The organism is Pseudomonas sp. P1.31 (genome assembly GCF_001269815.1).
Taxonomy (GTDB): Bacteria; Pseudomonadota; Gammaproteobacteria; order Pseudomonadales; family Pseudomonadaceae; genus Aquipseudomonas; species Aquipseudomonas rustica.
In genome coordinates this window covers 2,501-60,171 of record NZ_LHVN01000028.1, presented here as the reverse complement: position 1 = coordinate 60,171, position 57,671 = coordinate 2,501, and the positions used below count along the sequence as shown (strand labels likewise).

Here is a 57,671-nt window from a genome sequence, read left to right as displayed (position 1 = left end):
GAATTTTTCCGGTTTGGAAATACCGAGCAAACCGAGGTCGCCGGCCTTGCGGAAAATCTCGTGGATGGGAAAGCGTCCGGCCTTTTCCCATTCATCGACGTGCGGATTGATCTCGTGCTCGACGAACTGGCGGACGGTACGGCGCAGGGCTTCGTGTTCCGGGGTGAAGATCATTTTTTATTGTTCTCCGTAAGATCCGTGGCGGTCAGAACCGGCTGACGCCGAAGCTGTTGGGTTGCAACGTGCGAATGTCGGCTTCGTGGCAGATGTCGAGCAAATAGCCGAGCAGCGTGCGCGTGTCGCGTGGATCGATCAGCCCGTCATCCCACAGGTTGGCGCTGCCGTAGAGCGCGGTGGATTGGCTGTCGAGTTTCTGCGCGGTGACCTGTTCGAGCATGTCGAGCATTTTCGGATCCGGCGTCAAACCGTCCTTGAGCTGTTTGGCTTCGGTAACGATGCGCAAGACTTTGCCGGCCTGCGCGCCGCCCATCACCGCCGTGCGGCTGTTCGGCCAGGCGAAGATGAAGCGCGGATCGAGACCGCGTCCGCACATCGCATAGTTACCGGCGCCGTAAGAGCCGCCGACGACGATGGTCAGTTTAGGCACCCGCGCGTTGGCCACCGCTTGAATCAGTTTCGAGCCGTGTTTGATCACGCCTTGCTGTTCCGATTCGGTGCCGACCATGAAACCGGTGGTGTTGTGGAAAAACAGCAACGGCGTCTGGCTCTGATCGCACAGCTGAATGAACTGCGCCGCTTTGCTCGCACCGTTCGGCGTGATCGGACCGTTGTTGCCGATGAAACCGCAGGCGCGACCCTGAATCTTCAATTGCCCGCAAAGGGTTTGCTGATCGAACTCGCCCTTGAATTCGAGAAAGCAGGATTCGTCGGCGATGCGCGCGATGATTTCCCGCACGTCGTAAGGTTTTTTCGGATCGTCGGGAATCAAGCCGAGCAGTTCTTCGATGGGGTAGAGCGGCTCTTTGTATTGCGGCTCCGGCAGCCATGGCAGTTGTTCATTCCACGGCAGCATTCGCAGAATTTCACGCACCTGACGCACGCCGTCGGCATCGTTTTCCGCCAGGTATTCAGCCGTGCCGGCGACCTGCGCGTGCATCTCGGCGCCGCCGAGTTCTTCATCGGTGGCGACTTCGCCGGTGGCCGCTTTGAGCAACGGCGGGCCCGCCAGAAACAGCTTGGCCTTGCCGCGCACCACCACCACATAGTCCGACAAACCCGGCTGATAAGCGCCGCCCGCCGTGGCCGAGCCGTGCACCACGGTGATCTGCGGCAAACCCATCGCCGACATCCGCGCCTGGTTGGCAAAACTGCGCGCACCTTCGACAAAAATATCCGCCGCGTAATTGAGGTTGGCGCCGCCGCTTTCGGCGAGGGTAATCACCGGCAGTTTGTTTTCCTGAGCGATCTGTTGCAGGCGCAGGGATTTTTTCAAACCGCTCGGTGAGATCGTGCCGCCCTTGATCGCACTGTTGTTGGCGACCACCATTGCGCGGATGCCACAAACGTAACCGATGCCGGCGATCAGTCCGCCACCGGCCGAGCTGCCGTCCTTGTCGTCATGCAACTTATAACCGGCGAGACTGGCCAGTTCGAGAAACGGTGCGCCGGGATCGAGCAACAGATTCAGGCGTTCGCGCGGCAGTAACTGTCCGCGCTTGTCGAATTTGGCTTTGGCTTCGGCGGCTTTATTCAGCAGGTTTTGTTCGAGTTGCTGCACTTGCTCGATGGCCACGAGCATTGCCGCACGGTTACGGGCAAAGGCCTCGCTGTGCGGATCGAGTTGGGACTGGATCTGCGGCATGGCTTACTCCTTGTCCTTCAGCACGTCTGGAAGGTAGGCGCGATGGAAGCCATTGAACGACTCGCTGTGAGTCGCTTTGTGCAACGGCCACGCACGGCTGCCGAGGCTGGCCGCACCATCAATTTTCAATGTGCTGCCGCTAATAAATGCCGCCGCCGGACTGAGCAAAAATACAATCGCTGCGCTGACTTCCGATTCGGTGCCGATGCGCTTGAGCGGCACATGCTCGCGCAGGGTCGGAATCACCGCTTTGAACGCGCCTTCGTAGGTGTCCATGCCGCTGGAGGCGATCCAGCCCGGCGCCACCGCATTGACCCGCACCCCGGCATAACCCCATTCGAACGCGGCGGTTTTAGTGAAGTTGTCCATGCCCGAACGCGCCGCGCCCGAGTGGCCCATGCCGGGCATGCCGCCCCACATGTCGGCGAGCATGTTGACGATGCTGCCGCCGTGCTTGCTCATCGACTGATTGAACACTTCCCGCGCCATCAGAAAACCGCCGACCAGATTGGTGCGCAGCACGGTTTCGAAACCTTTCTGATTGATCGAAGCCAGCGGCGACGGGTATTGGCCGCCAGCGTTGTTGACCAGACCATGAATCGGCCCGTGCTCGGCGATCAGTTCCTTGACCAGTTGTTTTACCGCTTCTTCATCACGAATATCGCAGGCCTGCCAATGCGCGCGGCCGCCGTCCTCGGCAATTTCGGCGGCGACTTTTTCCAGTTTTTCCGGTTTGCGCCCGACCAGCAGCACGTTGGCGCCGAGCGCTGCCAGTTCATGCGCGGTGCAACGGCCGATGCCGCTGCCGCCACCGGTGACGATGATGGTCTGGCCGCTGAACAGCTCGGCATTGAAAATCGACGCGTAAGCCATGCACACCATCCTCTAGTCGAGCTGTTCGGCGATGCTCTGCGGCACCGGGATCTGGATTTCCAATAATTGCTGGGCGAAGGCTTTGCCTTGCGGGTCGATGCGCAGACTGGCCACGCCGCCACCGCCGAGGGCGTTTTCCAATAGAAAGTTGAGGCTGTGGGTGCCGGGCAGATACCAGCGTTCGACCCGGCCGTGGATCGGGTCGAGCACGTGGCTCATCCAGTCGACGATCACTGCCGGAGTCAACGCTTCGGCGATCCACGGCAAGTATTCGGGTTTGCGCGGCAGCACGCCGATGTTGCTGTGATTGCCCTTGTCACCGGAGCGCGCCACGGCCAGTTTCACCAGTGCCACGCTGGCATCGGCGCGGCCCTGAGGTTTCGGCGGTTGCTGGGCAATCGGCAAATCTTCACTGTCGAGGGCGACCAACGAGGGCAGGGCGCAAGGGTGGCGTTCACCGGCAAGATCGATCTGCAAGGTGCAGGCGTTTTTATCGATCAGGAATGAAAACAGACGGATCAGCGGGTACACGGTTGGCCGACCGCCAACGATACCGGTCAGCCCCGGCGCCATGCCGGTCGCAGCCTGGGCGATTTCCCGGGAGAACAGAATCAGCGCCTGTTTGCTCGGGTGCCGCACGGCGAGTTTGATCACCACTTCGCGGCTGTCACGGCGTTGCCCGTGCGGGCCGTAAGTGGCTTCGCTGCCGAGCAGTTCGATGTGGGTTTCGCTGTAGGGCGCCCAGCCACGCTGGCTGAACATTTCCGCGGTCTTGTCGATGATTGCCTGACTGACGCGCTGCGCTTTTTCAACGGCATCGATACCGGCAATCAGGCAACTGGCGGTGCAGCGAAAGCCGTCCGGCCAGGTGGCGCTGACCTTGTATTTATCCGTCGGTGGCAGGCCTTTGGCGCCGTGTACGTGCACCGCGTTTTTGCCTTGCTGCTGAAGTTTTACCTCGGTGAAGTCGCAGACCACGTCGGGCAACAGATAGGCCTGCGGATCGCCGATTTCGTAAAGCATTTGCTCGCCAACGGTCAGTGGCGTGACCAGTCCACCGGAACCTTCCGGTTTGCTGACGATAAATTGGCTGTCGGCGCTGACTTCGACGATTGGAAAACCGATGTGCTCGTAATCCGGCACGTCGCGCCAGTCGGTGAAATTACCGCCGGTGCATTGTGCGCCACATTCGATGATGTGCCCGGCCAGTGCGGCTTGGGCGAGTTTGTCGTAGTCGTGCCACGACCAGCCGAATTCGTGCACCAGCGCGGCGCTGACCACGGCGCTGTCGACCACGCGGCCGGTGATGACGATATCGGCGCCCAGTCGCAACGCTTCGACAATGCCCGGCGCACCGAGGTAGGCATTGGTCGAGACGCACATTGGCGGCAACGGGGCGCCGCTGAACATTTCAGTGATGCCCCTGAGTTGTTTGAATTGCGGTTGCAGGTCATCGCCGAGCAACACGGCGATTTTCAGTGGGATGCCGGCCTTGTCGCAGGCCGCTTGCAGGGCAGCGGCGCAGGCTTGCGGGTTGACCCCGCCAGCGTTGCTGATGACGCGGATATTTTGCTCGGCCAGTTGTGGCAGCAGCGGTGTAAGGACTTCGATAAAGTCCCCGGCGAACCCGGCCTGCGGGTCTTTCATGCGCGCGCCGGCCATGATCGACATGGTGATTTCGGCCAGATAGTCGAAGACCAGATAATCCAGTTTGCCGCCGTCGACTAACTGCGCGGCGGCGGTCGACGTGTCTCCCCAGAATGCACTGGCGCATCCGATGCGAACGGTGGTGGGCATTTTTATCTCCGACTCAGCAACCTGCGACAGAAGTGTCTGGAGGCTACCAAGCAAGCGCTTGGTTTGTAAACAGCGAAACACTATCTTCTGCCCAAGCGCTTGCTTGGTTGCCGTTGGCGGCTTAAATTGCGCGCAACCCTGCGGTTTCAGGGGGCAACAGACTGATCGACTGTAGGAGAGAACGGGTGGACGAGCAAAAAGCCCTGAGGGTCATGCGCGAATTGGTCGACGACGGCCAGTTGACCGACCCGGACAGCGCGCGCGGCAAACTGCTGCAAGTGGCGGCTCACCTGTTCCGTAATAAAGGCTACGAACGTACCACGGTGCGCGATCTGGCCGGTGCGGTGGGAATTCAGTCGGGAAGTATTTTTCATCACTTTAAAAGCAAGGACGAAATTCTCCGGGCGGTGATGGAAGAAACCATCCGTTACAACACGGCACTGATGCGCGCCGCGCTCGCCGACGCGAACAATGTGCGTGAGCGGGTGCTGGCGCTGATCCGCTGCGAATTGCAGTCGATCATGGGCGGCAGCGGCGAAGCGATGGCGGTGCTGGTGTATGAATGGCGTTCGTTGTCCGAAGACGGCCAGGCCAAAGTGCTGGCGTTGCGCGATGTCTACGAAGACCTTTGGCTAGAGGTGCTCGGCGAAGCCAAAGAGGCCGGATTTATTCGCGGCGACGTGTTTGTCACTCGACGTTTTCTCACCGGTGCGTTGTCCTGGACGACCACCTGGTTCCGTGCCGGCGGCAGTCTGAGCCTCGATCAACTGGCGGATGAGGCGCTGATTCTGGTGCTTGAAGAGCGCTGAGACGCTTTCTATCAGGCGGTGAAACTGGCTAACTGGGCGAAACCGCCTAGCTTGAATGCATTGATCGGTATTTTTCGGGGAGTGGGGTGTTTTGAAGTCTTCGCCAATTCGGACGGCGTCGGGCGTGATGCTCGCAGCGCTGGCGGCATTCTGGTTGTTGCCTGCGCAAGCAGCGCAACTGGTTCGAGTGGGCGCCGCGCACTTTCCGCCGTACACCATCCGCCCGGAAAACGGTGCCGACACCGGTCTGCTGCCACAATTGGTCGAGTCGCTGAACCGCCTGCAAAAAGACTATCAATTCGTCCTCGTGCCGACTTCGATCCCGCGACGTTTCGGTGATTTCAAGCAAGGCCGGATCGACATGGCGATCTTCGAGAACCCTGATTGGGGCTGGAAGGAAATCCCTCACACCGACGTCGACATGGGCCTTGAAGACGCCGAGATTTTCGTCGCGCAACGTGAAGACGGTCGCCAGCAGAACTATTTCGCTGACCTTAAAGGCAAGCGTCTGGCGTTGTTCAGCGGCTATCACTATGAGTTCGCCAACTTCAACGCCGACCCGAAATTCCTCGCGCAGAATTTCAATGCAACGTTGACCTATTCCCACGACAGCAACCTGCTGATGGTGCTGCGCGGGCGCGCCGACATTGCTCTGGTGACGCGCTCCTATCTGAGCGATTACCTGCTGCGCAACGAGAAGGTTCGCGACGAGTTGCTGGTGTCGCAGCGCATTGATCAGGTTTACCACCATTACGCAATTCTGCGTCCCGCCGCGCCGATCACCGGCGAGGCGTTCGGCAAGCTGTTGCAAGGCCTGCGCGACAACGGCGAGATGCTGAAAATCTTCGATCCGTACAAGATTGCCGTGGTGCCAGTGCCGCATCACTGAGGCACTGATTTCTCTGCCAAGCCTAAATTTCCCCTGCCGGATCACGTCCCATCGTTGAACTGTCGACGATTATCGTGAGCCCGACCCATGTCCAATCTGAATGACCTGACTGCCTTGTCCCTGCCCTCGGGCAGCCAACTGGTAGCCGATGCCACCGAAAGCCGTCTGAGCCTGAGCCTGGACGGGCAACCATTGATTCGCCTGCGCCTCGATCGCGAGGCCAAAGGGCCGATCCAGATCGATGAGCGTTTCGCCTTGCCGCCGGGGCAAGCGCTGTGGGCAGCCTGTTATTGGCTGTTCGCCCGTGATCCTGAGTGCCGACAATTGACCTGGCAACTCGATCAACCGCCGACGGAAGCCTTGCTCGGCGGTTTGCTGGTGAGCACCGAGGTGTCCGGTGAATATCGCTGCGAGCGCACGTTGTTCTGGCAACTGCCGCAACCGTGGCTCGGCACGTCGCTGACCGGCAGCTATCCGCAGCAAATGGTCATCAGCGCTGGCAAGCGCCATCCACTGCGACCGGTGAAACCGCGCGGTGAAGTCTATCGGCGTTTCGATGCGCGGCTGGGCGCGTGGATTTCCCTGCGCACGGTGGAAATCGAAGAGGATCTGCCGCGCTTCAACCGTTGGCAGAACAGCCCGCGTGTCGCCAGTTTCTGGCAGGAAGAAGGCAGCATCGAAAAGCACCGCGAATACCTGAGCAAACTTGACGCCGACCCGCACACGCTGACCCTGATCGGCTGTTTCGATGATCAGCCGTTCGCCTACTTCGAAGCTTATTGGGCCAAGGAAGATCGTATCGCGCCGTTTTACGACGCCGACAATTACGACCGGGGCATTCACATGCTGGTGGGGGAGGAGGATCACCGTGGCCCGCACAAAGTCGCGAGCTGGTTATCGGCGCTGGTGCATTACCTGTTTCTGGATGATCCGCGCACCCAGCGCGTGGTCGCCGAACCGCGTGCCGATAACGCGAAGATGATTGGCCATATGCAGAACCAGTGCTTCCACTGCGAGAAGGAATTCGACTTCCCGCATAAGCGTGCGGCGCTGATGATTCTGGGGCGTGAGCGGTTTTTTGATCGGTGCAAGTTGGCTTGAGGTGATCTGAAAGCAAAAGATCGCAGCCTTCGGCAGCTCCTACATTTGGAATGCGTTCCCCTGTAGGAGCTGCCGAAGGCTGCGATCTTTTTCTATCTGTCGACCCGGTCTCAGCGACGCCCCGCAATCACCACATCCCGACGACTGCTCGACACTTTGCGGCAGTGCACCAGCGCATCGCGAATCATGAAGTTGACCAGGGTCGGCGAAACACCGAGTTCCTTGGCGATGTCCTTTTGCGGCACGCCGTGCAAGCGGTACATCTCGAACGCGTAGCGAGTGCGGCTGGGCAGCTCGGTCAGCGCGTCGGCGATGTGCTCCAGGGTGGAGAAGTTGATGTGCGAGGTTTCCGGCGAAGCACCTTGAATGACCACGTTCAGCCCTTCCTCTTCAGGGCCGGAGTATTTCTGCTCCAGCGCCTGTTTGCGGTAGTGATCGATGGCCAGGTTGCGCACGATCTGGAACAGATAACTCAGTTGCGCCTTGATGGACGACGTGATCGGTGGCGCCGATTGCAGTCGGAAAAACGCATCCTGCACCACGTCTTCGGCACGTGACCGGCAGCCGGTAATGCGGGCTGCAATCTTGACCAGAATCAGTCGATTGTCGACGAATGCCTGAAGTAGCGGTGAATCGCACCTGCTTGTGGATACTGGTTCCGTCATGGAAATCACCTTGCTGCCAAATAGGTTAGTGGGACGCCTTGGGGGGACGGGGCCGTCCTACACATCGAGCGACAAATTATGTTGAATGATAATGATTGTCAATTGAGAAAGAGAACTAATGATACAAATTGGTGCGTTGTGAGAACTGCGACACGCCGCCGCATCCCAGCCCCGTTGGCGATCCAGCCTGCCGACTAATTATTTCAAGACGTCATCCGTTCTCATTGGTGAATGGTTCCGGGTACCGAACCCCGACCAGACAGCATTCCGCAGCCTTGCGCGGTCGGCACAGACCGCGCCCTGCATGCCCTTGAGGGCGTGACGCAGCAACCCGATTCCACTCAGCAAGCCGACTTCAGGCAGGAAACCTCATGACCGACGCGTTCGACATCCCCAGCACTCTGGTCCAAGCCCTCCAGCGCCGCGCGGCCCTGACGCCGGATCAACTGGCCTTGCGTTTTCTTGCCGAAAACGAAGAACAGGCTGTGGTGCTCAGCTATCGCGAACTCGATCAACGCGCGCGCACGATTGCTGCCGCATTGCAGGCAGAGGCCGGATTTGGTGATCGCGCGGTGTTGTTGTTTCCCAGCGGCCCGGATTACGTCGCGGCGTTTTTTGGATGCCTGTACGCGGGCGTGATCGCAGTGCCGGCGTATCCGCCGGAATCGGCGCGCCGTCACCATCAGGAACGTTTGCTGTCGATCATCGCCGACGCCGAACCGCGTCTGCTGCTGACCAGCGCCGACCTGCGCGACGCCTTGCAGCAGATCGAAGGCGCGCCGCCGCTGTTGTGCGTCGACACACTCGACAATGCGCTGGCCGAAAAATGGCTTGAACCGAACCTGCCGCCAGAGCACATCGCCTTTCTGCAGTACACCTCCGGCTCGACTGCGCTGCCCAAAGGCGTGCAGGTCAGCCACGGCAATCTGGTGGCCAACGAACTGTTAATCCGCCACGGTTTCGGCATCGATGTGAACCCGGATGATGTGATCGTCAGTTGGCTGCCGCTGTATCACGACATGGGGTTGATCGGCGGTCTGCTGCAACCGATCTTTAGCGGCGTGCCGTGCATCCTCATGTCGCCGGCGTACTTCCTCGGTCGGCCATTGCGCTGGCTCGAAGCGATCAGCCAATACGGCGGCACCATCAGCGGCGGGCCGGATTTTGCCTATCGCTTGTGCAGCGAACGGGTCAGCGAATCGGCGCTGGAGCGTCTCGACCTGAGCCGCTGGCGCGTGGCCTATTCCGGTTCCGAACCGATCCGCCTCGACACCCTGGAACGCTTTGCCGACAAGTTCGCCGCGAGCGGTTTCAGCGATAACAGTTTCATGGCCTCGTACGGTCTGGCCGAGGCCACGCTGTTCGTCGCCGGCACCCCACGCGGCACCGGCATTCCTGCACTGCGCGTGGACGATCAAGCGCTGGCGCAAAATCGTGCCGAGCCGGGCGACGGCAGTCCGATCATGAGCTGCGGTATCAGCCAGCCTGAGCACGCGGTGCTGATCGTTGAGCCGAGCACGCTCGTAGAATTGGCCGACAATGCCGTCGGCGAAGTCTGGGCGACCGGCCCGAGCATTGCCCTCGGTTACTGGCGCAACCCCGAAGCCAGCGCCAAAACCTTCGTGCAGCACGCTGGCCGCACCTGGCTGCGCACTGGCGACCTGGGTTTTATCCGCAACGGCGAACTGTTCATCACCGGTCGCCTGAAAGACATGCTCATCGTGCGCGGCCACAACCTCTATCCGCAGGACATCGAGCAAACCGTCGAGCGCGAAGTGGAAGTGGTGCGCAAGGGCCGCGTCGCTGCATTCGCGGTCAATCAGAATGGCGAAGAGGGTATTGGCATCGCTGCAGAAATCAGCCGCAGCGTGCAGAAAATCCTGCCGCCGGAAGCGTTGATCAAAGCCATTCGCCAAGCCGTGGCCGAGGCGTATCAAGAAGCGCCGAGCGTGGTCGTATTACTTAATCCCGGCGCACTGCCGAAAACCTCCAGCGGCAAATTGCAGCGCTCGGCGTGCCGCAATCGTCTGGCCGATGGCAGCCTCGACAGCTACGCGGTATTCCCGTCGAGCGCCACTGAAACTCAAGAATCGGGAGCCAGCGCCTCCGAACTTGAAACGCTGATCGGCAAAATCTGGGCTGAGCAACTCAACGTCAAACAGGTCAACGCCGACGATCACTTCTTCCTGCTCGGCGGCAACTCGATCGCTGCCACGCAAGTGATCGCCCGTGTTCGCGAAGCACTCAGTCTGGAGCTGAGCCTTCGCCTGCTGTTCGAAGCGCCAACCCTCTCCGCGTTTGCCGCCGCAGTCGCCCAGCAACAACAGGGCGGCGGCAGCGCGCAAGGTGAAATCACCGCGCTGTCACGTTCCGAGCCGATGCCGCAATCGCTGGCGCAAAACCGCTTGTGGATCACCTGGCAACTCGACCCGCACAGCAGCGCCTACAACATTCCCGGCGGCCTGCGCTTGCGTGGCGAACTCGATGAAGACGCACTGCGCGCCAGCTTTCAGCAATTGATCGAGCGCCACGAATCCCTGCGCACGCGTTTCTTCGAACGTGACGGCGTAGCGCTGCAACATGTCGATGCGGCTGCCGATTTCAACCTGCAATTGATCGACATCAGTGACCTGCCAGCCGATGAACGCGAAGCCCGCGCGCAGCAGATCCGCGACGACGAAGCTCACACTCAATTCGATTTGGAAAAAGGCCCGCTGCTGTGGGTGACGCTGATCCGTCTCGACGGTGAAGATCACCAACTGCTGGTGACGATGCACCACATCATCGCTGACGGTTGGTCGCTGAACGTGTTGATCGACGAATTCTCGCGCCTGTACGCTGCGGCCTCGCAAGGCGCCACGGCCAACCTCGCGCCGCTGCCAACCCAATACGCTGACTACGGCAGTTGGCAGCGCCAATGGCTGGCGCAAGGCGAGGGCGAGCGGCAACTGGCTTACTGGAAAGCGCAGTTGGGCGACGAGCATCCAGTGCTGGAGCTGGCCACCGATCATCCGCGCTCGGCGCAACACAAACACAGCGCTGCACGTCACACCGTGCGTCTGGACGTCAGCCTCAGCGAGGCGATTCGCAACACGGCGCAAGCGCATCAATCGACGCCGTTTATGCTGTTGCTCTCGGCATTGCAGAGTTTGCTGCATCGCTACAGCGGTCAGCGTGATATTCGCATCGGCGTGCCCAACGCCAACCGTCCGCGCCTGGAAACTCAAGGCCTGATCGGCTTCTTCATCAACACCCAAGTACTGCGCGCCGAGATCGATTCGCGCCTGCCATTCGTTGAGCTGCTGGCGCAAACCCGCCAGGCCACACTCGGCGCACAGGCGAATCAGGATCTGCCGTTCGAACAACTGCTCGAAGCTTTCCCGCAGGCCCGCGAACAAGGTCTGTTCCAGATCATGTTCAACCACCAGCAACGCGACCTCAGCGCGCTCAAACGCCTGCCTGGTCTGCTCGCCGAAGAGTTGCCGTGGCACAGCCGCGAAGCCAAGTTCGACCTGCAACTGCACAGCGAAGAGGATCGTAATGGTCGCCTGACGTTGTCCTTCGACTATGCCAACGAACTGTTCGACGCCGCGACTATCGCGCGACTGGCCGAGCATTTCAGCAACCTGCTGCGCGACGTCTGCGAGCGTCCAGAACAAGCCATCGGCGACCTGCAACTGCTCACCGTCGGCGAGCACGATCAGCAGAAAAACTGGAGCGTCGCGCCGTGCGTTCCGGCACAACAATGGCTGCCCGAACTGCTCGCCGAACAAGCGCGGCAAATCCCGGAACGCATCGCGCTGGTGTGGGAGGGCGGTAGCCTCGATTTTGCCGAACTGCACACGCAAGCCAACCGCCTCGCGCACTATCTGCGCGACAAAGGCGTCGGCCCGGACGTTTGCGTGGCCATCGCCGCCGAGCGTTCGCCGCAACTGTTGATCGGCCTGTTGGCGATCATCAAGGCCGGCGGCGCTTACGTGCCTCTGGATCCGGATTACCCAGCTGATCGCCTGGCTTACATGCTCAGCGACAGCGGCGTCGAATTGCTCCTGACTCAAACCGAACTGCTCGGCCGTTTGCCGGCCAGCGACGGCGTCAGCGTGATCGCCATGGACGCCCTGCACCTGGAAAACTGGCCGAGCCAGGCACCGGGTCTGCACTTGCACGGCGACAACCTCGCCTACGTGATCTACACCTCGGGCTCCACCGGCCAGCCGAAAGGCGTCGGTAATACGCATGCGGCACTGGCCGAACGTCTGCAATGGATGCAGAGCGCTTACGCGTTGAATGAAACCGATGTGCTGATGCAAAAGGCGCCGATCAGTTTCGACGTCTCGGTGTGGGAATGCTTCTGGCCGCTGATCACTGGCGCGCGCTTGCTGATTGCCGGCGCCGGTGAACACCGCGATCCGCATCGCATCGCGCAATTGGTGCAAGAACATGGCGTGACCACGCTGCACTTTGTACCGCCGCTGCTTTCGCTGTTCATCGACGAACCACTGAGCGCCGAATGCACCAGCCTGCGCCGCGTTTTTTCCGGTGGTGAAGCGCTTCCCGCTGAACTGCGCAACCGCGTGTTGGCGCAACTGCCGGCGGTGCAATTGCACAACCGTTACGGCCCGACTGAAACTGCGATCAACGTCACGCACTGGCATTGCAGCACCGCCGATGGCGAGCGTTCGCCGATTGGCCGGCCGCTGGGCAACGTGATTTGCCGCGTGCTCGACGCTGATCTCAATTCCGTGCCGGCCGGTGTGCCGGGTGAGTTGTGCATCAGCGGCATCGGTTTGGCCCGGGGTTATCTCGGTCGTCCTTCGTTGACCGCTGAACGTTTTGTCATTGATCCATTGGGCGAGCAGGGCGCACGTTTGTACCGCACCGGCGACCGCGCGCGCTGGACGTCTGACGGCGTGCTCGAATACCTCGGTCGTCTCGATCAGCAGGTCAAACTGCGTGGCTTCCGTGTCGAACCGGAAGAAATCGAAGCACGTCTGCTCGCCCAGGACGGTGTCGCCCAAGCGGTGGTGCTGGTGCGCGAAACCGCTTCCGGCGCGCAACTGATCGGCTACTTCACCGCGACCGATGCCAGTGACCATCACGACGAACAAATCGCTCGTCTGAAAACCGCACTTGCCGCCGAACTGCCGGAATACATGGTGCCGGCGCAACTGATGCGCCTCGACGCAATGCCGCTCAGCCCTAGCGGCAAACTCGACCGCCGCGCCTTGCCCGAGCCGCAATGGCAAGTGCGTGAACACGTCGAACCGGTGACCGAGCTGGAACAGCAAATCGCCGCGATCTGGCGCGAAGTCCTTGGCCTCAGCCTGGTCGGTCTGCGCGACGACTTCTTCGCCCTCGGCGGCCACTCGCTGCTGGCCACGCAAATCATCTCGCGCACCCGTCAGGCCTGTGACGTCGAGCTGCCGCTGCGCGCGTTGTTCGAGCACAGCGAACTCGGTGATTTCGCTGAACAGATTCGCTTGATTCAGGTCAGTGGCCGCACCAACAAGCAGCCGCCAATCGCCAAGGTCGACCGCAGCAAACCGGTGCCGCTGTCGTACTCGCAACAGCGCATGTGGTTCCTCTGGCAGATGGAACCGGACAGCCCGGCGTACAACGTCGGTGGCATGGCGCGCCTGCGTGGCGTGTTGCACGTCGAGCGTTTCGAGGCTGCGTTGCAAGCGCTGATCCTGCGCCACGAAACCCTGCGCACGACGTTCCCGAGCGTCGATGGCATCGCCCGTCAACAAGTGCATGCCGAGACCGGCGTGCGCATGGGCTGGAAGGATTTCTCGAAAATTGCCGCCGATCAGCGCGAGCAACAGGTTCAGCAATTCGCCGATGAAGAAGCGCATCTGCCGTTCGATCTGGAAACTGGCCCGCTGCTGCGCGCCTGTCTGGTGAAGACCGCCGAGCACGAGCATTACTTCGTGCTGACCCTGCATCACATCGTCACCGAAGGCTGGGCGATGGACATCTTCGCCCGCGAACTCAGCGCACTGTACGAAGCGTTTGTCGACGACCGCGATTCGCCACTGGAGCCGCTGCCGGTGCAGTACCTCGACTACAGCGTCTGGCAGCGCAACTGGCTGGAATCCGGCGAGCGTCAACGCCAACTCGATTACTGGACGGCGCAACTCGGTCGCGAACATCCGCTGCTGGAATTGCCCGGCGACCGCCCGCGTCCGCCGGTGCAAAGCCACCAGGGCGAGCTGTTCCGTTTTGACCTCAGCGACGACCTCGCGACGCGGGTTCGTGCGTTCAATGCGCAAAACGGTCTGACCCTGTTCATGACCATGACCGCCGCGCTCGCCACGCTGCTTTACCGCTACAGCGGGCAGACCGATCTGCGCATCGGCGCACCGGTGGCCAACCGTATTCGTCCAGAAAGTGAAGGGCTGATCGGTGCGTTCCTCAATACCCAAGTGCTGCGCTGCCAGCTCGACGGCATGATGTCGGTCGGCGAATTGTTTGAGCATGTGCGCCACGCGGTGATTGAAGGGCAATCGCACCAGGATCTGCCGTTCGATCATCTGGTCGAAGCCTTGCAGCCACCGCGCAGTGCCGCGTACAACCCGCTGTTCCAGGTGATGTGCAACGTGCAGCGCTGGGAATTCCAGCAGAGCCGCATGCTCGCTGGCATGACTGTCGAATATCTGGCCAACGATGCTCGGGCGACCAAGTTCGACCTCAACCTGGAAGTCACCGACCTCGACCATCGCCTCGGTTGCTGCCTGACGTACAGCACCGATTTGTTCGACGAACCGACCATCGCGCGCATGGCCAAACATTGGCGCAACCTGCTCGAAGCGTTGATCGCCGATCCGCAACAGCGTCTCAGCGAATTGCCATTGCTCGATCAGCCCGAGCAACAGCAACTGCTCGAGAGCCTCGGCATCGAGCCGGGCGAGCATCGTCTCGACCAGTGCATTCATCACCTCTTCGCCGAACAGGCACTGGCGCGCAAAGACGCAGCAGCCCTGACTTTCGCCGGGCAGACCTTGAGCTACGCCGAACTCGACGCCCGCGCCAATCGTCTGGCCTGGGCGTTGCGCGAGCGTGGCGTCGGCCCGCAAGTGCGCGTAGGCCTGGCACTGGAGCGTTCGCTGGAAATGGTCATTGGCCTGCTGGCGATTCTCAAGGCGGGCGGTGCGTATGTGCCGCTGGATCCGGAATACCCGCTCGACCGTCTGCATTACATGATTGAAGACAGCCGCATTGGGCTGCTGCTCAGTGATCGCGCGATGTTTAAAGCGCTCGGCGATCTACCGTCGAGTGTGGCGCGTTGGTGCCTGGAAGACGACAGTGCAGCGCTGGCCGATTACCCGGCCACTGAGCTGCCGTTTATCAGCCTGCCGCAGCATCAGGCCTACCTGATTTACACCTCGGGTTCGACCGGTAAGCCGAAAGGCGTGGTGGTTTCCCACGGCGAAATCACCATGCACTGTCAGGCCGTGATCGAGCGGTTTGGCATGCGCCCGGACGACTGCGAACTGCACTTCTATTCGATCAACTTCGATGCGGCGACTGAGCGTTTGTTGGTGCCGCTGCTCAGCGGCGCGCAAGTGGTGTTGCGTGCGCAAGGTCAGTGGGACGCGGAAGAAATCTGCGGTTTGATCCGCACGCATAAAATCAACGTGCTCGGTTTCACCCCGAGCTACGGCAGCCAGTTGGCGCAGTTCCTCTCGACGCAAAACGAGATCCTGCCGGTGCGGATGATCATCACCGGCGGTGAAGCGCTGACCGGCGAACATCTGCAACGCATTCGTGCAGCGTTCAAACCGGCGATGTTTTTCAACGCTTACGGCCCGACGGAAACCGTGGTCATGCCGCTGGCCAGTCTGGCGCCGGAGGTGCTGGAAGAGGGTGCGGGCAGTGTGCCGATCGGCAGCGTGATTGGCGCGCGTGTTGCGTACATTCTTGACGCCGATCTGGCGCTGGTGCCACAGGGCGCGACCGGTGAATTGTTCGTCGGCGGCGCGGGTCTGGCGCAGGCGTATCACGATCGTCCGGGCATCACTGCTGAGCGTTTTGTCGCGGATCCGTTTGCCGCTGACGGCGGACGCATGTACCGCACTGGCGACCTGGTACGCCAGCGTGGCGATGGCTTGGTTGAATACCTGGGCCGGATCGACCATCAAGTGAAAATTCGTGGTTTCCGCATCGAACTGGGCGAAATCGAAAACAGTCTGCTTGATCACGCTTCGATCCGCGAAGCCGTGGTGCTCGCCCTTGATGCGCCAAGCGGCAAACAACTGGTGGGCTATCTGGTGACTGAAGTCGCCGAGCAAAGCGAAGCCAGACAGGCTGAACTGCGCGAAGCCCTCAAGTCGCACCTCAAGACACAACTGCCGGATTACATGGTGCCGACGCACCTGATTCTGCTGGCGAGCATGCCGCTGACCGCCAACGGCAAACTCGACCGCCGCGCCTTGCCGGCGCCGGATCCGGAGCTCAATCGCCAGGATTACGTGGCGCCGAGCAACGAATTGGAACAGACCCTGGCGCAGATCTGGTGCGCAGTGCTCAACGTCGAACAGGTCGGCCTCAACGACAATTTCTTCGAACTCGGGGGCGACTCGATTCTGTCGATTCAAGTGGTCAGCCGCGCGCGTCAGCAAGGCATTCATTTCAGCCCGCGTGATCTGTTCCAGCATCAAACCGTGCGAACCCTCGCCGCCGTGGCCAGCCGCAGCGAACAAGTGACAGCGGAGCAAGGCCTGGTGACCGGTGAATCGCGTCTGACGCCGATTCAGCATTGGTTCTTCGACACGGAAATTCCGGAGCGTCAGCACTGGAATCAGGCGCTGTTGCTGGAGCCAACCGTGGCGCTGCAACCGCATCGTCTGGAGCAAGCGTTGCTGGCGGTGATCGAGCAGCATGATGCCCTGCGTCTGCGCTTCACCGAAACCAACGAAGCGTGGCAAGCGACGCACCAACCGGTGTTGGATGCGGCGGTGTTGTGGCAAGTGCGCGTGCCGTCGATGGACAAGTGTGAAGCGCTGTTCGCCGATGCCCAGCGCAGCTTCGACCTTGCGCAAGGCCCGCTACTGCGTGCCGTGCTGGTCGACGGCCCGGAAGCTCAGCAACGCCTGTTTATCGCGATTCATCACTTGGTGGTCGATGGCGTGTCGTGGCGCGTGATGCTCGACGATTTGCAAACCGTGTACCGCCAACTCGACGCCGAGCAAGCGGTGAAACTGCCAGCAAAAACCAGTGCCTTCAAAGACTGGGCTGCACGCTTGCAGGCCTACGCCGGTAGCGAATCCCTGCGCGAAGAACTCAACTGGTGGCAAACCCAGTTGGCCGGTCAGAACGCCGATCTGCCTTGCGAAAACCCGCAGGGCGGCCAGCAGAATCGTCATGCACAAACCGTCAGCGTGCGCCTCGATGCCGAGCACACCAAACAGCTGCTGCAACAGGCACCGAGCGCTTATCGCACGCAGGTCAACGATCTGCTGCTGACGGCACTGGCCCGCGTGCTGTGCCGCTGGAGCGGTCAGCCATCGGCGCTGATTCAACTGGAAGGCCACGGTCGCGAAACCCTGTTCGACGAAATCGACCTGACCCGCACCGTCGGCTGGTTCACCAGCGCTTATCCGCTGCGTCTGACCCCGCACAATATCGAAGAGGCCGCAGGGCAGGGCGCTTCGATCAAGGCAATCAAAGAGCAACTGCGCGCGATACCGCACAAAGGTCTGGGTTATGGCGTGCTGCGTTATCTGGCCGATGATTTCACTCAGCGCAGCATGGAGGCGCTGCCGCATGCGCCGGTCACCTTCAACTACCTCGGCCAGTTCGACCAAAGCTTCGCCAGCGATGCGCTGTTCCGCCCGCTGGATGAGCCGGTTGGCGCTGCCCACGATCCGCAGGCGCCATTGCCGAATGAATTGAGCGTCGACAGTCAGGTGTATGGCGGTGAATTGCTCTTGCGCTGGACGTTCAGCGCCGAGCGTTACGACGCGCAGACCATCCACGATCTGGCCGATGCCTATCTCGGTGAGCTGCAAAGCCTGATCGGTCATTGCCTGCAAGACGAAGCCGGTGGCCTGACGCCGTCGGACTTCCCGCTGGCCAGACTGACTCAGGCGCAACTCGATGCCTTGCCGGTGCCGGCCGCGCACATCGAAGACGTCTATCCGTTGACGCCGATGCAGGAAGGCATGTTGCTGCACACCTTGCTCGAACCGGGCACCGGTCTTTACTACATGCAGGATCGCTACCGCATCAACAGCGAACTCGACGCTGAGCGTTTTGCCCAGGCGTGGCAAGCGGTGATCGCCCGTCACGAAGCGTTGCGCGCCTCGTTCTGCTGGAACGTCGGCGAAGACATGCTGCAAGTGATTCACACGCCGGGTCGTACGCCAATCGAATATCTGGACTGGAGCGCCATCGCCGAAATCGAGCAGGAACCAAAGCTGCAAGCGCTGCTGAAAAACGAGCGTGAGGCCGGGTTCGATCTACTCAATCAGGCGCCATTCCATCTGCGCCTGATCAAGGTCGGCGCGGCGCGTTACTGGTTCATGATGAGCAACCACCACATCCTTATCGATGCCTGGTGCCGCTCGTTGCTGATGAACGACTTCTTCGAGATTTACACCGCTCTGGGTGAAGGTCGCGAAGCTCAATTGAGCACGCCACCGCGTTATCGCGATTACATCGGTTGGCTGCAACGCCAGAGTCTCGCCGAAGCACGGCAGTGGTGGCAGCAGAACCTGCAAGGGTTCGAGCGCACCACGCCGATCCCGAGCGACCGGCCGTTCCTGCGCGAACATGCCGGTGAAAGCGGCGGCATGATCGTCGGCGACCGCTACACCCGTCTCAATGTCGAGGACGGAGTGCGTCTGCGTGAATTGGCGCAGGCGCATCAACTGACTATCAACACTTTTGCTCAAGCAGCGTGGGCCTTGGTGCTGCGCCGTATGAGCGGCGATCGTGACGTGCTGTTCGGCGTGACCGTGGCCGGGCGGCCGGTGGACATGCCGGAGATGCAGCGTACCGTCGGCCTGTTCATCAACAGCATCGCGCTGCGGGTGCATATGCCGGCAGACGATGAACGCAGCAGCGTGCGTCAGTGGCTCAGCGCTTTGCTCGACAGCAACATGCAACTGCGCGAGTACGAATACCTGCCGCTGGTGAACATTCAGGAACAAAGCGAATTGCCGAAAGGCCAGCCGCTGTTCGACAGCCTGTTCGTCTTCGAAAATGCCCCGGTGGAAGTCTCGGTGCTGGATCGCGCGCAGAGCCTGAACGCGACCTCGGACTCCGGACGAACCCACACTAACTTCCCGTTGACGGCGGTGTGCTACCCGGGCGATGACCTTGGTCTGCACCTGTCGTATGACCAGCGTTATTTCGACGAATCGACCATCGAGCGCATGCTCGGCGAGTTCAAGCGTTTGCTGCTGGCGCTGGTCGACGGCTTCCATGGCGACATGGCTGATCTGCCGCTGCTGGGCGCTGAGGAGCAGGACTTCCTGCTGCACGGTTGCAACCAGAGTGCCCACGATTATCCGCTTGAGCAGAGCTATGTGGCGCTGTTCGAAACGCAGGTTGCCGCGCATCCGCAACGCATCGCCGCGACGTGCCTTGATCAGCAACAGAGCTATGCCGAGCTGAACCACAACGCCAACCGTCTCGGCCATGCACTGGTCGCGGCGGGTGTGCAGACGGATCAACCGGTGGCGTTGCTCGCCGAACGCAATCTCGACCTGCTCGGCATGATCATCGGCAGCTTCAAGGCTGGCGCGGGTTATCTGCCGCTGGATCCGGGTCTGCCGAGACAGCGTTTGCAACGCATCATCGAGCTGAGCCGCACGCCGCTGCTGGTGTGCAGCGAGGCGTGTCGCGAACAGGCGCAGACCTTGCTGGATGAATTCAGCTGCGTCAATCGTCCACGGCTTCTGGTTTGGGAAGAAGTGCAGGCCTTGGCGTTGTCGGCGACGAATCCTGGCATTTACAGCGGCCCGGGCAACCTCGCTTACGTGATCTACACCTCGGGCTCCACCGGCCTGCCGAAAGGCGTGATGGTCGAACAGCGCGGCATGCTCAATAACCAGTTGAGCAAGGTGCCGTACCTGAATTTGAGTGACGCGGATGTGATCGCGCAGACCGCTTCGCAGAGCTTCGATATTTCGGTCTGGCAGTTCCTTGCCGCGCCGCTGTTCGGCGCGCGAGTGGACATTGTGCCGAATACGATTGCCCACGATCCGCAAGGTCTGCTGAAGCATGTGCAAGTGCAGGGCATCACCGTGCTGGAGAGTGTGCCTTCGCTGATTCAGGGCATGCTCGCCGCGGATCGCCTGAGTCTCGATGGCTTGCGCTGGATGTTGCCGACGGGTGAGGCGATGCCGCCGGAGCTGGCGCATCAGTGGTTGCTGCGTTATCCGCAGATTGGTCTGGTCAACGCGTATGGCCCGGCGGAATGTTCCGATGACGTGGCGTTCTTCCGGGTCGACATGGCTTCGACGCGCGGCAGTTATTTGCCGATCGGCACGCCGACCGACAACAACTTGCTATATCTGCTCGATGGCGCGCTGGAACTGGTGCCGTTGGGTGCGGTGGGTGAGTTGTGTGTGGCGGGCACGGGCGTCGGTCGCGGTTATGTCAGCGATCCGCTGCGCACCGCGCCAGTGTTTGTACCGAACCCGTTCGGCGCGCCGGGCGAGCGTCTGTATCGCACCGGTGACCTGGCGCGGCGGCGTAGCGACGGGGTGTTGGAGTACGTTGGCCGCGTTGACCATCAGGTGAAGATTCGTGGTTACCGGATTGAGCTGGGTGAGATCGAAGCGCGTCTGCATGAACAGCCGGAAGTGCGCGACGGCGCGGTCGGTGTGCAGGAGGGCGTCAACGGCAAGCACTTGGTTGGTTATCTGGTGGCGGCCGATTCGGCACTCAATCCGAGCGAGCGCCTTGAGCGGATCAAGCATCGTCTGCGCGCCGAACTGCCGGAATACATGGTGCCGTTGCACTGGTTGTGGCTCGATCAACTGCCGCTGAATGCCAACGGCAAACTTGATCGCAAAGCCTTGCCGGCGCTGGAGATCGGTCAACTGCAGAGCCAGGATTATCTGGCGCCGCGCAATGAGCTGGAGCAGACGCTGGCGGACATTTGGGCCGAGGTGTTGAAGGTCGAGCAGGTCGGTGTGCGCGATAACTTCTTCGAGCTGGGCGGGCATTCGTTGCTGGCCACGCAGATCGCTTCGCGGGTGCAGAAATCCTTGCAACGAGATGTGCCGCTGCGGGCGATGTTCGAGTGCAGCACGGTGGAGGAGTTGGCCGAGTACATTGACGGGCTGGCGGCGAGTGACATTACCGAGGAGAAGGTGGATCGGTTGAATGATCTGATGGCGGAGCTGGAGGGGCTGTAAAGATCAAAAGATCGCAGCCTGCGGCAGCTCCTACAGAGAACATCGCGTTTCCTTGTAGGAGCTGCCGCAGGCTGCGATCTTTTTGCTTTCAGGCGTCAGCGACTTCAACACAAACCGCATCATTTCCCCGATTGACGACAACCAACCGGCAGCTCAGTCTGCCGGTTCTGTTTTTTACCGCGCAGGTGAATCGATGCCCTTCTTTACGGTTGACGGACAAGCGCTGCATTACATTGATCAAGGCACCGGCCCGGCGGTACTGCTCGCCGGCAGCTATCTGTGGGATCAGGCCATGTGGGCGCCGCAGATCGCCGCGCTATCGCCACACTACCGGGTGATCGCCCTCGATCTGTGGGGCCACGGCGAGTCAGGCCGGCTACCGGAAGGCACCACTTCCCTCGATGACATCGCCCGGCAGGCGCAGGCCTTGCTCGATCATCTACAGATTGATCAGGTCACTCTCGTCGGATTGTCGGTCGGCGGTATGTGGGGCGCACGTCTCGCGCTGGCGGCACCGCAGCGGATCAACGGGCTGGTGCTGATGGACACCTACCTCGGCGTCGAACCGGAACCTACCCGCCAATATTATTTCTCGCTGTTCAAGCAAATCGAAGACACCGGCGAAATCTCCGAGCAACTGCTCGACATCGTCGTACCGATCTTCTTCCGCCCGGGCATCGATCCGCAGTCGCCGCTGTATCAGGCATTCCGCGCGGAACTGGCGGCGTACAGCGCAGATCGCCTGCGCGAAAGCATCGTGCCGATGGGGCGCATCACCTTTGGCCGCGAAAATTTGTTGCCGCGTCTGAGCGAATTGGACGCTGCCAGCACGCTGGTGCTGTGCGGCGATCAGGACAAACCGCGCCCACCGTCAGAGGCCAAGGAAATGGCCGCGTTGATTGGTTGCCCGTGGGCGCTGGTGCCGGAAGCGGGGCATATCTCCAATCTGGAGAATGCGCAGTTTGTTACGGAGGTGTTGCTTGCCTTTTTGTCTGAACAGAACCGTTCCATCGCCTGAACCACCTTTCTGCATCCCGCGCTACTGTCAACTCTGACAGTAGCGCGGCTCTCTCGAACAGGCATCAAATGGCTTCGCCCGGTGTGGGCTGAATCGTGTGATCGCCGACAGGAGAGTCGTCATGTCAAATCAATCAGCAAATGATCCTGAACTTCCGGTTCCATTGGTAGTAGATGCGTCGTACAACTCGACTTTGTCCCCTGGCAAGGCGTTGAGCGGTACAACTGTACGAATTGATTTTCCGGGGCTCAGTACCGCACATACTGTCCGGCTCTTTTGGGCACGGCCCGGCCATATCGAGGAATTTACCACCCAGTCGAAGGGCGCTTCACTTCCCGCAGAGGTGTTTATTTCAGCGTCGCTCGTTGGTCTATCTGTCGGTAAAACCGTGCAGGTTTGGTATGAGGCAAGTTCGGGCGGGGACGTGATGCTTTCTCACAAACTCGATCTGACCGTAGAACACATTCCCCCCGCCGATTTGCCGGAACCGCGGTTACCCGATGTCGTCATGATCGAAGGTACTGTATTTCTGGACATGCGCAGGTTCTCAGGTAATGCGCGTGTGCAGCTTGCCCCTTGGTGGTTCATCGCGCTGGGGCAGCACATCTGGATCAGCGTTGTCGGACAGCGCAATTATCCTACCCATGAAACGCTTGATTTGGTCACTGCACTGGAAGTGACGTCAGAGCAGGTCAGCAACGGTCTGGAATTAACCATTGATCGAAGCTGGTTGAGTGGGCTCGACGATAAATCGGCTTTGACGCTGAAGACGTTTGTTACGTTCGACAAAGGCTCGAACATTGATACCGCTCATGAATTGCCACGCTGGACCAACCTTTTGCTGAAATCAGATACCGATTTGCTGGCACCTGCCGTCGAACAGACGTTGAACGGTGTGCTGAATCCGGAACTTGTTTCGGAAAAAGCGACCATCGTTATCAAGTACGACGGCATGCTTTCCAATGACAGGATCAAGCCGCTATGGCGTGGCACTTCTGGTGAAGGATCTCCTGAGCTGGACGTGGTTGATGGCAAAACTGCAGGAACTGTCGAAGTCGCCGTCAGCGCATCGGCAGTGGCCGCCAATGAGGGTAAGACAGTCGAAGTGAGCTACACGGTTGAGCGCGATGGCATCGAGCGACCGTCACCGATCACTCGAGTAACGGTGCAGAAGCAGCGCTATGTTCATGTAGAAAATTTTGATGATCAGGAAGTGAAACTTGTCAGTGCCGCTGACAATTACACTTTTACCCTTCCCACAATGTCGATCAAGTTGCTTGAGGGCGCAGGATCGGCAGGCATCATGCGTTTTGGTTACACCACTGTTGGGTTCATTGAAGAACTTTCTTTTGGCATGTGCATCAACTCGAGCATGACAGCGCCACCCCAACGTATTCAGTTTGACTTTCCGGCAGATTACGAGCGGATTTCGTTCACGTGGGCCCATCTGCACCATAAAGGTATCGTCGAATACTTCGATGCCAATGGTGCATCCCTAGGGAGGGATGAATACCACGGCGTCAATGAGGGTGGTGCCCTGCATCAATTGATCGACTTCGTCGCGCCTGCACAGTCACGCATCAAGTCCATGAGAGTGACGTGCGAGGACTTTAGCTTTCTCGACTTCTTCACAAAGTGCGGTTGATCGTTCCTGCCACAATCGAAGCCCGCTGTTTATAGTGGGCTTTTCTCATTACTTAGGCCCAAGAATCTGCGCCAATTTGTCCGGTGAAGGCGCACCTTGCTGTTGTTGCAGCTCGCCCTTGGCATCCATGTAGAAAATCGCCGGGGTGGCCTGCAAATCCAGGTCTTCCATCAACTGCATGTTCGCCGCCAGTTTGGTTTGCACGGCTGCGGGAATATCTTTCAAGGCCTTGAGCGAGCTGCCCTTGCCAGCCTTTTCGTGATCTTCCAGAGCTTTGGCCGGGTCTTTTGCGGCCAGCAGTGCAGCGGATTTGCCCGGGCTGTCTTCGCGGATGATCCCGACCATGATGTGGCGCAATTGCACCTTGCCGGACTTCACCCAGGGCCGCGCCTGTTCCCAGAACATGTTGCAGTACGGGCAGTTCGGGTCGCTGAACAGATACACCGTGCGCGGTGCATCTTTGTTGCCGTCCTGAATCCAGTTGCTCGCTTCGAACTTGGCCCAGACTTCCTTAGCCATCGGCGCGTAGACCAGTTTCTGCAACGGTTCGCTGCTCAGATCCTTGCCGTCGGCGTCGTACATATTGCCGAGGATGACGTGTTTGCCGTCCGCGGTCAGGTACAGCGCCATGCCGCGATTCTGGTATTGCGCCGCGTAACCGCGCAAACCGTCGGGAGCATCGAACTGGCCGACGATTTTCGCGCCTTTGGCTTCGATCTGTTTGATCGCGGCCGGCAGTTCTTCAGCGGCCTGCACGGACGGCAGGTGCAACAGGGCAGTGCCCAGAGTCAGCGTCAGCAGGTGGCGGAGGCGGGGCATGGCAGTTTCCTTGCAGAGTTGACCGTCGCTGCGGCCGGATTGGGACTTGAAGGCGCGGTGTCGAAGTTTTCCAGCGCGCGCGCCAGGCTGGCATTGGACAATTCACCCAAGTGGCTGCCCAGCAGGCGGCCATCAGGGCTATAGAACAGCGTAGTCGGCAAAGCCATGGAACCCACGGCTTGGCCGAGTCGGCCGCCGCGATCGAACAACACGTTGTTCAAACTCAGGCCTTGGGTTTCGAGAAACGTCGCGACGCTTTGCATGCTTTCCGCCTGATTGACGAACAGGAAGGTCAGATCCGGGCGTTGCTGCTGAGCGTTTTCCAGCACCGGCATTTCCCGTCGGCACGGCGGGCACCAGGTCGCCCAGAGGTTGATCACCAGCGGGCCACCCTGATAATCGCTGAGTTTGACCGTCTCCCCGGCGGCATTGCGCAGGGCAATGTCCGGCAGGCGCGTGCCCTGTTCGTAAATGTTCAGCGACAGCGTCGCCAACAGCCAGAACACCACGCCACTGGCTACGCCAAAACCCAACGGTCGACGCAAGCCCGGACGACGCCAGCCGCGATACAGCGCTGCCAACAGCAAAACGATCACCCCCGGCCAGGCCAGAAAACCACCATCGCGCAGGTCGATGATTTGCCACGGGTCATTGCGGTAGTGCGACCAGTACATCAGCACAAACGCGATGCGCGCGGCCAACATGCCCAGCAGAAACAGACTGAACAGCGCCGACTCGGGGTTATCACCGCCGCGCTTGGCCACCCGCCAGCCGACAAACGTCGCCAGCGCCAAAGCACTGATCAGCAGCAGGTGGTTAAGCGCGATGGCAAAAGTGCCGAGGGTGAAAGTCAGCATTAATTGGCGTCCCGGGTGGTGGCCCAGCGTTGCAGGAAGGTGTCGGCATCGACTTCGCCGGTGATGCGCTGGCTGCGGCGTTCTTCGCCGTCAGTGCCGATCCAGACAAAACTCGGTGGCCCCGGCACTTTGTAACGGCTAAGCAGTTCGCGGCTGGCAGCGTTGTCGGCGGTGACATCGAGCCTGAGCAGACGCACATCACTCAGCGCCTGCATCACCTTGTCTTTGCCGAACACCTGTTTCTCCATGACTTTGCACGACACGCACCAGTCGGCGTAGTAATCGAGCAGCACCCACTGGCCCTTGGCTTTCGCAGCATCCAGTTCGCTTTGCAAAGCGGCAGGATCCTTGATGGTGGTGAACGCTTCGTGGCCGTTCGGTGCGGCGCTTGCGGTGCGACCGGCACTGTAAACCTGCAGCGGCTGATACGGATCATCACTGCCGCCCGCCGCGCCGATCACCAGCAAACTGCCCCACAAACCCAGCAGCAGTGCAGTGGCGCCGAACATCTGCGCAACCCGGCCAAAGCCTTCGGATTGTTTCCAGGCGCTGTAAGCAGCGATCAACAGCAGCGCACCGCACAGGCCCAGCCACAACGACGGATCCAGCACCGGACGCAGCATCAGCAACGCGGTAGCAAGAAAGAGGAAGCCGAACACGCCTTTGAGCAGGTTCATCCACGCACCCGGTTTCGGCAGGAAGCGATTGCCAACCGTGACCAGCAGCAACAGCGGTACGCCAATACCAATACCCAGCGAGAACAGAATCAAACCGCCGTGCAGCGCATTGCCACTCTGCGCGATATACAGCAGCGCACCGGCCAGCGGCGCGGTCATGCACGGGCCGACCAGCAGACCGGACAACGCGCCCAAAACACCGGCGCCAATCAGGCTGCCACCACTGCGACTGCGCGAGGCGTGTTCAAGACGATCACGCAGCGCCACCGGCAGTTGCAGTTCAAAGAAGCCGAACATCGGCAACGCCAGCACCACAAAGATCGCGGCAAAAGTGCCGAGCAGCCAAGGGTTTTGCAGCCACGCTTGCAGGTTGGCGCCCAGCAGCGCGGCAATTACGCCCATCGCGGCATACACCAGCGCCATGCAAATCACATAACTGCCGGCCAGCGCAAAACCTCGACGCGGAGTGGCGCCGCTGCCGACGACCATACCCGCCAGAATTGGCAACATCGGCAACGTGCAAGGGGTGAAGGCCAGCAACAGACCAAGGCCGAAGAACACCAGCAAACTCCAGCCCAGCGCCCGTTGTTGCAGGCTGCTGGCCAAGGCTTGATCCGGCGCTTCGGTGCTGGCAGCGACGGCGGCTTTGCCCCCCAGATCAATCACGCGGGTTTGCGGCGGATAGCACAGACCGGCATCGGCGCAGCCCTGATAGCTGACTTTGATCTGGCCGCTGGCCGAGGCCGGGATTTTCACCTCCAGGCCTTGGCGGTAAACCGGTTGCTCACCGAAAAACTCATCGCTGTGGGATTCACCTGTTGGCAGCGCTGGTTGTTGTTCGGCGGTCAGCCCATCGAATTTCAGGCGTTTCTGATACAGGTAGTAGCCGTCAGTGATTTGCCAGAACAGCTGGGTTTCACCGGATTCCAGGCGTTCGGAGGTGAGCACGAACGCCTTGTCGACCGGCAAAAACTCCGGTTTTGACTCAAAAGGATTGTTCCCGGCCTGGGCCAGGCTCGAAATCAGCAGTGCAAAAAAAAGAAAAAAATGACGCATGGAGGAGCCTTGTCCCTGTGCAAGTGGGGTGAACAATGGGGGCTAGAGATTAACCGATGATTAACCTCGCCCGGTAACCCGCCAGACGCCGCATTTGCCCGGATCAGTCGCGTAACAGCCCTGGCCAATTGCCGTCGTTGACATCGATCGGACCGGCGAGAAGCCTGAATGTCATCAGGTTGTATCGCAGGTACTGATTACCTGTGAGGAAAATGTAGTAGTAACTGTCAGCCAGTGATCGGTCGTTTTGTACTGCAGTAATCATCCTGTGCTTATACGGTTCAAGTCCTGGCCAGGTGTCGTTAGTGATGTCTTTGTGAACTAAATGATGTTTAGGCGAAGTCAGATCCAGAGAGAGATAAGAGCCATCATTCAGCAGAAACTCAAAACCCCGAGGTCGCAGTGCAGTTTCACGCCAGGTGCCAGCGATAATGCGCTCGAAGTAGGGCGCCAGCATCGACCATGGCGATTTCGACAGGGGCATGAAACTGTTGACTCTGTCAGCGTCCTGATCGTATTTGCAGACCATGGGTTGCGCGCCGTCGAGGTAGAAAAACCACAGGATATCGGAGTCAAACCCCAGATATTCAGGGGTTTTAAAACCAGTGGTGGTAAATCCGAAGCGTAAATCCTTTGCGTGGGGATGGAAGTCATGCCAGTTGATGGCATTGGGCGTAGTGGGATGTCCATCAATAACCCGGTTGTCCTCGATGTCGAAGCGGGAGTAAGTATTGGTATCTTTGAAAAAGAAATAGATTTTGTCCTTGCCTGCGCGCCAGTCGACCGCTACAAAGTTTTTTAGTTGGGGCATGATTGTGTCCGGATTTAAAGTGATTAACAGAGAAGTTGCTGTTTTCGACAGTAATCCAGTTGTGATTAAAAGCACGGCAGTCTGTTATGCGTTTTGTTTCTGTAGCGGAATCAACCAGACGGTTTTAAGCAATTGCCGGCTGAAAAAGTACAATCAAACCGGGGGCTCTAGGCCCTATTTGCCTCTGCGCTTCTCGCCAGGCATAGCGCACGCCATAATTGCCACTTAATCTTTCTCTGTTCGAATCGCCTTTTTTGCTCACGGAGCTCCCATGCACGTACTGGTTTGCGAAGACGACGAGCTGATCGCCAGCGGGATCGTTGCCGGTCTCACGGCTCAGGGGCTGACCGTTGAGCACGTCAACACCGCGTCGAAGGCGCGGGCGATGCTCAAGGTCGCGGAATTTGACGTGATGGTGCTCGATCTCGGCCTGCCCGACGAAGATGGCCTCAAGTTGCTGCAACAATTGCGGCAAAGCGGCCTGGAGATTCCGGTGCTGATTCTGACCGCGCGCGATTCGGTCACAGACCGCGTCGACGGTTTGCAGGCCGGCGCCGACGATTACCTGCTCAAGCCCTTCGATCTGCGCGAACTGTTCGCGCGTCTGCAAACCCTGTTGCGCCGCGTCGCCGGTCGCAGCGTCAATCTGATCGAGCACGGCGCACTGACCTACGACCCGAGCAGCCGCGAAACCATGCTCGCCGGGCAGCCGGTCGATCTGTCGCGACGCGAACAATCATTGTTGCAAGCCCTGCTGCACAATCGCGGCCGGGTGCTCTCCACCGAGCAACTGAAAGACAGCGTCTACGGCTTCAACGACGAGTTGGAAAGCAACGCGCTCAACGTGCACATCCACCACCTGCGCAGCAAACTCGGCAAAGGCATCGTCGAAACCGTGCGCGGTCTGGGCTATCGCCTCGGCCCGGCGGATGGCGGAGATCAAGGCAAGTGATGAGTCTGCGACTGCGCCTGAGCCTGACCCTCGGCGCCGCGTTCGCGCTGATCTGGGCGCTGGCCGCGGCCTGGATGCTCAGCGACCTGCGCAACCAGATGATGTTTTCCCTCGACCAACGCCTGGTGGCGTCGGCGCGCATGGTCGCCGGGTTGCTGGAGCAATTGCCGACACTGCCAAGCAAAGGCGAGGGCACTCACTTCAGCGCGGAACAACTGAACATTCCCGGCGGCATGGCGTGTCAGGTCAGTTCGTTACGCGGGGAAATTCTTGCCCGCAGCCACAATAATCCTGAGCAAGCGCTGGAAGCCGAAAAAATGGGCTTCCACGATCAGATGATCGACGGCGCGCCGTGGCGCAGTTTTACCCTCGCACGCGGCGATGTGCGCATCACCACGGCGGATCGGCAGATTGAGCGCGAAGCGCTGAACATGTCGATTCTGCTCGCCGCTTCAGTGCCCGTGGGCGTGGCGTTGCTGGGTTGCCTTTGCCTGCTGTGGCTGGGCATCGGTCAAGGATTGGCACCGCTCAATCGACTGCGCGAAGCGTTGATGCGGCGTAATGCCGACTCGCTGGAACCGTTGCAGTTGCAGTCATTTCCCAGCGAATTGAAACCGCTGCTGGATACGCAGAATCAGTTGTTCCAGCGCATTGGTAAAACCATCGAGCGCGAACGCCGTCTGACCGGTGATGCGGCCCATGAGCTGCGCAGTCCGCTGACGGCAATCAAGACTCACCTGCAAGTCGCGCGCATGACCGAAGGCAGCGCCCGCGATCAGTCGCTGGCGCGGGCCGAGGAGGGCGCTGATCGATTGCATCGAACCCTAGAGCAATTGCTGTTGCTGGCGCGGGTCGAGGGCAGTTTGTCGTTCGACGACGGCTCGCAATGCAGTGCCGAGCAAGTCGCGCGGTTGGCGATTCAGGATGCCACCGGCGGCGAGCGGCTGCGGATCAAACTGCAACTGCCTGCCCAACTGTCGGAGGCGCCGTTGCAAATGCCGGCGGTGTTAGCGATTGCCGCGTTGCGCAATTTGCTCGATAACGCGCTGCGCCATACGCCGGAAGATTGCGCGGTGGAGGTGAGCATGGAAACCATCGGCAACCGCGTGCGCTTTGTCGTGCGCGACCATGGGCCGGGCATTGCGCCGGATGATTTGCAGCATCTGACCCAGCGTTTCTGGCGCAATGGTCAGAGCACCGGTTGCGGCCTGGGACTGGCGATTGTTCAGGCGATCGTTCAGCGTTGTGATTGCGCCCTGCATTTCGACAGCCGCGCGGATGGTTTGCGCGTTGAACTGAGCATGCCGCTGCAACCTCTCTGATACCACTCCCTCCTGTAGGAGCTGCCGAAGGCTGCGATCTGTTGATTTTGCTCTTCAAGATCAAAAGATCGCAGCCTTCGGCAGCTCCTACAGGGGTTACTCATTAAATGTAACTTCTTGGCGGTCGCTATCCGTTGGTGTGAAGGTTAAGGTCAGCCCCAGCTTTATCTCAATGGATTGAGGAAACTGCGCCATGGAAGCCCCGATCTGCATTCGTCCCGCCACTCTGGCTGACGCCGGCATCATCAGCCGCATCATCGAACGTTCTATCCGCATCGGTTGCGCACTCGATCATCGCAACGATCCCCGACGGGTCAGCGGATGGATTTCCCGGCAGTCAGCTGAAGACATCAGCGCCTGGCTCGCCAACCCGCAGCTCTACCTCAACATCGCCCTGCTCGACGACAAACCGATCGGCGTCGGCATGGCCACAGCAAATGGCGATATCACCTTCTGTTACGTGCAACCGGAGTGCTTTCGACGCGGTGCAGGCAGAGCGCTGATGACCGATCTCGAAGGCTGGCTACGCATTCGCGGCGCGATCCACATTCAACTCAACAGCACCCGCACCGGTGAGCCGTTTTATCGCCATCTGGGCTACCGCGAATCGGCGCCAGCCCTTAACGACAAGGGCCTGCAGACACAGCCCATGAGCAAGCCGTTGCCCGAGTCCAGCTGACAACTCGATCAAGGGTCTAAATCCTCGACACGCTGAAGCGTTTCCAGAACAGGAAAACCTGCAAGTGCGCCCCGCGACCGGAACGCGCACCTGCCCGGTGTGCTGTTTTGGTCACTATCCATAGCGTATTGAGGTTCGAGAGATGTCAGTCGCCACCAGCCTTATTGAAGAGTCGTCGGCCCGGGTCACCTCGGTGCCGGCGGAAACGCTGTACCAGTTCAACGAGTCGCCGCTGCTCGCGCGTCAGGCACAACAGGAATCCAATGCCCGCAGCTATCCGCGGCGCATTCCGCTGGCGCTCAAACGCGCCAAAGGTCTGTACGTCGAAGACGTTGAAGGGCGCACGTTCATCGACTGCCTGGCCGGTGCCGGCACGCTGGCGTTGGGGCATAACCACCCGGTGGTGATCGAAGCGATCCAGCAAGTGCTGGCCGATGAATTGCCGCTGCACACGCTGGACCTGACCACGCCGGTCAAGGATCAATTTGTTCAGGATCTGTTTGCTTTGCTGCCAGCGGCTTTGGCAGCAGAAGCGAAAATCCAGTTCTGCGGCCCCACCGGTACTGATGCCGTGGAAGCCGCATTGAAACTGGTGCGCACGGCCACCGGACGCAGCACCGTGCTGTCGTTTTCCGGCGGTTATCACGGCATGAGCCAAGGCGCGTTGAGCCTGATGGGCAGTCTGGGGCCGAAGAAACCGTTGGGCGCGTTACTCAGTAACGGCGTGCAGTTCATGCCGTTCCCGTACGACTACCGTTGCCCGTTTGGCCTTGGTGGCGCGGCAGGTGTGAAGGCCAATTTGAGCTATCTGGACAACCTGCTCAACGACCCCGAAGCCGGCGTGCAACTGCCCGCAGCGGTGATCGTCGAAGCAGTGCAGGGCGAGGGCGGAGTGATTCCGGCCGACATCGAGTGGCTGCGCGGTTTGCGCCGGATCACCGAGAAGGCCGGCGTCGCATTGATCGTCGACGAGATTCAAAGCGGATTCGCCCGCACCGGCAAGATGTTTGCGTTCGAACACGCTGGCATCGTGCCAGACGTGGTGGTGCTGTCCAAAGCCATCGGCGGCAGCCTGCCGCTGGCGGTGGTGGTCTATCGCGACTGGCTCGACACCTGGCAGCCGGGCGCGCACGCCGGCACCTTCCGTGGCAATCAAATGGCGATGGCCGCCGGGTCGGCGGTGATGCGTTATCTGGTCGAACACAAGGTTTGCGAACATGCCGCCGCCATGGGCGAACGCTTGAGCGAGCATCTGCGCATTCTGCAGCGCGACTTCCCGCAACTCGGCGATATTCGCGGTCGCGGTCTGATGCTCGGGGTTGAGCTGGTTGACCCGAACGGTGCGGCGGATGCGCTAGGTCATCCGCCGGCCTTCGCGCGATTGGCACCGCTGGTGCAGCGTGAATGCCTTAAGCGCGGGTTGATTCTGGAACTCGGCGGTCGGCATGGCGCCGTGGTGCGTTTCCTGCCGCCGCTGGTGATTACTGCGGCAGAGATCGACCGTGTCGCCGAGATCTTCGGCCGCGCGTTGGCCGCTGCCACCGCCGCTGTGTAAATTTTTCGCCGCGCCGAACGTTCTTTCTTTATACCCGGCTGCACCCGTTGTGCAGCCCACCCTTACAACGATGGAGAACCAGCATGACGTCAGTATTCGACCGCGAGGACATCCTCTTTCAGGTCGTGGTCAACCACGAAGAGCAGTACTCGATCTGGCCGGACTACAAGGCCGTGCCGGAAGGCTGGCGCACCGTGGGCAAGAGCGGCCTGAAAAAGGAATGCCTGGCCTACATCGAAGAAGTCTGGACCGACATGCGTCCGCTGAGCTTGCGTCAGAAGATGGAAGCGCAGGTCGCGGCGCAGTAAGCGCCCGGCAAAAACAAACCCGCTAACCGGTGACGGTTAGCGGGTTTTTTTATGTCCTTAAAAGATCGCAGCCTTCGGCAGCTCCTACATTGGTAAGCATAAATCCTGTAGGAGCTGCCGAAGGCTGCGATCTTTTGATCTTCAGCCCTTCAATCCGTTAAGCACCAAATCCACATTCCCCTCCAGCTCCGCCACCGGATCCGCCGCATCGGTACTCAACACCACCAACCGACTCCCCGAGGCCGCCACCGCCGCTTTCACCGCCTCCGAAGGCTGGCGATGATGCAGCACCACCGCCACATCATTGTCCTTGAGTGTCGCCGTCAGTTTCTGCAGATCCTCAGCCGTCCACTCCGCATCCGGCCGTGGATCCTGGCCGACCAACTCCAGATTGAGGCTGCCAATCAAATAGCCAAAGTGATCACTCAAACTCATCACACTCAGATTATCCGCGCTGGCCAACTTCGCCTCGCTGTCGGCACTGAGTTTGAGCAAACGCTGTTTCAACGCCGCCAGATTCGCCTCTATTTTCGGCTTGGCGCTCGGTGCCAGACGCACCAGATCCGCCGCCATCACGTCGGCCATGCGCCCCATGTTGTTGCTCGCCAGCCACGGCTGACTGTTCAAACCGTCCACCTTCAGATCCGGTTGCACAGCGATGCCGGGCAGGGCGCCGTCCACCGGGCGTGCGGCGTCGACCTCAACGATACGGATATTGCTGCGCCGAGAAATCGGGTACAGCGGATCATCGGCCCACAACGAACGCACGCCGATCACTGCGTCGGCATCGGTCGCCAGTTTGCTCAGCGCCGGCGCGCCGCGTCCGGTGAAATAAGCGGTCTGGCGACTGCCAGGCAGATTCGCCGGCGCCGCGCGTTCGAGCTTGACATCAGTGCCTTTGAGCAACACTTCGCCCAAGCCGTAAGTGATCGGCAACGACGCCAGCACGTGCAGCGGCTTGGTGCTTTCAGCGGCGAACAACGGAGTGCTGACCACGCCACACAGGGCCATGGCCAAGGTCAGTTTGCGCATTGAAAAAGTCATTTATCCAAGATTCCCTTTCAGACTCGGGACGACGCCGCGCGCTATGGCGGCGAGGGCGAAGGCGATGCCGGCAACCAGAATGATCGCGGCGCCGGACGGAATCGGCAGATCGAAAACGATCGGCGCGAGAATCCCGCACAAGGTGCTCACAGTAGCGATCAACACTGAACACCAGAAAAAGCCCTTGAGCGACTGGCTAAGCAAGCGTGCCGCAGCGGCGGGAATCACCAGCAGCGCACCGACCAGGATCGCACCGATGACTTTCACCGCCGCCACGGTGATCAAGGTCACCAGAATCACGAACAGATAATCCAGGGTCTTCACCGCGACGCCGCGCACCGCCGCCAGTTGCGGGTTGAAACTGGCAAGCATGATGCGGTTGTACAACGGCAGTGCCAGCGCCATGACCAGCGAGCCGACGATGGCCAGCACCGCCAGGTCATTGCCGTTGACGGTCAACACCGAACCGAACAGCACGTTCTCCAGAATGTGCACGTTGATCTTGCCGGCGAGAATCAGCAGCAGGCTTGCACCCAAGGCCAGCGACACCGAGAGGAACACGCCGATCAAGGTATCTGGCGCCAGACCGGTGCGGTTGCGCAGATAATTGAGCAGGATGCCGAACAACAGGCAGTAGCCGAACAGGCTGCCGTACGGCCCGGTGTAGGGTTCGCCAAGCAGAATGCCAATGGCCACGCCGGTCAGCGCGGCGTGACCGACTGCTTCGGAGAAAAACGCGAAGCGCTTGACAACCACCAGCGTGCCGAGACCGCCGAGCACCGGGCCGATCAGCAGGCCGGCGAGCAGCGCATTGACGACAAAACCGTAGGCCAGCGCTTCCGGCAGATAACCGGACGAGGCCCAGCCTTGAACCATCAAACGAAAGGCTTCGTAACTCATCAGCTCGCGCTCCGTGGATGGGTCGAAAACAGTGTCAGCAGACGCTCCGGGGTCAACGCCTCGCGAGGTGTGGCGTCGAACAGCACGCGACGATTGAGGCCGGTGACGCGATCGGCCAGACGGCCGACGGCTTCCAGATCATGCTCGATCCACAACACCGTGATGCCAGCCGCGCGCCAATCGCCGAGCAGGCGTTCGAACACCTGAATCCCGGCTTCGTCGAGAGCCGACATCGGCTCATCGAGCACCAGCAATTGCGGCGCCGGAATCAAACCCTGTGCGAGCAAAACCCGCTGCCGCTCACCGCCGGACAGCGCGCCCATGCGCCGCTTGCGCTTGTCCTGCATGCCGACGCGTTCCAGCGCATCGCCGATGGCGCCGGCGTAGTGTTTGCTCAAACCGAGAAACGCCGGGCGACGCTGGCACATCGCGGCCATGAAATCGTCGACGGTCATCGGCAGACCGCGATCGAATTCCAGCGCTTGCGGCACATAACCGATGGTGCCGGGCTCGCCGGGCCATTGCAGGCTGAGCTGGCCTTGATGCGGCATCTGCCCGAGCAGGGTTTTGATCAACGAACTCTTGCCGCCACCGTTGGGGCCGACCAATGCGTGTACGTTGCCGGGCTGCACCTGGAAGGTGACCTTGTCGAGAATCGTCGTCCGCCCCAGCGTCAGACAAACCTCCGCAAAATCCAGCGTCGGCCCCGAAACCTGTGGGAGCGACCCTGCTCGCGAAAGCGGAGTGTCATCCAACAATGATGCAGGCTGATCTGGCCCCATCGCGAGCAGGCTCACTCCTACAGGGGATTCGGTGTTTTCGGGAGAGAGGGTTTCTTTTGAAGTCATGCCCCCGACTCCTGAATCGCCCGCACCACGGTGTTGAGGTTGCCGGTCATTTCCTTTTCGTACTTGTCGGCGGTGTATTCGCCGTAGGAGATGTGCGACAGCGGGTACAGCTTCACCCCGGATTCACGCTGAATGGTATCGACGTAACTCGACGGGAAATCCATCTCCGAGAAGATCACTTTCACGTCCAGTTCGCGCAGTTGATCGATGGTCTTCTTCAACTGGCTCGGGCTCGGCTCGATGCCGTGCGCCGGCTCAACCACTGCCGTCACTTCCAGACCGAATTCACGCAGCAGGTAGTCGTAAGCCGCGTGCACCGTGGCCACGCGCAGCTCGGCGTTCGGCGCCTCGGTCAGCTTGGCCAACGCATCGGCGCGCATCTGCCGCAGGCGTTTGCCGTAGGCGCGGGCGTTCTGCGTGTAGGTTTTGGCGTTGTCCGGGTCGAGTTTGCCCAGTTCGCGGGCGATGTTGTTGACCTGCGCGATCGAGGCGCTGATCGACAAGAACGTGTGCGGGTTGACCACTTTGCCGGCCCCGCGCGCGGCGACCCCGGTGGCGGCCAGCAACGGTACGTTTTCGTTGGCTTCGATGGTTTTGACGTTCGGCGTTTCGCTGGCGGCGATCATCCGGTCGGCAAAATCATCATGGCCGACACCGTTGAGCACGATCACGTCCAGCCCGCTGATGCGCTTGATGTCCTCGGCGCGCGGCTCGTAGGCGTGCGGGTTGAAACCGGCCGGAATCAGCGGCACCACTTCGGCCTTGTCGCCGACGATGTTCGCCACATAGCTGTAATACGGATGCAGGGTGATGCCGATGCGCAGGCGTTTGGCCTGATCGGCGCTGGCCAACGGGCTCAGCAGGCAGGCACAAAGACCGGCTAAAAACAGACGCAACAATGGACGGCGGGACGATGAAATAGACATGGGCAAACGGTCTTCTCTCGGGTGAGGGCGAGGAATCAATGGCGATGTTCGCGGGTAACCCCGGCATCGTATTGCGCGACGATCTGTTTCCAGCCCGACGCGGACAGGGCGGCGTCGGTCAGTTCGGTCGGCACTTTGAGATCGGCATCGCGGTTGAGCCAGATGTCCGGTGCAGCGCTGTGATCGGCGCTCAACAGCATCACGAACGAACCGGCGACGGCGGGTGCCTGACTGTGGCCAAAGTAGGCAGTGTCGGCCAGCAATTGCCAGGCATGACCGCCGCGACTGACCGAACTCGCATCCTGAGCAAACGGCGCGAAACCTTCGTCAGCCAGATTTTTCGGGGTCGGCAAGGTTTGCTGTTCTTCGCGCAGCAGACGGATTTCGTCGAGGGTCACTCGCAGATCGGCGTAGATGCCCTGCTCGGAAGCACTGAGATCGCGGCGCGCATCGAACTGATGGCTGGCGACCGGTTCCGGCTCATGGGACACCCCGCGCCACGCCACCACCGAACCGGCGACCGCCAGAATCAGCAGGCACAACAGCAGCACATTGAGGGTTTCATGGCCGGCACCGGCCGGGCGGACGACTTGGGTGGTGGGCGTACTCATGGGGCCTCAATATCCGCTTGGTCGATTTCGACGACGTGGCCGGGACCCGCGTCGAACAGCACGTAGAATTCGGCGCCGGGTTTTTTGAAGGTCAGCGTCGAATCGCTGCCAAGCTTGCCCGGTACCAGAATGGTTTCGTCGTAACCGATCACGTCGAGGGTCACGCCGGGGGCGCCGCTGCCGTCGGAAAAACCACCGGTGCATTTGATCTGGTCGGCGTCGATGGCTTTGCATTCGCACATCGGGTTATGCGCCAGAGCGCTGCCAGTGAAACCGGCGCAGAGCACCAGCAACGCGGCGCTCAGCCGCAGGCGGGAAGGGCGTTGCGAGCGGGTCATGGTTTGGCTCCTTGTTGAGTCAGCCAGGCAATGGTGGCGGGGGAGGCCTGGCTCAGGGGTATCGAGGCCTGATGCATGCTGCCGTCCCAGCCTTCCATGGTGATCCACAGTTCGGCGTCGGCTTTGGTTTTCTCCGGCACCGGCAACTGCGCGCCCATGCGATACGGCGCGCCGAAGAAAATCACCCCGGCGGCGCGCAGGCTGCGCGGTTTGCCGATGCGCAGATAAGTGGCTTTGACCTTGTCGATGCAAGCATCACAAAGCGCGGCGTTGAAGCCTTTCATGTAGCCGGCCGGGCCTTCCAGACGTGGCGCCTCGTTGCGCAATTCGGCGAGGCGCAGGCTCCACGGGCCGACTGCGATTTCGCCGACTTCGCGCTCACCGAGGCCGGCATCGCCGCGAAACAGCGCGACATCGGCGAAGTATTTCGGCATGAAACCCAGCGGGATCAGCAGCAACAGCACGTTGATATGGAAACGCCATTTGTGCCAGAACACGCTCAAGCGCGACGGTTGCGGCAAAGCTGCGGACTTGCTCATGGGTTGACCTCCGACGTTTCCCGGCGCATCGCCGGTTGCGCCTGCACGCGGTTTTTCTTCGATTCACGCTTGAGTGCATTGGCCGTGGCCAGCGCCGTGCGTTTGGTCCAGATCAACAAACCGCTGAGCACCATCATGCTCAGCAGTAGGCCGAAGAAGAACCAGATCAACTTGATCCACAACCCGCCGAAGTCGCCGGTGTGCAGCGGGCGCATGGATTCGGTAACGAATTCCAGCGAAGTGCGGTCGCTCAACAAACGTGAAGTGGCCAACTCACCACTGTAAGGGTCGAGCGTCGCGGTCTGGAACATCAACGGATACCAGCCGCGACCGCCGACGTTGAGGTGGGTATAGGCGTTGGCCGGCAGGCTGACGAAGCTGACTTCGAGGCCGGGGATTTTCTCTTGGGCGATTTCAATGGCGCGATCCAGACTGATGCGCGGCGGCGGGCTGCCGTCGGCCGAGATCGGCACCGCTTCACGGGACATCGCCGGAATGACCGGTTCGCTGGAGATGGAAATGTGGTTGTCGAACAGCAGCGCCTGAATCAGGAACCAGGTGCCGGTGATCGAGATCACGGCGATAAACCAGATCGACCAGATGCCGCTGAGGCGGTGAAAATCGCCCCAGAAAATTCGCGCGCCGTGGCGAAAGCGCAGGGTCGGACTAAAGAATCCTTTCCAGAAGCGTTTATAAACCACCAGCCCGGTGACCAGCGAAGCCAGCAACGGCAGACCGAGGAACGACACCAGGTACCAGCCCCAACTGAAACCGTTGGTGAACGGCACCAGCCACCAGCCATGCAGGGCGCGGGTAAAGGCCTGGAAGTTGAAGTCGGGCGCGACTCCCTGAATCACCCCGGTATACGGGTTGACGTAAACGGTCTGCTCGCGGCCGTCCGGGTAGCTGACCTGCACGTCCAGGGCAAAATGCGACTCATCCGGGCGGCTGATGCTCTCGACCACGGTGCGTGGTTCGGCTTTTTTGATCGCCGCGAGTACCTGGTCGTAGCTGAGCAGCGGTGCGTCGTCGGTCGGTTGGCTGGCGCGCATTTGCGGGTTGGCCAGCCAGACGATTTCCTGGCTGACCACCGCCAGCGTGCCGGTGACACAGACGATCAGCACAAAGAACCAGATCGGTAACGCCAGCCAGCTATGAACGAGGAACCACAGTTTGGAGCGGGATTTCTTCGACATGATTGCGCGTCTTGATTTCGATGGAAGGGCGCGGCACCACGGGCTTCGCAGCACAGCAGTCCCCGAACGACCGGTCGTGGCTTTTGCCTACGCGAACGGCCTGCATCTCTATAAGACGAATGAGCGACGCAAATCCCGAAAGGCGATATGAAAGCAAATGTTTCGCAATCCGCCTTCACGCGGAAAACCTGTGGGAGCGGGCTTGCTCGCGAAGGCGGTGTGTCTGTTGCGTGGATGTTGGCTGGCACGACGCCTTCGCGAGCAAGCCCGCTCCCACAGGGGGTTTGTGGTGTTCGGGGGATTGAACACGATTCATGATCTGCGCCATCACTGTCTGGCAATTGATGGGCGGCAGCGCCTGCCTATGATGGGGATCACTTGGATTGCTTGAGTGAATGCCCTGATGAGCCCCAGAACCCTTTACGACAAACACATCGATTCCCACACGGTCTGCCCTCTCGACGATCAGGGTCATGTGCTGCTGTATATCGACCGTCAGGTGATCAACGAATACACCAGCCCGCAAGCGTTCAGTGGCTTGCGCACGGCTGGGCGCGAAGTGTGGCGGCCGGGCACGGCGCTGGCGGTGGTCGATCACGTCAACCCGACCACGCCGGTGCGCATCGCTGCGATGCCCGATGCCGGCGGTGCGCGGCAAGTGTCGTATCTGGCGGAAAACTGCCGGGACTTCGGCATCGAACTGCTGGACATCCTCGATAAGCGCCAGGGCATCGAACACGTGATCGCGCCGGAGCAAGGCTTCATCCTCCCAGGCATGGTCATCGCAGCCGGCGACAGCCACACCACGACCTACGGCGCACTCGGCGCGTTCGGGTTCGGCATCGGCACCTCTGAAATCGAGCACCTGCTGGCCTCGCAAACGCTGGTCTACAAACGCCTGAAAAGCCTGCGCGTCACCGTCGACGGTGAGTTGGCGCCGGGCCTGACCTCGAAGGATGTGATCATGGCGCTGATTGGCCAGATCGGCGCATCCGGGGCCACCGGTTACGCCATCGAATTCTGCGGTTCGACCATTGATGCCCTGAGCGTCGAAGCGCGCATGACCATTTGCAACATGGCCGTCGAGGCCGGTGCGCGTGGGGCCTTTATGGCGCCGGACGAGAAAGTCTTCAGCTACTTGAAAGGCAAACCGCGCGCGCCCCAAGGTGAGTTGTGGGATCGCGGCGTGGAAAAATGGCGCGAATTGCGCAGCGATCCCGGCGCGGTGTTCGATCGCGAAATACACCTCGACGCCAGTGGGCTGGAACCAATGGTGACCTGGGGCACCAGCCCGGATCAGGCCGCTGCCATCGGTGCGCGAGTGCCGGATCCGCAATTGATCAGCGACCCGATCCTGCGTCAGGACATGCGCCGCGCCCTCAACTATATGGGCCTCGAAGCGGGCATGGCGCTCAGCGACATCGTCATCAGCCACGCTTTCATCGGTTCATGCACCAACGCGCGGATCGAAGATTTGCGGGATGCCGCCAGCGTCGTGCGCGGGCAACGCGTCTCCGAGCACGTACGCGCGATGATCGTGCCCGGCTCCAGCGAAGTGCGTGCGCAAGCCGAAGCGGAAGGGCTGGCGCAGATTTTTCTCGACGCCGGTTTTGAATGGCGCCAGTCCGGTTGCTCGATGTGTCTGGCGATGAACGACGACGTGCTCGCTCCCGGCGACCGCTGCGCCTCCAGCACCAACCGCAATTTCGAAGGCCGCCAGGGCGCCGGCGCACGCACGCATTTGATGAGCCCGGCGATGGTCGCCGCTGCTGCGATCAGCGGTCGACTCACCGACATCCGCCACTTTGGAGAACGCCCATGAGCCTGCCACCCTTCACTCATGTCAGCGGTCAGGCCGCGCCGTTTCTGGCGGCCAACGTCGATACCGACGTGATCATGCCGAAACAGTTTCTCAAGGGCATCGATCGCCAAGGGCTGGATCGCGGGGTGTTTTTCGATCTGCGATTTTTGCCGGATGGCAGGCCCAATCCTGATTTCGTGCTCAATCAAGCGGCATGGCGGGGTGCGAGTTTTTTGGTGGTCGGGCCGAATTTTGGCTGCGGTTCCAGTCGTGAGCACGCGGTGTGGGGGTTGCAGCAGCTGGGCGTTCGCGCGTTGATCGGCAGCAGTTTTGCCGGGATCTTTTACGACAACTGCCAGCGTAACGGGGTGTTGTTGATCACCCTGGAAGAGGCGCAGGTGCAGCGAATCGGCCAGCTTGTGGGTCAGCCTGAAACGGCGCGGATCAGCATTGATCTGCAAGCGCAGCAGATTGGTTTGGCGGATGGCAGTGTGATCGATTTCCAGATCGATACCCTGCGCAAAACTTCGCTGTTGCTGGGGCTGGATGCGATTGGCAGCACCCTGCAACGCCGCGAACAGATCCAAGAGTTCGAACGCCAACACCTGGCCAGTAATCCCTGGTTGTCCTGACCAAAAAGATCGCAGCCTGCGGCAGCTCCTACATGGAACACATTGCCCTGTAGGAGCTGCCGCAGGCTGCGATCTTTTGATCTTCTAAACAGACAACTCTTTGAAGTGTTCTTGCAAGAATTCCACACACGCCCTCAACTTCCCCGAATTCGCCAACCTTGTCGGGTACACCGCCCAGACATTCGCGCTCTGCCCGTAATCCTCCAGCACCTGCACCAGCAACCCTTGCTCCAGCAACGGTTTCACATCCCACAATGAACGCAGCAACACCCCACGCCCATCCAGCGCCCATTGCAGAACAATCTCGCCATTGTTCGACGACAACGGCCCGCTGACCCGCACACTTTCCTGCCCGCCCTCGCGATCCAGATTCCAGATGCCGAAGGCGTTGTCGCGTTCCTTGATCACCAGACAGTCGTGTTGCTGCAAGTCCTCCAGCGTCAGCGGCGTGCCACGCCGTTGCAGATAATTCGGCGCTGCACACAGCACGCGCCGATTGCTCACCAGACGTCGACCGATGTGCTGCCCGGGAATGTCATCGCCGACGCGGATTTCCAGGTCGAAACCTTCATTGATGATGTCCACCACCCGATCAAACAGGTCGAGACGAATCTGCAGTTCCGGGTAGCGCTCGGCCAGCAACGACACCGCCGGTGCCACGTGATTGCGACCGAAACCGAAACTGCTGCAGAGGTGCAAACGCCCACGCGGGCTGTCGTGGGCGTCGGAAAGTTCGTCGTGCAGTTGCTGGAAGTCATCAAGAATGCGCAACGCCCAGCGCTGCACACGCTCGCCATCCTCGGTCAGCGAGACGCGCCGACTGGTGCGATGCAGCAGGCGTGTGCCAAGGGTGGTTTCGAGAATCTGGATGCGTTTGCTGACATAGGCGGGCGATAGGCCCAAATCATCGGCCGCGGCGGCAAAGCCGTTTTTGCGGATCACGGTGAGCAGCACACGCAGGTCTTCGGGCAGGGGCACGGTGTCTTTCTTCTGGGACATGTCAAAACGCACGCTGGCGGCAGAAGCCGCCAGCATAGCATCGGGTTTTGCGGGGCTGTTTAGCGCAGAAAGGCCAGCGCTTCGGCAAGCAACAGTCCGGGGACTTCTTCGGCGATGTAATGGCCGGCGGGCAGGGCCTGGCCGGTGACGTTCGTCGCCACTTGCTGCCATTCCTTGAGCGGATCGAAACAGCGGCCGACGGTGCCTTCGGCGCCCCACAGCACCCGCAGCGGCAAACCCAAATGATGATGGGCGGCGATGTCGGCGCGGTCGTGTTCCAGATCGATGCCGGCGCTGGCGCGGTAATCTTCGCAGATGCCGCGTGCGCTGCCGGGTTGTTGCAGGCAGCGGCGGTATTCGCTGAAGGCTTCGTCGGTGAACGGTTTGAGGCCGGCGCTGCGACTGCCCATGACGCTGCGCAGATAACCTTCAGGATTGGCTTCGATCAGCGTTTCCGGCAGCGGCGCCGGGCGAATCAGGAAGAACCAGTGCCAGTAAGCGCGGGCGAAGGCTTCGTTGGTTTGGGTGTACATCGCCAGGGTCGGGGCGATGTCCAGCAGCATCATGCGTTGCACGGCGGCGGGGTGGTCGAGGGCGAGGCGATGAGCGACGCGCGCGCCACGGTCATGGGCGAGGATCGAGAATTGCTCGAAGCCCAGCGCTTTCATTAAGTCGACGTTGTCGCGGGCCATTTCGCGTTTCGAGTAGCTGAGGTGCAACTCGTCAGCGTCGGGGCGACTGCTGTCGCCGTAACCGCGCAGGTCGGCGGCGACCACGGTGAAATGTTCGGCCAGTTGTTCGGCAATCTTGTGCCAGATCACATGGGTCTGCGGATGGCCGTGCAACAGCAACAGGCCCGGCCCGCTGCCGCCGACGCGGTAGGCAATGTCGACGCCATTGACGTGGCGCTGGTCTTTGAGGAATCCGGCAAACATCGGGCTGATCCTTGTTTCAGGGTTCTTGTGGCCTGCATCCTGAAAGCGTCCGGGGTTTGGGGCAAGGCGCAAAGCGTGATGGGCGGGTTCATGAAGTGTGATTTGTTTGTCAGTACCGGCCCCATCGCGAGCAGGCTCACTCCTACAATTGGAATGCAGTCCCCCTGTAGGAGTGAGCCTGCTCGCGATAGCGCCTATGCAAACACTGCAAAACCTAACCCTGGCCAAACATCTCCATCGCCCGCTGCCTGATCTGCTCCTCAGTCAAATCCTCCTTGCGCGAGGCCAGAAACCACAGATGCCCATACGGATCCTTCAACGTCCCGCTGCGATCACCGTAAAACTGATCCTTGACCTCCGACACCGATGTCGCCCCGGCATCCAGCGCTCGCTGAAATGACTTGTCGACATCCGTCACATACAAATGCAAACCAACCGACACCGCTTGATCCGGATTGCTCAACGGCCCTTGATCGCACGGCGAACCGAGCATGATCGCGCTGTCACCGATGCGCAGTTCGGCGTGGCCAATGCCGCCGTCGGGCATGGACAGGCGCATGACTTCGGTGGCACCAAACGCTTTTTTGTAGAACTCGATGGCCTCGGCGGCTTTGTGAATGCCGAGGTACGGGGTGATGCTGTGATACCCCTCGGGAATGGGTTTGACGCTCATGACCTTCTCCCTGATTGTTGTTTTGCGAGGTGAAGAATCACTATAGAACTGTCCGCGCACACCAGACTTTTGCCCGACGAGCAGCACCCAAATTGGCCGAAGGCACCCACCTCCCTGTGGCGAGGGTATTTATCCCCGTTGGGCTGCGAAGCAGACCCTAAGTCAGTCAATGAGGTATGTCTGAAGGAATAGGGATGCAGGTTTTGGGGCTGCTTCGCAGCCCAACGGGGATAAATCCCCTCGCCACAGGGTTTTCCATCAGTCTTTAGGGAAGTGCGGGCCAGGGCCCTGTTCACCGAGCACATCGCCTTGGTTACGCAACGGACAGGCCTCCATTGAAAGGCAACCACAACCAATACAGCCATTCAACCGATCCCGCAGCAGCGTCAACTGCTCGATCCGCTCATCCAGTTCCCGCCGCCACTGCTCGGACAACACCCGCCAATCCGCCGCCGTCGGCGCACGGTCATCCGGCAAAATCTTCAGCGCTTCGCCAATCTCCGCCAACGGAATCCCCAGTCGTTGCGCGACCTTGATCAACGCCACCCGCCGCAGCACCTCACGCGGATAGCGCCGCTGATTGCCGGCATTACGCTGGCTCTTGATCAGTCCCTTCGATTCATAGAAGTGCAGCGCCGTCACCGCCACGCCACTGCGCGCCGCGACTTCGCCAACCGTTAGCTGTTTGTGCACATGTTCTTTGCTGATCATTGAAAACAGCTCTTGACCTTGACTTAACTAGAGGTTTTACCCTGCAGGCCTTCGAGTCGCAAGATTCGCCTTACAGCCAAGTGGGGACTTTCATGCAAGCAACAGCGAAAAATCGCAGTTTCACCCAGTTGATCGAATTCGAAATCGAACCCCGCCAGCAGCCGGCATTGGTCAATGCGCTGTCGGTACAGACTGAACGTCTGGCCCAGCGCTACGCGGGATTTGTCAGCGCGAGTGTGCAGGCCAGCGATGATGGCCGGCGCGTATTGAGTTTTCTGCAATGGCAGACCCGCGAAGCGGGGGAGGCGGCGTTTCGCAGTTTCGAGAGCGGCGAGCAGGACTTTTGGCAGTTGATCCACACGCATCAGGCGAAAACCATCACCTTCAATTCCTTTCAGGTGCTAAGCAGCATCGCCCGCAGTCACGACGATGCGCTGCACTGCAATCTGGTCGGCTAGATCGACAGTTGCAGCAGGCGTTCGCCGTGCAGATTGGCGGGTGCCCGGCGCTTGTTCACTGCCAGTTCGCCGATCTTGATCAACCGTGTGCGCGTGACGTTGCGGCTCAGGCCGAGCAGGGCGGCGGTGTGCACTTGGTTGTAGTGGCAGAAGCGGTAAGCCGCGCGCAGCAACGCGTCTTCGACTTTTTCGTGGAGGGCGCCGGCCTGTTGCGCGAAGAGTTTTTGGAAGGCCTGCTCCAGCAACGCTTCCGGTGAGTCGTCAGCGCTGTTGTGATGATCGTCCGGGCGCTCGATGCGCAGATTGGACAGGCGCAAATCATCGCGTTCGATCACGCCGTTACGGCAGATCAACAAGGTGTGATGGATGACGTTTTCCAGTTCGCGGATGTTACCCGGCCAACTGTAACCGCGCAGTTTGTGCTCGGCGCCGGGGCTGATGCTGACTCGCCCGTAACCGAGACGCTGACTGTAGGCCTCAATGAAATGCCGAGTCAGCGGCAGGATGTCGCCAGGGCGATCACGCAACGGACTGAGTTCCAGATTGACCACGTTTAGGCGGTAATACAGATCCTCACGGAAATTGCCGGCATTGATGGCTTTTTCCAGTTGCACGTTGGTCGCGGCCAAAACCCGCACATCGATCGGAATGCTTTTACGCGAACCGAGCCGCACCACTTCGCGCTCCTGCAAGACGCGCAACAACTTGACCTGAATCGCCATCGGCAGATCGCCGATCTCGTCGAGAAACAAGGTGCCGCCGTCCGCCTCTTCGAACCAGCCAGCCTTGGCGCTCAAGGCGCCGGTGAACGCGCCTTTTTCATGACCAAACAATTCGGCCTCGACCAGCGACTCGGAAAACGCGCCGCAATTGACCGCGATAAACGGCCGATGGCGACGGTTGCTCAGGTTATGAATATGCCGCGCCACCAACTCCTTGCCGGTACCGGTCTCGCCGATGATCAGCACGCTGGCCTCGCTCGGTGCAACCTGTTGCAAATGCGCGAGCAGGGCTTGGGACTTCGGATCTTCGAACACCTGCGCGGTGGCACGGATCGACGTGGCCAGCGCGGGTGAGGGCGGTAAGGTCAGCAGTTGCATGGGCTCGTCCTTCTTTTTAGTTCAAATGCAGACAGGTCAGGAATAGAAAGTCGGCACCGGCAGCGACTGGTTCAGCGCCCAGTCGCCCAGTTCATGGAGTTTGTAATCCAGCGGATCGTGCAGGGTTTGCGTGCGCAAGTTGCGCCAGTGCCGGTCGAGACGCAGCGAGGCGTGGGTCGAGCGCGCGCCGGTGACTTCGAACAGACGGCTGCAAATCTCCAGGCCCTGACGACTGGCCGCGACTTTGGCCGTGGCAATCGCCGTGGCGACATGCCCGCGCTCTTCGGCGCTGAGATTCGCGCCTTTCGCCCACGCTTCATCCAGCAACGCCGCGGCGCGTTCGACCAATAAACGAATGCCTTCGAGGGCCACCCAGAACTCGCCGAAATGCGCGAGCACATACGGGTCTTCACTGACTTCGCGCGCCGAGGATTTGTGCCAGAGCCGGGTTTCCTTGAGGGTATACTGCCGCGCTTCTTCGAACGCACCTTCGGCAATCCCGAGAAACATATGCGTGAAAGTCAGCTGCGCGATCAGTGGTCGCAAGCAAGCGAACGGCGTGCTCAGCGGGCCCGGATCAAGCAGCAGCTCCGACTCTTCGACACGCACCCGTTCAAATGTCGCGCTGCCGCTGTCGGTCTGACGCTGGCCGATATTGTTCCAGTCGTTGTGCAAAGTGATGCCGCTGCGGCCGCTGGGAATCGCCGCGATCAGCAACTTGCCGCCCGCGCCTTCATCGACCGCTGAGGCAATCAGCATCTGCGAATCACTGGCGCCGGAGCAGAAGCTTTTCTTCCCGGAAAACTCACGCCAGCCACCGAGGTTTTTGACCACGGTGCGAGTGTCGAGCGGGTTCAGCGCGTTGCCCCAGAACCAGTTCTGCCGCGCGGTCTGTTCGAACCACGGCTGCCATTGTTCCGGTCGCGAGAACAGGCGCACGGTGGCGAGCATCAGATGATGAAAGCCGAAGACGTGAGCGATAGAGCTGTCGACCTTGGCGAACTCGCGGACGATCTGCAGGGTTTCACTCCACGTCGCGCCGAGGCCTCCATAGCGGGTGGGAATGCTCAGGGCCAGCAGGCCGCTGTCGCGCAGAGCATCGCGCTCGGCTTTCGGCGTGCCACCGCGCTCGTCGCGTTCGACGGCGGTGAGGGCAAACTCGGCGGCCAGTTGGCGGGCGGTTTGCAGCGGGGATAACAGGGTACTTTGCGGTTTGGCAGTCACACCAACACTCCTGAATTCAATCTTCCTGTGTAGGAGCTGCCGCAGGCTGCGATCTTTTGATCCGGTTTTTTAGAAAATCAAAGTCAAAAGATCGCAGCCTGCGGCAGCTCCTACAGGGGATTTGTTTATGCCGTGGCTTTGGTGGGCAGCACATCATTGGCAATCATTTCGCCAAACGGCCCGGTCAGGTTGGTCACGCCACGCCCGGCCAGGCTCGCGTACGGCTCGGGCAGCAGCGGGAACACCAGCTCGGCAAAGCGGTAAGCTTCTTCCAGATGCGGATAACCGGAGAAAATGAAGCTCTCGATGCCCAGATCCGCGTACTCCTTGATCCGCGCCGCCACTTGTTGCGGATCGCCAACCAGCGCCGTCCCCGCGCCACCGCGTACCAGACCGACACCGGCCCACAGGTTCGGGGCGATTTCCAGATTGTCGCGACGGCCATCGTGCAACGCCGCCATGCGCCGCTGACCCTCTGAATCAAAACGCGAAAAGGACTTCTGCGCCGCCTCTATTGTTTCGTCACTGATGTGCTCGATCAGTTTGTCGGCGGCTTTCCACGCCTCTTCGGCGGTCTCGCGGACGATCACGTGCAGACGAATACCGAACTTCACCGTGCGACCGTGGCGCGCCGCGCGTTCGCGCACATCGGCGATTTTTTCTGCGACCGCCGCCGGAGGTTCGCCCCAGGTCAGATAGACATCGACCTGCTCGGCGGCCAGATCATGCGCCGCGTCGGAGGATCCGCCGAAGTACAGCGGCGGGTAAGGTTTCTGCACCGGCGGGTAGAGCGCTTTGGCGTTCTGCACTTTCAGGTGCTTGCCCTCGAAATCCACCGATTCGCCTTGCAGCACACGGCGCCAGATTTTCAGGAATTCATCGGTGACTTCGTAGCGTTCACTGTGGCTGAGGAAGCTGCCGTCGCCACGGTTTTCATCCGGGTCGCCACCGGTCACCACGTTGATCAGCAAGCGGCCGTTGGACAATCGATCCAGCGTCGCCGCCATCCGTGCGGAAACGGTCGGCGAGATGATTCCCGGTCGAATCGCCACCAGATAACGCAGGCGTTCGGTCAACGGCACCAATGCCGAGGCGATCACCCACGAGTCCTCGCAGGAACGCCCGGTCGGGATCAACACACCGTGATAACCGAGGCTGTCAGCGGCTTGCGCGACTTGTTTCAAATAGTTGAGCGTGACCGGGCGCGCACCTTGGGTGGTGCCCAGATAGTGGCCGTCGCCGTGGGTCGGCAGGAACCAGAAAACATCCATGAACAGCTCCTTAAGCGATCTTCAGCAACGGTTTGATTTGCGTAGCGAACAGCGGCGCAGCGCGCTCGGCGGCCAGACGGATGCGCGCTTTCAGCGGCTCGCTGGTGATCTGGTAGTCGGCGAAATCGGCCTCGGTGGCGTACACACCAATCGGCAAGGTCACGGCCTGGAAGAAACTGAACAGCGGGCGCAATTGGTGATCAAGCACCAGCGCATGGCGTTCGCTGCCACCGGTGGCAGCGAGCAGCACCGGGGTATCGATCAGCGCATTGAGGTCGATCAGGTCGAACAAATGCTTGAGCAGCCCCGGGTAAGAACCGCGATAAACCGGCGCTGCAACAATCAGCAAATCCGCTTGTTCGATGGCTTGCAGCTCGGCCTCAACTTCGGCGCTCAGTTCCTGACGCGAAAGGGCGCCGCCGAGTGGGCGGGCGATGTCACCGAGTTCGATCAGATGGCTGTCGATCGGCAAATGCCCGGCAAGTTCGGCCAGCAAGGCCTGGGTCAGCACCAACGTACGCGAGGGACGCCAGGTTCCGCCGGAGAGGGCGACGACTTTCAGAGGACGCGACATGATCAATTCCTTGTTTTCAACAGTTGCTCAGCGAGCAGTGGCTAAGTCACTGGGCTTGAGCAAACGCTGTACCAATTCCTGGAGGCCCGGTGTGGCGGGGCTTTGAGTGTTTTGCTAGCGGCCGTTTGTACGAATATGAGGTGGCTTTGTTGAACCGCTGTTGCCTGAGCAACAGTTGCTGGAGCAACACTGAAGCGCCTATGGGGAGAAGTTATAAAGGCTAGTTGTTATTCCGCAAAAGACCGTTAATCGATATTTATAGATCGTTAACGAATATGTCTGAGGCTCTGCGAAAATCCTGATAGCCACTATTGAGAGCGTTGATTTCTGCGCGAGCGAGCCCGGGCGTAGCCTTTGTCCATCGACTACCACTGCTCGCCAGGACGCTCCCATGAATCATCTACTGACTGTTTCGCTGCTGCTCGCTGTCTCCGTACTTGCTGGTTGTGCCGGTCACGTTTCGCCAGAATTGCGCCCTTACAGCGCAGAAGAATCACGCGAACTGGCGATGGAAGCGCTGAACCGCAGTGGTTTGTCCTTCGACGAATATCACGCGAAAAAAGCCCAACTGCTCGGCCAGCCACAGAAGACTTTCGGCTTCGATAAACAAGGTGAGATGAGCGCCGAGCGAGCTGTACAGCTGCACGGTCGCCCTAGCTGATAACAAACTGTACTGCTGGAAGTTTTACTCAACTGTCCGTGGGTTTGCGCGGTGGCGTGAGATAGGGTCAACACCTGAATGCCCCTGACGGATTGCCCACCATGACCCTCTCGCTTGATCTGCTGCTGGGCTTTGCCCTGTTTGCCCTTGTCACCTCGATTACGCCGGGGCCGAACAACACCATGTTGCTGGCATCGGGCGTGAACTTCGGCTTTAACCGCACCATTCCACACATGCTAGGCATTACCTGCGGATTTTTCGTCTTGGTGGTGGCGGTCGGTTTTGGGCTCGGCGCGGTGTTTCAAACCTATCCCATTCTTTATACGATCCTGCGCTACGTCGGCGCGGCGTATCTGCTGTATCTGGCGTGGAAAATCGCTCACTCGGGGCCGGTGGGCGACAACGTTCAGGGTGAGGCCAAACCGATCAGTTATCTCGGCGCTGCGGCGTTTCAGTGGGTCAATCCAAAGGCGTGGATCATGGCCATCGGCGCAATCAGCACCTACACGCCGATGCAGGGTTATTTCACCAATGTCGTGGTGATCGCGGCCGTTTTCGCCATCATCAACCTGCCGAGTGTCGGCGTCTGGGCTGCCTGCGGCACGCTGTTGCGCAATGTGTTGAAAGATCCGCGCTGGTTGCGCGTGTTCAACTGGGGCATGGCCGCGCTGCTGGTGATTTCGCTGTACCCGTTACTTCTCGAAAGCTTTCACTGACGCATAGCCTTCAACCCGCGGCCCGATGCCTGTTAAGCTCGCTTCAGGAGCGTTCCTACGCACTTTTAAATGAAGTTGTTCTTCTTTAACGGCATCCGATCAGGTATTGATGACGCTCTCGAACCGACGCGCAGCTCACAAGGCTGCGCGGTGCCGTTTGCAGACACGAGCCTCCTGATCCCGGAACACGCTCTGCGAGTCTTTTATGAACACACGTCCGTTGTATTTCGATTACGCCGCCACCACCCCGGTGGACGAGCGGGTCATCCAGGTGATGATCGAATGTCTGGGGTTTCACGGTAACTTCGGTAACCCGGCTTCCAGCTCCCACGCCTTCGGCCAGCAGGCCCGGCACACGGTCGAGCAGGCGCGCCGGCAAGTCGCCGAACTGGTGGGCGCCCAAGCCGAACAGATTGTCTGGACGTCCGGCGCCACCGAGTCCAACAACCTCGCCCTTAAAGGCGTGGCGCAGGCGCGCGGCGTTTCCGGCGGCCACATCATCACCAGTCAGATCGAACACAAAGCCATTCTCGATACCGCCCGCCAATTGCAGGACGCCGGCATCGCCGTGACCTATCTGGTGCCGGACGCCGATGGCCTGATCACGCCGCAAGCGGTCAGTGAAGCACTGCGCGAGGACACCTTTCTGGTGTCGCTGATGCTGGTCAACAATGAGTTGGGCACCGTCAACGACGTGCAAGCGATTGGCGAAATCGTGCGCAACCGTGAAGCGCTGTTTCACGTCGATGCGGCGCAAGGTGCCGGCAAAGTGGCGATCGATCTGGCGCAGTGGCCGGTCGACCTGATGTCGTTTTCGGCGCACAAACTCTATGGCCCCAAGGGCATCGGCGCGTTGTATGTCGGCCCACGGGCACAGCAAAAGCTGCAGGCACAAATTCACGGTGGCGGCCACGAAGGTGGCTTGCGTTCCGGGACGCTGGCAACTCATCAGATCGCCGGAATGGGCTCGGCGTTCGCACTGGCGGCTGCCGCATTTGACGAAGAGAAGAGCACGATCGTCGCGTTGCGCGAGCGTCTGCTCGAACAATTGCTGAGCCTGCCCGGCGTGCGCCTTAATGGCAGCGCCAGCCAGCGCATTCCGCACACCTTGAGCCTGACGTTCAGCGAAGGCGAATTCAACAGCGCCGCGTTGAGCCATTCGATCGCGTTTTCCGCGACTTCGGCGTGTAACTCCGCGAGTAACGCACCGTCTCACGTGCTGTTGGCGCTGGGGCATGACGCGCACCTGGCCGGGCGCACCATTCGCTTGAGCCTCGGCCGTTTCACCACCGCCGACGATATCGACAAGGCTTGCGAACTGATCAAGACCGCCTGCGCCAGTGCTCCGGCATTCTGGGCGACAGGGCTGTAAACCAGCCGACCTAACGGCTACGAACAATAACGATGAAGTGATTAGCAGGAGACATGATGAGTACCCAGACCTTGACCGAAGGATCGGTGCCCCAGCGCCTGGCGCACACCCGCGAGCTGATGCGTCGCGAAGGCATTCACGCACTCTTGGTGCCGTCTGCCGACCCGCATCTGTCGGAATATCTGCCGGGTTACTGGCAGGGCCGGCAGTGGCTGTCGGGTTTCCACGGTTCGGTTGGCACTTTGATTGTCACCAACGATTTCGCCGGTGTCTGGGCCGACAGCCGTTACTGGGAACAGGCAACCAAAGAACTCAACGGCAGCGGCATCGAGCTGGTCAAGTTGCAGCCGGGTCAACCGAGCCCGCTGGACTGGCTGGCTGAGCAAACGCCGGAAGGTGGCGTGGTCGCCGTCGATGGCGCAGTAATGGCTGTGGCCTCGGCGCGCACGTTGAGCAGCAAACTCGAAGCGCGTGGCGCGCGTTTGCGTACCGACATCGATTTGTTGCAGGAAGTCTGGAGCGATCGCCCGACGCTACCGAATGCAGCGATCTATCAGCATCTGCCGCCACAGGCGACCGTCAGCCGAGGCGAGAAACTCGCCAAACTGCGCGAAACCCTGCAAGCGCGTGGCGCTGATTGGCACTTCATCGCCACCCTCGACGATATCGCCTGGCTGTTCAACCTGCGCGGCGGCGACGTGTCGTTCAACCCGGTGTTTGTGTCCTTTGCGTTGATCAATCAACAGCAAGCCACGTTGTTCGTGGCGCTGAGCAAGGTTGATGCGGATTTGCGCGCCGTGCTGGAAGCCGATGGCATCACCCTGCGTGACTACAGTGAAGTCGCTGAAGCCTTGCGCGCCGTGCCGAGTGGTTCGAGTGTGCTGGTGGATCCGGCGCGGGTCACCAGCGGACTGCTGGAAAACCTCGACAGCGGCGTATCACTGGTCGAAGGCCTGAACCCGACAACGCTGGCCAAGTCGCAGAAAAGTGAAGCCGATGCTCGGCACATCCGCCAAGCGATGGAGCAGGACGGCGCGGCGCTGTGCGAATTTTTCGCCTGGCTGGAGTCAGCCTGGGGTCGTGAGCGGATTACCGAGCTGACCATCGACGAGAAACTCACCGCTGCCCGTGAACGTCGTCCGGATTATGTCTCGCTGAGTTTCAACACCATTGCCGCGTTCAACGCCAATGGCGCGATGCCGCACTATCACGCCACCGAAGAAGAGCACGCGGTGATCGAGGGTGATGGTCTGCTGCTGATCGACTCGGGTGGTCAGTACCTCGGCGGTACCACTGACATTACGCGGATGGTGCCGGTCGGTACGCCAACCGAAGAGCAGAAACGCGATTGCACGCGCGTGCTCAAAGGCGTGATTGCACTGTCGCGAGCGCAGTTCCCGAAAGGCATTCTGTCGCCGCTGCTCGACGCCATCGCCCGCGCGCCGATCTGGGCTGAGAGCGTTGACTACGGTCACGGCACCGGTCACGGCGTTGGCTATTTCCTCAACGTTCACGAAGGCCCGCAGGTGATTGCCTACCAAGCCGCGCCAGCACCGCAAACCGCGATGTTGCCGGGCATGATCACCTCGATCGAGCCGGGTACCTATCGTCCGGGTCGTTGGGGGGTGCGCATCGAGAACCTGGCGATGAATCGCGAGGCGGGCAGCAGCGAATTCGGCGAATTCCTCAAGTTTGAAACCTTGACCCTGTGCCCGATCGACACTCGCTGCCTGGTGCCGGCGCTGCTGACTCAGGAAGAGAAACAGTGGTTCAACGCCTATCATGCTGAAGTGCGTGAGCGTTTGAGCCCGTTGCTGGAAGGTGCTGCGCTGGAGTGGTTGAGAACGCGTACTGCTGCCATCTAAACGATTGACGCTCGGGCGCTGTCGCCAGCGCCCGAGTGATGGCTTCGAACTAGATCTGGCGCAATGCCTCTTCGACGAAGTCGAGTCGATCCTGACCAAAGAACAACTGGTTGCCGACGAACATGCTCGGTGCGCCAAACACGCCGCGTTTAATTGCAGTCTCGGTATTCTCTTTCAACACGGCTTTGACGGATTCGTCATTGGTCAGCGCCAGTACTTCCTGCGGATCGAAACCGTGTTCACTCAATACCGCTGCGACGGTTTGCGGTTCGTCCATGCTGCGGCCATCGACCCAAAGCGCTGTGAACAGACAATCGATAAACGCCTGGAAGCGTTCAGGCTGATGCAGTTGGATGCCCGTGACGGCGCGCATCAGCATCAACGTGTTGATTGGGAAGTGCGGGTTGAATTTCAGCGGCACGCCGTAGCGTTTTGCATAGCGATCCAGATCTTGAAACATATAGCGACCCTTGGCCGGGATCATCGCGGGGGAGGCGTTGCCGGTCGCCTTGAACACGCCGCCGAGCAGCATCGGGATATAGATCAGTTCGCTGCCAGTCTCTGCGCAGATTTTTGGCAATTGGCTGTAGGCCAGATACGTGGCAGGGCTGCCGAGGTCGAAATAGAACTCCACGGTTTTCGTCATGTTTGCTGCACTCTCATTATTGTTATGGGCGGCGGTTTTACCAGCGTTCGTTCCACGGACGCAGATCTAGCTCGAATGTCCAGGCATCGCGCGGCTGACTGTGCAGGTACCAATAGTTTTCGGCGATGTGCTCGGGGTTGAGAATGCCGTCCTGATCCTTGGTGGCGTATTTCTCCGGGAAACTGTTGCGAATGAAGTCGGTGTCGATCGCACCGTCGACCACCACATGGGCGACGTGGATGTTCATCGGCCCCAACTCTCTTGCCATGCTTTGTGCCAGTGCGCGGATACCGTGTTTGGCGCCGGCGAATGCGGCAAACCCTGAGGCTCCACGCAAACCGGCGGTAGCGCCAGTGAACAGGATCGTGCCGCGATTGCGCGTGACCATGCGCTTGGCCACTTCGCGTGCATTGAGGAAACCCGAGAAGCAGGCCATCTCCCAGATCTTGAAATATTTGCGCGCGGTTTCTTCGAGGATGCTGCACGGCACGTTGGCGCCGATGTTGAAGACGAACGCTTCGATCGGGCCAACGCGGGTTTCGATGTCTTCGATCAGCGCGATCACGTCTTCTTCCTTGCGCGCATCGCAGGCGAAACCGTGTGCTTCGCCGCCGTCTGCCTCAATCGCGTCTACCAGCGGCTGCAATTTGTCGGCACTGCGTCTCGTGACGCAGGCAACGAATCCTTCTTTGGCAAAGCGCTTGGCAATAGCGCCCCCCGTGGCATCGCCGGCTCCGACAACCAACACGACCTTCTTGTTATTCATGGGTAGATCCCTTTGCTAAACGATCGTTAAGTGAACGAACGTTATGCTAGGATTCCGACAACGTCAAGGCGGTCAATTTTGAGGGCAAACACATGCGTTACTCCGCCAGTCACAAACTGGAAACCCGGGAAAAGCTGCTGCAGAGCAGTTCGCTGTCGGCGAAGCGTTCGGGGTTTTCCACGGTAGGCGTCGATGGTTTGATGAAGGCTATCGGCTTGAGTGGTGCGGCGTTCTACAGTCACTTCGCGTCGAAGGATGCGTTGTTTACCGCTATCGTCGAGCGCGAATTGGGCCAGAGCCTGGAACGGTTGGGCGGGCAGGGCACTCAGGATCACGAGCGACTGCAGCGTTGTCTCAAGCACTATCTGAGCATGGCTCATGTTGAGCAGCCCGAATCCGGCTGTGCCTTGCCAGCGCTGGGTGCGGAGATCGCCCGTTCTGATATTCAAGTGCGGGAACAGGCAGAACTGTGGATCTGCCGGTTGCAGGAGAGTTGGGCGAAAATATTGGAAAGCGACAGCCTGGCGTGGTCAGTGCTGTCGCAATGTGTCGGGGCGTTGGTGGTGGCGCGTATGCTGGCCACACCGGACATTCAGCACACAGTGCTGAAGTCCAGTCAGGAAGAAATCGCTCGGCAGATCGCCAGACCGCAATGAGTTATTTGCAGATGACAATCATGCTGCGGCTGGTGTAGCCGGCAGGGTTGAGGCCGAAAGGATAATCGCCAGGCTCTTCGACGCCATCCCCCGATTTGGCAATGACTTTATAGCCCTTGGGGGCACAGGCGTTGGCGGCGTGGGTGTAGCACTTGTCCCAGGAGGACGACAGCCCTGAACAGTTGATGTGCAGCCCCTTCTTACCGCGTTTTACCTGGGTTTCCGATGTCGCCGCGCAGCCTGCAACTGCGAGTATGGCGATCAATATCAAAATTCGTTTCATTACCGTCCTTATGGCAGCCAGAAGTCTGTTGCTCTGGTCTGCCTGTATGCGATCGCGCTTGAAGCGTTCTGACGTCCGTATTCGAAAAAATCCATGCCTGACACTGAGTTAACGGACTAAACATGGCCTAAATAAGCGGCAAATGCCAGACCTTCGTCAAATCCTGTTTCAATCTGCCGCAATGGCGGGCTTCGCACTGCTGCCCATTGTCAGGGTAGCTCCGACGGAGGCGAGAATAATGCACAGGATCGCCATCCATTGTGACAACGTCAGGTATTCCTGCAGAAACAGCAGGCCTGATAGCGCGCCGAATGCGGGCTCGATACTCATCAAGGTGCCGAAGGTGCGCGCGGGCATGCGGGTGAGTGCAACCATTTCCAGGGTGTAGGGCAGGGCGGTGGAAAGGATGGCCACGCCGATAGCGATCGGGATCAGCGAGGGCGTCAGCAAAGCAGCGCCGGCATGCACGATGCCGATGGGCGCGACAAACAGCGCGGCGATCATCACGCCCAATGCTGCGGTCGTTACACCATTGTCCGCGCCAGCCTTCTGACCGAACAATATATAGAGAGCCCAGCAGACACCCGCGCCCAGCGCATAGCCTGCACCGACCAGATCAATGCCGGCAGTAGTAGCGCCTGTGGGGATCAGAAGGAACAAGCCTGCAGCCGCCAAACCAATCCAGAGAAAATCGATAGCGCGACGTGATGCGTAAATGGCGACGGCCAGCGGCCCGGTGAATTCCAGTGCGACGGCGATCCCTAGTGGGACTGTGCGCAATGACATATAGAAGAGGAAGTTCATCCCGCCCAATGCCATGCCGTAGACAATGACCGTGCGCAGCGACTTGGCCGTCAGCTTGGCGCGCCATGGACGCAGCAATAGAAGCATGATCACACTG

48 protein-coding genes (2 of these 48 running past the window's edge) are annotated in these 57,671 nt (G+C 60.2%); 19 read left to right on the top strand and 29 right to left on the bottom strand.

Features of this window, described 5'->3' with window-relative positions:
- The 4 genes in view from atuD to AD669_RS18125 are tightly spaced (at most 31 nt apart) and all read right to left on the bottom strand, a layout consistent with a single transcriptional unit that may run on beyond the window.
- Positions 1–174, bottom strand: partial view of a citronellyl-CoA dehydrogenase gene (gene atuD, locus AD669_RS18140; protein WP_053122243.1) — the 5' end (the start) only. It extends 984 nt beyond the left edge of the window; only the first 174 of its 1,158 coding nucleotides appear in the window; the start codon lies at positions 172–174; its stop codon lies off the left edge, out of view.
- 31 nt (positions 175–205) lie between these two features.
- Positions 206–1,822 (bottom strand): geranyl-CoA carboxylase subunit beta, encoded by a 1,617-nt coding sequence (gene atuC / locus AD669_RS18135; protein ID WP_053122241.1) that lies wholly within the window; start codon positions 1,820–1,822, stop codon positions 206–208.
- 3 nt (positions 1,823–1,825) lie between these two features.
- Positions 1,826–2,695: an SDR family oxidoreductase gene (locus AD669_RS18130; RefSeq protein ID WP_053122238.1), complete on the bottom strand. Its 870-nt coding sequence runs from the start codon at positions 2,693–2,695 to the stop codon at positions 1,826–1,828.
- 12 nt (positions 2,696–2,707) lie between these two features.
- Positions 2,708–4,492 (bottom strand): acyclic terpene utilization AtuA family protein, encoded by a 1,785-nt coding sequence (locus AD669_RS18125; RefSeq protein WP_053122236.1) that lies wholly within the window; start codon positions 4,490–4,492, stop codon positions 2,708–2,710.
- A gap of 185 nt (positions 4,493–4,677) precedes the next feature.
- On the opposite strand from AD669_RS18125, the gene AD669_RS18120 reads away from it, so the two are divergent.
- The 3 genes from AD669_RS18120 to AD669_RS18110 all read left to right on the top strand — a co-directional run bounded on the left by AD669_RS18120 (position 4,678) and on the right by AD669_RS18110 (position 7,291).
- Entirely contained in the window at positions 4,678–5,301 is a 624-nt protein-coding gene (locus AD669_RS18120; RefSeq protein ID WP_053122234.1) for a TetR/AcrR family transcriptional regulator, read from the top strand.
- A 91-nt stretch (positions 5,302–5,392) separates the two neighbouring features.
- Positions 5,393–6,190 (top strand): ABC transporter substrate-binding protein, encoded by a 798-nt coding sequence (locus tag AD669_RS18115; protein ID WP_053122232.1) that lies wholly within the window; start codon positions 5,393–5,395, stop codon positions 6,188–6,190.
- Between the two features lie 87 nt (positions 6,191–6,277).
- On the top strand, positions 6,278–7,291 hold the full coding sequence (locus tag AD669_RS18110) for a GNAT family N-acetyltransferase (RefSeq protein WP_053122230.1): 1,014 nt from the start codon (positions 6,278–6,280) through the stop codon (positions 7,289–7,291).
- Between the two features lie 110 nt (positions 7,292–7,401).
- Here AD669_RS18110 and AD669_RS18105 read toward each other — a convergent pair whose 3' ends face one another.
- A complete protein-coding gene (locus AD669_RS18105; protein WP_053122228.1) occupies positions 7,402–7,956 on the bottom strand; it encodes an RNA polymerase factor sigma-70 in 555 nt (184 codons plus the stop codon).
- 371 nt (positions 7,957–8,327) lie between these two features.
- On the opposite strand from AD669_RS18105, the gene AD669_RS18100 reads away from it, so the two are divergent.
- From AD669_RS18100 to AD669_RS18090, 3 genes are all read left to right on the top strand, one after another.
- Entirely contained in the window at positions 8,328–21,326 is a 12,999-nt protein-coding gene (locus AD669_RS18100; protein ID WP_053122226.1) for a non-ribosomal peptide synthetase, read from the top strand.
- A 193-nt stretch (positions 21,327–21,519) separates the two neighbouring features.
- Positions 21,520–22,344 carry an alpha/beta fold hydrolase gene (locus tag AD669_RS18095; protein ID WP_053122281.1) on the top strand — a complete coding sequence of 275 codons (825 nt, stop codon included), beginning with the start codon at positions 21,520–21,522 and terminating at the stop codon, positions 22,342–22,344.
- Positions 22,345–22,465: 121 nt separating this feature from the next.
- Positions 22,466–23,989, top strand: coding sequence for a hypothetical protein (locus AD669_RS18090; RefSeq protein WP_053122224.1), 1,524 nt, complete (start codon positions 22,466–22,468; stop codon positions 23,987–23,989).
- Between the two features lie 48 nt (positions 23,990–24,037).
- On the opposite strand, the gene dsbG is transcribed toward AD669_RS18090, so the two are convergent.
- From dsbG to AD669_RS18070, 4 genes are all read right to left on the bottom strand, one after another.
- Positions 24,038–24,808, bottom strand: a complete 771-nt coding sequence (gene dsbG / locus AD669_RS18085; RefSeq protein WP_053122222.1) for a thiol:disulfide interchange protein DsbG — start codon at positions 24,806–24,808, stop codon at positions 24,038–24,040.
- Complete coding sequence (locus AD669_RS18080) at positions 24,784–25,665, bottom strand: TlpA disulfide reductase family protein (RefSeq protein WP_053122220.1); 882 nt, start codon at positions 25,663–25,665, stop codon at positions 24,784–24,786. Before AD669_RS18080 ends, dsbG begins: the two co-directional genes overlap by 25 nt.
- Positions 25,665–27,398, bottom strand: a complete 1,734-nt coding sequence (dsbD, locus tag AD669_RS18075) for a protein-disulfide reductase DsbD (protein ID WP_053122218.1) — start codon at positions 27,396–27,398, stop codon at positions 25,665–25,667. The genes AD669_RS18080 and dsbD overlap by 1 nt, the downstream gene beginning before the upstream one ends.
- Before the next feature lie 103 nt (positions 27,399–27,501).
- A complete protein-coding gene (locus AD669_RS18070; RefSeq protein ID WP_053122216.1) occupies positions 27,502–28,209 on the bottom strand; it encodes a hypothetical protein in 708 nt (235 codons plus the stop codon).
- A 271-nt stretch (positions 28,210–28,480) separates the two neighbouring features.
- Between AD669_RS18070 and AD669_RS18065 the strand changes: the two genes are divergently transcribed.
- The 5 genes from AD669_RS18065 to AD669_RS18045 all read left to right on the top strand — a co-directional run bounded on the left by AD669_RS18065 (position 28,481) and on the right by AD669_RS18045 (position 33,025).
- A complete protein-coding gene (locus tag AD669_RS18065) occupies positions 28,481–29,161 on the top strand; it encodes a response regulator (protein WP_053122214.1) in 681 nt (226 codons plus the stop codon).
- Positions 29,161–30,483: an ATP-binding protein gene (locus AD669_RS18060; protein ID WP_053122212.1), complete on the top strand. Its 1,323-nt coding sequence runs from the start codon at positions 29,161–29,163 to the stop codon at positions 30,481–30,483. The genes AD669_RS18065 and AD669_RS18060 overlap by 1 nt, the downstream gene beginning before the upstream one ends.
- A 193-nt stretch (positions 30,484–30,676) precedes the next feature.
- Positions 30,677–31,162, top strand: coding sequence for a GNAT family N-acetyltransferase (locus AD669_RS18055; RefSeq protein WP_053122210.1), 486 nt, complete (start codon positions 30,677–30,679; stop codon positions 31,160–31,162).
- Between the two features lie 142 nt (positions 31,163–31,304).
- Positions 31,305–32,717 (top strand): aspartate aminotransferase family protein, encoded by a 1,413-nt coding sequence (locus AD669_RS18050; protein ID WP_053122208.1) that lies wholly within the window; start codon positions 31,305–31,307, stop codon positions 32,715–32,717.
- An 83-nt stretch (positions 32,718–32,800) separates the two neighbouring features.
- Positions 32,801–33,025, top strand: coding sequence for an MbtH family protein (locus AD669_RS18045; RefSeq protein WP_053122206.1), 225 nt, complete (start codon positions 32,801–32,803; stop codon positions 33,023–33,025).
- 141 nt (positions 33,026–33,166) lie between these two features.
- Here AD669_RS18045 and AD669_RS18040 read toward each other — a convergent pair whose 3' ends face one another.
- From AD669_RS18040 to AD669_RS18005, 8 genes are read right to left on the bottom strand one after another with little or no spacing between them, the layout of a single operon-like run.
- A complete protein-coding gene (locus AD669_RS18040; protein WP_053122204.1) occupies positions 33,167–34,069 on the bottom strand; it encodes a metal ABC transporter solute-binding protein, Zn/Mn family in 903 nt (300 codons plus the stop codon).
- Positions 34,070–34,969 (bottom strand): metal ABC transporter permease, encoded by a 900-nt coding sequence (locus tag AD669_RS18035; RefSeq protein WP_007917717.1) that lies wholly within the window; start codon positions 34,967–34,969, stop codon positions 34,070–34,072.
- Positions 34,969–35,817: a metal ABC transporter ATP-binding protein gene (locus AD669_RS18030; RefSeq protein WP_053122202.1), complete on the bottom strand. Its 849-nt coding sequence runs from the start codon at positions 35,815–35,817 to the stop codon at positions 34,969–34,971. Before AD669_RS18030 ends, AD669_RS18035 begins: the two co-directional genes overlap by 1 nt.
- A complete protein-coding gene (locus tag AD669_RS18025; RefSeq protein WP_053122200.1) occupies positions 35,814–36,743 on the bottom strand; it encodes a metal ABC transporter substrate-binding protein in 930 nt (309 codons plus the stop codon). Before AD669_RS18025 ends, AD669_RS18030 begins: the two co-directional genes overlap by 4 nt.
- Before the next feature lie 35 nt (positions 36,744–36,778).
- Entirely contained in the window at positions 36,779–37,354 is a 576-nt protein-coding gene (locus AD669_RS18020) for a DUF6162 family protein (protein WP_053122198.1), read from the bottom strand.
- On the bottom strand, positions 37,351–37,692 hold the full coding sequence (locus AD669_RS18015; RefSeq protein ID WP_053122197.1) for a hypothetical protein: 342 nt from the start codon (positions 37,690–37,692) through the stop codon (positions 37,351–37,353). Before AD669_RS18015 ends, AD669_RS18020 begins: the two co-directional genes overlap by 4 nt.
- Complete coding sequence (locus AD669_RS18010; RefSeq protein ID WP_053122195.1) at positions 37,689–38,231, bottom strand: hypothetical protein; 543 nt, start codon at positions 38,229–38,231, stop codon at positions 37,689–37,691. Before AD669_RS18010 ends, AD669_RS18015 begins: the two co-directional genes overlap by 4 nt.
- On the bottom strand, positions 38,228–39,427 hold the full coding sequence (locus AD669_RS18005; protein WP_053122193.1) for a PepSY domain-containing protein: 1,200 nt from the start codon (positions 39,425–39,427) through the stop codon (positions 38,228–38,230). The genes AD669_RS18010 and AD669_RS18005 overlap by 4 nt, the downstream gene beginning before the upstream one ends.
- A 403-nt stretch (positions 39,428–39,830) precedes the next feature.
- Between AD669_RS18005 and leuC the strand changes: the two genes are divergently transcribed.
- Both leuC and leuD read left to right on the top strand, forming a co-directional pair.
- Positions 39,831–41,249, top strand: a complete 1,419-nt coding sequence (gene leuC, locus AD669_RS18000; RefSeq protein WP_053122279.1) for a 3-isopropylmalate dehydratase large subunit — start codon at positions 39,831–39,833, stop codon at positions 41,247–41,249.
- Complete coding sequence (gene leuD, locus AD669_RS17995; RefSeq protein WP_053122191.1) at positions 41,246–41,860, top strand: 3-isopropylmalate dehydratase small subunit; 615 nt, start codon at positions 41,246–41,248, stop codon at positions 41,858–41,860. Before leuC ends, leuD begins: the two co-directional genes overlap by 4 nt.
- Before the next feature lie 84 nt (positions 41,861–41,944).
- On the opposite strand, the gene AD669_RS17990 is transcribed toward leuD, so the two are convergent.
- From AD669_RS17990 to soxR, 4 genes are all read right to left on the bottom strand, one after another.
- Complete coding sequence (locus tag AD669_RS17990; RefSeq protein WP_053122189.1) at positions 41,945–42,895, bottom strand: LysR substrate-binding domain-containing protein; 951 nt, start codon at positions 42,893–42,895, stop codon at positions 41,945–41,947.
- 23 nt (positions 42,896–42,918) lie between these two features.
- Positions 42,919–43,794, bottom strand: coding sequence for an alpha/beta fold hydrolase (locus tag AD669_RS17985; RefSeq protein WP_053122187.1), 876 nt, complete (start codon positions 43,792–43,794; stop codon positions 42,919–42,921).
- Positions 43,795–44,008: 214 nt separating this feature from the next.
- Positions 44,009–44,467: a VOC family protein gene (locus AD669_RS17980; RefSeq protein ID WP_053122185.1), complete on the bottom strand. Its 459-nt coding sequence runs from the start codon at positions 44,465–44,467 to the stop codon at positions 44,009–44,011.
- Between the two features lie 258 nt (positions 44,468–44,725).
- Positions 44,726–45,178, bottom strand: a complete 453-nt coding sequence (soxR, locus tag AD669_RS17975) for a redox-sensitive transcriptional activator SoxR (RefSeq protein ID WP_053122183.1) — start codon at positions 45,176–45,178, stop codon at positions 44,726–44,728.
- Between the two features lie 92 nt (positions 45,179–45,270).
- On the opposite strand from soxR, the gene AD669_RS17970 reads away from it, so the two are divergent.
- On the top strand, positions 45,271–45,636 hold the full coding sequence (locus AD669_RS17970; protein WP_053122181.1) for an antibiotic biosynthesis monooxygenase: 366 nt from the start codon (positions 45,271–45,273) through the stop codon (positions 45,634–45,636).
- On the opposite strand, the gene AD669_RS17965 is transcribed toward AD669_RS17970, so the two are convergent.
- The 4 genes from AD669_RS17965 to msuE form a co-directional block, all read right to left on the bottom strand.
- The gene (locus AD669_RS17965) at positions 45,633–46,736 is read right to left on the bottom strand and encodes a sigma-54-dependent Fis family transcriptional regulator (RefSeq protein WP_053122179.1); all 1,104 of its coding nucleotides are present in this window, start codon (positions 46,734–46,736) and stop codon (positions 45,633–45,635) included. The two genes, AD669_RS17970 and AD669_RS17965, sit on opposite strands and share 4 nt — an antisense overlap.
- Positions 46,737–46,772: 36 nt before the next feature.
- Positions 46,773–47,960, bottom strand: coding sequence for an acyl-CoA dehydrogenase family protein (locus tag AD669_RS17960; RefSeq protein WP_053122178.1), 1,188 nt, complete (start codon positions 47,958–47,960; stop codon positions 46,773–46,775).
- A 125-nt stretch (positions 47,961–48,085) separates the two neighbouring features.
- Positions 48,086–49,231 (bottom strand): FMNH2-dependent alkanesulfonate monooxygenase, encoded by a 1,146-nt coding sequence (gene ssuD / locus AD669_RS17955; protein WP_053122175.1) that lies wholly within the window; start codon positions 49,229–49,231, stop codon positions 48,086–48,088.
- 10 nt (positions 49,232–49,241) lie between these two features.
- A complete protein-coding gene (gene msuE, locus AD669_RS17950) occupies positions 49,242–49,805 on the bottom strand; it encodes an FMN reductase (RefSeq protein ID WP_053122173.1) in 564 nt (187 codons plus the stop codon).
- Positions 49,806–50,196: 391 nt separating this feature from the next.
- On the opposite strand from msuE, the gene AD669_RS17945 reads away from it, so the two are divergent.
- The 4 genes from AD669_RS17945 (at position 50,197) to AD669_RS17930 (ending at position 54,419) form a co-directional block, all read left to right on the top strand.
- Complete coding sequence (locus tag AD669_RS17945) at positions 50,197–50,466, top strand: hypothetical protein (RefSeq protein ID WP_053122171.1); 270 nt, start codon at positions 50,197–50,199, stop codon at positions 50,464–50,466.
- A gap of 101 nt (positions 50,467–50,567) precedes the next feature.
- Positions 50,568–51,182, top strand: a complete 615-nt coding sequence (locus AD669_RS17940) for a LysE family translocator (protein ID WP_053122169.1) — start codon at positions 50,568–50,570, stop codon at positions 51,180–51,182.
- Positions 51,183–51,387: 205 nt separating this feature from the next.
- On the top strand, positions 51,388–52,554 hold the full coding sequence (locus AD669_RS17935) for an aminotransferase class V-fold PLP-dependent enzyme (RefSeq protein WP_053122167.1): 1,167 nt from the start codon (positions 51,388–51,390) through the stop codon (positions 52,552–52,554).
- Between the two features lie 56 nt (positions 52,555–52,610).
- Positions 52,611–54,419 carry an aminopeptidase P family protein gene (locus tag AD669_RS17930; RefSeq protein WP_053122165.1) on the top strand — a complete coding sequence of 603 codons (1,809 nt, stop codon included), beginning with the start codon at positions 52,611–52,613 and terminating at the stop codon, positions 54,417–54,419.
- Positions 54,420–54,468: 49 nt separating this feature from the next.
- On the opposite strand, the gene AD669_RS17925 is transcribed toward AD669_RS17930, so the two are convergent.
- Both AD669_RS17925 and AD669_RS17920 read right to left on the bottom strand, forming a co-directional pair.
- Positions 54,469–55,065: a 2-hydroxychromene-2-carboxylate isomerase gene (locus AD669_RS17925; protein ID WP_053122163.1), complete on the bottom strand. Its 597-nt coding sequence runs from the start codon at positions 55,063–55,065 to the stop codon at positions 54,469–54,471.
- 37 nt (positions 55,066–55,102) lie between these two features.
- Positions 55,103–55,831 carry an SDR family oxidoreductase gene (locus AD669_RS17920; protein WP_053122161.1) on the bottom strand — a complete coding sequence of 243 codons (729 nt, stop codon included), beginning with the start codon at positions 55,829–55,831 and terminating at the stop codon, positions 55,103–55,105.
- A gap of 92 nt (positions 55,832–55,923) precedes the next feature.
- On the opposite strand from AD669_RS17920, the gene AD669_RS17915 reads away from it, so the two are divergent.
- Entirely contained in the window at positions 55,924–56,487 is a 564-nt protein-coding gene (locus tag AD669_RS17915) for a TetR/AcrR family transcriptional regulator (RefSeq protein ID WP_053122159.1), read from the top strand.
- A gap of 1 nt (position 56,488) precedes the next feature.
- Here AD669_RS17915 and AD669_RS17910 read toward each other — a convergent pair whose 3' ends face one another.
- Both AD669_RS17910 and rhtA read right to left on the bottom strand, forming a co-directional pair.
- Positions 56,489–56,770 carry a hypothetical protein gene (locus tag AD669_RS17910; RefSeq protein ID WP_053122157.1) on the bottom strand — a complete coding sequence of 94 codons (282 nt, stop codon included), beginning with the start codon at positions 56,768–56,770 and terminating at the stop codon, positions 56,489–56,491.
- Between the two features lie 168 nt (positions 56,771–56,938).
- Positions 56,939–57,671 carry the 3' portion of a threonine/homoserine exporter RhtA gene (rhtA, locus tag AD669_RS17905; RefSeq protein WP_053122155.1) on the bottom strand. It continues 155 nt past the right edge of the window, so only the last 733 of its 888 coding nucleotides appear in the window; the start codon falls outside the window, past its right edge; the stop codon is at positions 56,939–56,941.

Coding starts and splice junctions, on each gene's coding strand:
- atuC (WP_053122241.1), bottom strand. CDS start 1,822: ATGCCGCAGATCCAGTCCCAACTCGATCCGCACAGCGAGGCCTTTGCC.
- AD669_RS18130 (WP_053122238.1), bottom strand. CDS start 2,695: ATGGCTTACGCGTCGATTTTCAATGCCGAGCTGTTCAGCGGCCAGACC.
- AD669_RS18125 (WP_053122236.1), bottom strand. CDS start 4,492: ATGCCCACCACCGTTCGCATCGGATGCGCCAGTGCATTCTGGGGAGAC.
- AD669_RS18110 (WP_053122230.1), top strand. CDS start 6,278: ATGTCCAATCTGAATGACCTGACTGCCTTGTCCCTGCCCTCGGGCAGC.
- AD669_RS18105 (WP_053122228.1), bottom strand. CDS start 7,956: ATGACGGAACCAGTATCCACAAGCAGGTGCGATTCACCGCTACTTCAG.
- AD669_RS18100 (WP_053122226.1), top strand. CDS start 8,328: ATGACCGACGCGTTCGACATCCCCAGCACTCTGGTCCAAGCCCTCCAG.
- AD669_RS18095 (WP_053122281.1), top strand. CDS start 21,520: ATGCCCTTCTTTACGGTTGACGGACAAGCGCTGCATTACATTGATCAA.
- AD669_RS18090 (WP_053122224.1), top strand. CDS start 22,466: ATGTCAAATCAATCAGCAAATGATCCTGAACTTCCGGTTCCATTGGTA.
- dsbG (WP_053122222.1), bottom strand. CDS start 24,808: ATGCCCCGCCTCCGCCACCTGCTGACGCTGACTCTGGGCACTGCCCTG.
- AD669_RS18080 (WP_053122220.1), bottom strand. CDS start 25,665: ATGCTGACTTTCACCCTCGGCACTTTTGCCATCGCGCTTAACCACCTG.
- dsbD (WP_053122218.1), bottom strand. CDS start 27,398: ATGCGTCATTTTTTTCTTTTTTTTGCACTGCTGATTTCGAGCCTGGCC.
- AD669_RS18070 (WP_053122216.1), bottom strand. CDS start 28,209: ATGCCCCAACTAAAAAACTTTGTAGCGGTCGACTGGCGCGCAGGCAAG.
- AD669_RS18065 (WP_053122214.1), top strand. CDS start 28,481: ATGCACGTACTGGTTTGCGAAGACGACGAGCTGATCGCCAGCGGGATC.
- AD669_RS18060 (WP_053122212.1), top strand. CDS start 29,161: ATGAGTCTGCGACTGCGCCTGAGCCTGACCCTCGGCGCCGCGTTCGCG.
- AD669_RS18055 (WP_053122210.1), top strand. CDS start 30,677: ATGGAAGCCCCGATCTGCATTCGTCCCGCCACTCTGGCTGACGCCGGC.
- AD669_RS18050 (WP_053122208.1), top strand. CDS start 31,305: ATGTCAGTCGCCACCAGCCTTATTGAAGAGTCGTCGGCCCGGGTCACC.
- AD669_RS18045 (WP_053122206.1), top strand. CDS start 32,801: ATGACGTCAGTATTCGACCGCGAGGACATCCTCTTTCAGGTCGTGGTC.
- AD669_RS18040 (WP_053122204.1), bottom strand. CDS start 34,069: ATGACTTTTTCAATGCGCAAACTGACCTTGGCCATGGCCCTGTGTGGC.
- AD669_RS18035 (WP_007917717.1), bottom strand. CDS start 34,969: ATGAGTTACGAAGCCTTTCGTTTGATGGTTCAAGGCTGGGCCTCGTCC.
- AD669_RS18030 (WP_053122202.1), bottom strand. CDS start 35,817: ATGACTTCAAAAGAAACCCTCTCTCCCGAAAACACCGAATCCCCTGTA.
- AD669_RS18025 (WP_053122200.1), bottom strand. CDS start 36,743: ATGTCTATTTCATCGTCCCGCCGTCCATTGTTGCGTCTGTTTTTAGCC.
- AD669_RS18020 (WP_053122198.1), bottom strand. CDS start 37,354: ATGAGTACGCCCACCACCCAAGTCGTCCGCCCGGCCGGTGCCGGCCAT.
- AD669_RS18015 (WP_053122197.1), bottom strand. CDS start 37,692: ATGACCCGCTCGCAACGCCCTTCCCGCCTGCGGCTGAGCGCCGCGTTG.
- AD669_RS18010 (WP_053122195.1), bottom strand. CDS start 38,231: ATGAGCAAGTCCGCAGCTTTGCCGCAACCGTCGCGCTTGAGCGTGTTC.
- AD669_RS18005 (WP_053122193.1), bottom strand. CDS start 39,427: ATGTCGAAGAAATCCCGCTCCAAACTGTGGTTCCTCGTTCATAGCTGG.
- leuC (WP_053122279.1), top strand. CDS start 39,831: ATGAGCCCCAGAACCCTTTACGACAAACACATCGATTCCCACACGGTC.
- leuD (WP_053122191.1), top strand. CDS start 41,246: ATGAGCCTGCCACCCTTCACTCATGTCAGCGGTCAGGCCGCGCCGTTT.
- AD669_RS17990 (WP_053122189.1), bottom strand. CDS start 42,895: ATGCTGGCGGCTTCTGCCGCCAGCGTGCGTTTTGACATGTCCCAGAAG.
- AD669_RS17985 (WP_053122187.1), bottom strand. CDS start 43,794: ATGTTTGCCGGATTCCTCAAAGACCAGCGCCACGTCAATGGCGTCGAC.
- AD669_RS17980 (WP_053122185.1), bottom strand. CDS start 44,467: ATGAGCGTCAAACCCATTCCCGAGGGGTATCACAGCATCACCCCGTAC.
- soxR (WP_053122183.1), bottom strand. CDS start 45,178: ATGATCAGCAAAGAACATGTGCACAAACAGCTAACGGTTGGCGAAGTC.
- AD669_RS17970 (WP_053122181.1), top strand. CDS start 45,271: ATGCAAGCAACAGCGAAAAATCGCAGTTTCACCCAGTTGATCGAATTC.
- AD669_RS17965 (WP_053122179.1), bottom strand. CDS start 46,736: ATGCAACTGCTGACCTTACCGCCCTCACCCGCGCTGGCCACGTCGATC.
- ssuD (WP_053122175.1), bottom strand. CDS start 49,231: ATGGATGTTTTCTGGTTCCTGCCGACCCACGGCGACGGCCACTATCTG.
- msuE (WP_053122173.1), bottom strand. CDS start 49,805: ATGTCGCGTCCTCTGAAAGTCGTCGCCCTCTCCGGCGGAACCTGGCGT.
- AD669_RS17945 (WP_053122171.1), top strand. CDS start 50,197: ATGAATCATCTACTGACTGTTTCGCTGCTGCTCGCTGTCTCCGTACTT.
- AD669_RS17940 (WP_053122169.1), top strand. CDS start 50,568: ATGACCCTCTCGCTTGATCTGCTGCTGGGCTTTGCCCTGTTTGCCCTT.
- AD669_RS17935 (WP_053122167.1), top strand. CDS start 51,388: ATGAACACACGTCCGTTGTATTTCGATTACGCCGCCACCACCCCGGTG.
- AD669_RS17930 (WP_053122165.1), top strand. CDS start 52,611: ATGAGTACCCAGACCTTGACCGAAGGATCGGTGCCCCAGCGCCTGGCG.
- AD669_RS17925 (WP_053122163.1), bottom strand. CDS start 55,065: ATGACGAAAACCGTGGAGTTCTATTTCGACCTCGGCAGCCCTGCCACG.
- AD669_RS17920 (WP_053122161.1), bottom strand. CDS start 55,831: ATGAATAACAAGAAGGTCGTGTTGGTTGTCGGAGCCGGCGATGCCACG.
- AD669_RS17915 (WP_053122159.1), top strand. CDS start 55,924: ATGCGTTACTCCGCCAGTCACAAACTGGAAACCCGGGAAAAGCTGCTG.
- AD669_RS17910 (WP_053122157.1), bottom strand. CDS start 56,770: ATGAAACGAATTTTGATATTGATCGCCATACTCGCAGTTGCAGGCTGC.